The sequence below is a fragment of the Sphingopyxis sp. genome (assembly GCF_019459305.1).
In the GTDB taxonomy this organism is placed as follows: domain Bacteria; phylum Pseudomonadota; class Alphaproteobacteria; order Sphingomonadales; family Sphingomonadaceae; genus Sphingopyxis.
Window position 1 is genome coordinate 1 of sequence record NZ_JAIBES010000121.1, and the last position, 49,026, is coordinate 49,026.

Annotated in this window: 35 protein-coding genes and 3 pseudogenes; 23 read left to right on the forward strand and 15 right to left on the reverse strand. The window is 64.1% G+C overall.

What is annotated here, in order from left to right:
- Nucleotides 1–1,332 (reverse strand): short-chain fatty acyl-CoA regulator family protein (locus tag K0M74_RS13955; protein WP_293973552.1); only part of this gene is annotated, 1,332 nt, incomplete at its 3' end.
- Between the two features lie 140 nt (nt 1,333–1,472).
- On the opposite strand from K0M74_RS13955, the gene K0M74_RS13960 reads away from it, so the two are divergent.
- Nucleotides 1,473–3,065, forward strand: a complete 1,593-nt coding sequence (locus tag K0M74_RS13960; protein ID WP_293973555.1) for an isocitrate lyase — start codon at nt 1,473–1,475, stop codon at nt 3,063–3,065.
- Between the two features lie 228 nt (nt 3,066–3,293).
- Nucleotides 3,294–5,141 carry an alpha/beta fold hydrolase gene (locus tag K0M74_RS13965; RefSeq protein WP_293973558.1) on the forward strand — a complete coding sequence of 616 codons (1,848 nt, stop codon included), beginning with the start codon at nt 3,294–3,296 and terminating at the stop codon, nt 5,139–5,141.
- Here the strand turns inward: K0M74_RS13965 and K0M74_RS13970 are convergent.
- From K0M74_RS13970 to K0M74_RS13980, 3 genes are all read right to left on the reverse strand, one after another.
- Complete coding sequence (locus K0M74_RS13970) at nt 5,130–6,128, reverse strand: hypothetical protein (RefSeq protein ID WP_293973561.1); 999 nt, start codon at nt 6,126–6,128, stop codon at nt 5,130–5,132. The genes K0M74_RS13965 and K0M74_RS13970 overlap by 12 nt on opposite strands.
- 125 nt (nt 6,129–6,253) lie before the next feature.
- Complete coding sequence (locus tag K0M74_RS13975) at nt 6,254–7,243, reverse strand: TerC family protein (RefSeq protein ID WP_293973564.1); 990 nt, start codon at nt 7,241–7,243, stop codon at nt 6,254–6,256.
- A 69-nt stretch (nt 7,244–7,312) separates the two neighbouring features.
- Entirely contained in the window at nt 7,313–7,495 is a 183-nt protein-coding gene (locus tag K0M74_RS13980; RefSeq protein ID WP_120216033.1) for a hypothetical protein, read from the reverse strand.
- Between the two features lie 257 nt (nt 7,496–7,752).
- On the opposite strand from K0M74_RS13980, the gene K0M74_RS13985 reads away from it, so the two are divergent.
- The 3 genes from K0M74_RS13985 (at nt 7,753) to K0M74_RS13995 (ending at nt 11,113) form a co-directional block, all read left to right on the forward strand.
- A complete protein-coding gene (locus tag K0M74_RS13985) occupies nt 7,753–8,499 on the forward strand; it encodes a crotonase/enoyl-CoA hydratase family protein (protein ID WP_293973567.1) in 747 nt (248 codons plus the stop codon).
- Between the two features lie 418 nt (nt 8,500–8,917).
- Nucleotides 8,918–9,934, forward strand: a complete 1,017-nt coding sequence (locus tag K0M74_RS13990; protein WP_293973570.1) for an MlaA family lipoprotein — start codon at nt 8,918–8,920, stop codon at nt 9,932–9,934.
- Nucleotides 9,935–10,036: 102 nt separating this feature from the next.
- Nucleotides 10,037–11,113 carry a histidine kinase dimerization/phosphoacceptor domain -containing protein gene (locus K0M74_RS13995; protein WP_293973574.1) on the forward strand — a complete coding sequence of 359 codons (1,077 nt, stop codon included), beginning with the start codon at nt 10,037–10,039 and terminating at the stop codon, nt 11,111–11,113.
- Between the two features lie 23 nt (nt 11,114–11,136).
- Here K0M74_RS13995 and K0M74_RS14000 read toward each other — a convergent pair whose 3' ends face one another.
- The 5 genes and pseudogenes from K0M74_RS14000 to K0M74_RS14020 form a co-directional block, all read right to left on the reverse strand.
- On the reverse strand, nt 11,137–12,462 hold the full coding sequence (locus K0M74_RS14000; RefSeq protein ID WP_293973577.1) for an amidohydrolase: 1,326 nt from the start codon (nt 12,460–12,462) through the stop codon (nt 11,137–11,139).
- A 184-nt stretch (nt 12,463–12,646) separates the two neighbouring features.
- Nucleotides 12,647–13,300, reverse strand: coding sequence for a DUF4893 domain-containing protein (locus K0M74_RS14005; RefSeq protein ID WP_293973580.1), 654 nt, complete (start codon nt 13,298–13,300; stop codon nt 12,647–12,649).
- A gap of 93 nt (nt 13,301–13,393) precedes the next feature.
- Nucleotides 13,394–14,554: pseudogene (locus tag K0M74_RS14010) on the reverse strand (IS4 family transposase); the annotation flags it as partial.
- A 412-nt stretch (nt 14,555–14,966) separates the two neighbouring features.
- The gene (locus tag K0M74_RS14015; protein WP_293973583.1) at nt 14,967–15,752 is read right to left on the reverse strand and encodes a 3-hydroxybutyrate dehydrogenase; all 786 of its coding nucleotides are present in this window, start codon (nt 15,750–15,752) and stop codon (nt 14,967–14,969) included.
- Nucleotides 15,753–15,777: 25 nt separating this feature from the next.
- On the reverse strand, nt 15,778–16,935 hold the full coding sequence (locus K0M74_RS14020; RefSeq protein WP_293973586.1) for a patatin-like phospholipase family protein: 1,158 nt from the start codon (nt 16,933–16,935) through the stop codon (nt 15,778–15,780).
- A 151-nt stretch (nt 16,936–17,086) separates the two neighbouring features.
- Here K0M74_RS14020 and K0M74_RS14025 point away from each other — a divergent pair, with 151 nt between their 5' ends.
- Both K0M74_RS14025 and K0M74_RS14030 read left to right on the forward strand, forming a co-directional pair.
- Nucleotides 17,087–17,992, forward strand: a complete 906-nt coding sequence (locus K0M74_RS14025) for a neutral zinc metallopeptidase (protein WP_293973588.1) — start codon at nt 17,087–17,089, stop codon at nt 17,990–17,992.
- Nucleotides 17,965–19,266 carry an amidohydrolase family protein gene (locus K0M74_RS14030; RefSeq protein ID WP_293973591.1) on the forward strand — a complete coding sequence of 434 codons (1,302 nt, stop codon included), beginning with the start codon at nt 17,965–17,967 and terminating at the stop codon, nt 19,264–19,266. The genes K0M74_RS14025 and K0M74_RS14030 overlap by 28 nt, the downstream gene beginning before the upstream one ends.
- A 7-nt stretch (nt 19,267–19,273) precedes the next feature.
- Here the strand turns inward: K0M74_RS14030 and K0M74_RS14035 are convergent, their stop codons facing one another.
- Nucleotides 19,274–19,975: an HPP family protein gene (locus K0M74_RS14035; protein ID WP_293973594.1), complete on the reverse strand. Its 702-nt coding sequence runs from the start codon at nt 19,973–19,975 to the stop codon at nt 19,274–19,276.
- 167 nt (nt 19,976–20,142) lie between these two features.
- Here K0M74_RS14035 and K0M74_RS14040 point away from each other — a divergent pair, with 167 nt between their 5' ends.
- The 5 genes from K0M74_RS14040 to K0M74_RS14060 all read left to right on the forward strand — a co-directional run bounded on the left by K0M74_RS14040 (nt 20,143) and on the right by K0M74_RS14060 (nt 28,822).
- Nucleotides 20,143–22,209, forward strand: a complete 2,067-nt coding sequence (locus K0M74_RS14040) for a S9 family peptidase (RefSeq protein ID WP_293973598.1) — start codon at nt 20,143–20,145, stop codon at nt 22,207–22,209.
- A gap of 175 nt (nt 22,210–22,384) precedes the next feature.
- Entirely contained in the window at nt 22,385–25,210 is a 2,826-nt protein-coding gene (locus K0M74_RS14045; protein WP_293973645.1) for a valine--tRNA ligase, read from the forward strand.
- A 154-nt stretch (nt 25,211–25,364) separates the two neighbouring features.
- Nucleotides 25,365–26,822 (forward strand): MATE family efflux transporter, encoded by a 1,458-nt coding sequence (locus K0M74_RS14050; RefSeq protein WP_293973601.1) that lies wholly within the window; start codon nt 25,365–25,367, stop codon nt 26,820–26,822.
- Between the two features lie 98 nt (nt 26,823–26,920).
- Nucleotides 26,921–28,087 (forward strand): histidine kinase, encoded by a 1,167-nt coding sequence (locus tag K0M74_RS14055; protein ID WP_293973604.1) that lies wholly within the window; start codon nt 26,921–26,923, stop codon nt 28,085–28,087.
- Between the two features lie 3 nt (nt 28,088–28,090).
- Nucleotides 28,091–28,822, forward strand: coding sequence for a LytTR family DNA-binding domain-containing protein (locus tag K0M74_RS14060; protein ID WP_293973607.1), 732 nt, complete (start codon nt 28,091–28,093; stop codon nt 28,820–28,822).
- A 61-nt stretch (nt 28,823–28,883) separates the two neighbouring features.
- On the opposite strand, the gene K0M74_RS14065 is transcribed toward K0M74_RS14060, so the two are convergent.
- Nucleotides 28,884–29,237 carry a UrcA family protein gene (locus tag K0M74_RS14065; protein WP_293973610.1) on the reverse strand — a complete coding sequence of 118 codons (354 nt, stop codon included), beginning with the start codon at nt 29,235–29,237 and terminating at the stop codon, nt 28,884–28,886.
- A 246-nt stretch (nt 29,238–29,483) separates the two neighbouring features.
- On the opposite strand from K0M74_RS14065, the gene K0M74_RS14070 reads away from it, so the two are divergent.
- Nucleotides 29,484–29,975, forward strand: coding sequence for a hypothetical protein (locus tag K0M74_RS14070; RefSeq protein WP_293973612.1), 492 nt, complete (start codon nt 29,484–29,486; stop codon nt 29,973–29,975).
- 4 nt (nt 29,976–29,979) lie between these two features.
- Here the strand turns inward: K0M74_RS14070 and K0M74_RS14075 are convergent, their stop codons facing one another.
- Nucleotides 29,980–30,393, reverse strand: coding sequence for a hypothetical protein (locus K0M74_RS14075; RefSeq protein ID WP_293973615.1), 414 nt, complete (start codon nt 30,391–30,393; stop codon nt 29,980–29,982).
- 133 nt (nt 30,394–30,526) lie between these two features.
- Here K0M74_RS14075 and K0M74_RS14080 point away from each other — a divergent pair, with 133 nt between their 5' ends.
- On the forward strand, nt 30,527–32,059 hold the full coding sequence (locus K0M74_RS14080; protein WP_293973618.1) for a BCCT family transporter: 1,533 nt from the start codon (nt 30,527–30,529) through the stop codon (nt 32,057–32,059).
- A gap of 17 nt (nt 32,060–32,076) precedes the next feature.
- On the opposite strand, the gene K0M74_RS14085 is transcribed toward K0M74_RS14080, so the two are convergent.
- Nucleotides 32,077–34,155, reverse strand: coding sequence for a M13 family metallopeptidase (locus K0M74_RS14085; RefSeq protein ID WP_293973621.1), 2,079 nt, complete (start codon nt 34,153–34,155; stop codon nt 32,077–32,079).
- 235 nt (nt 34,156–34,390) lie between these two features.
- Here K0M74_RS14085 and uvrA point away from each other — a divergent pair, with 235 nt between their 5' ends.
- The gene (uvrA, locus tag K0M74_RS14090; protein WP_293973624.1) at nt 34,391–37,282 is read left to right on the forward strand and encodes an excinuclease ABC subunit UvrA; all 2,892 of its coding nucleotides are present in this window, start codon (nt 34,391–34,393) and stop codon (nt 37,280–37,282) included.
- Between the two features lie 102 nt (nt 37,283–37,384).
- Here uvrA and K0M74_RS14095 read toward each other — a convergent pair whose 3' ends face one another.
- Nucleotides 37,385–38,443 carry a histidine kinase dimerization/phosphoacceptor domain -containing protein gene (locus tag K0M74_RS14095; protein ID WP_293973627.1) on the reverse strand — a complete coding sequence of 353 codons (1,059 nt, stop codon included), beginning with the start codon at nt 38,441–38,443 and terminating at the stop codon, nt 37,385–37,387.
- A 375-nt stretch (nt 38,444–38,818) separates the two neighbouring features.
- Between K0M74_RS14095 and K0M74_RS14100 the strand changes: the two are divergent.
- The 8 genes and pseudogenes from K0M74_RS14100 (at nt 38,819) to phoB (ending at nt 47,584) form a co-directional block, all read left to right on the forward strand.
- Nucleotides 38,819–39,948, forward strand: a pseudogene (locus K0M74_RS14100) (IS3 family transposase).
- Nucleotides 39,949–40,036: 88 nt separating this feature from the next.
- A pseudogene (locus K0M74_RS14105) lies at nt 40,037–41,214 on the forward strand (IS3 family transposase).
- Between the two features lie 213 nt (nt 41,215–41,427).
- Complete coding sequence (locus K0M74_RS14110; RefSeq protein WP_293973630.1) at nt 41,428–42,489, forward strand: substrate-binding domain-containing protein; 1,062 nt, start codon at nt 41,428–41,430, stop codon at nt 42,487–42,489.
- 241 nt (nt 42,490–42,730) lie between these two features.
- A complete protein-coding gene (gene pstC / locus K0M74_RS14115; RefSeq protein ID WP_293973633.1) occupies nt 42,731–44,107 on the forward strand; it encodes a phosphate ABC transporter permease subunit PstC in 1,377 nt (458 codons plus the stop codon).
- On the forward strand, nt 44,100–45,356 hold the full coding sequence (gene pstA, locus K0M74_RS14120) for a phosphate ABC transporter permease PstA (RefSeq protein WP_293973636.1): 1,257 nt from the start codon (nt 44,100–44,102) through the stop codon (nt 45,354–45,356). The genes pstC and pstA overlap by 8 nt, the downstream gene beginning before the upstream one ends.
- Nucleotides 45,357–45,358: 2 nt before the next feature.
- On the forward strand, nt 45,359–46,141 hold the full coding sequence (gene pstB / locus K0M74_RS14125) for a phosphate ABC transporter ATP-binding protein PstB (protein WP_293973649.1): 783 nt from the start codon (nt 45,359–45,361) through the stop codon (nt 46,139–46,141).
- A 25-nt stretch (nt 46,142–46,166) separates the two neighbouring features.
- Nucleotides 46,167–46,886: a phosphate signaling complex protein PhoU gene (phoU, locus tag K0M74_RS14130; RefSeq protein WP_088441636.1), complete on the forward strand. Its 720-nt coding sequence runs from the start codon at nt 46,167–46,169 to the stop codon at nt 46,884–46,886.
- A complete protein-coding gene (gene phoB / locus K0M74_RS14135; protein WP_293973639.1) occupies nt 46,886–47,584 on the forward strand; it encodes a phosphate regulon transcriptional regulator PhoB in 699 nt (232 codons plus the stop codon). The genes phoU and phoB overlap by 1 nt, the downstream gene beginning before the upstream one ends.
- Before the next feature lie 12 nt (nt 47,585–47,596).
- On the opposite strand, the gene K0M74_RS14140 is transcribed toward phoB, so the two are convergent.
- A complete protein-coding gene (locus tag K0M74_RS14140) occupies nt 47,597–48,535 on the reverse strand; it encodes an alpha/beta hydrolase-fold protein (protein ID WP_293973642.1) in 939 nt (312 codons plus the stop codon).
- Between the last annotated feature and the right edge of the window lie 491 nt (nt 48,536–49,026).

Sequence of the window (49,026 nt, forward strand, 5' to 3'; positions counted from 1 at the left end):
GGCCCGGCCCCGCGGCGGCATCGACGGTTGCACACATCCGGGGCGCGTGCAGGGGCGGCAGCCCTGCCCGATCGGAGTCGCGGGGGATCGCATCTGGGCTATGCCGCGCGCCGCGATCAAGGGCGCCGCGACCTTCGCAACAACCCCGACGCACACCGCAAAGCGCGCCGGGGTGCCGCTGCCCGTTGCGCCGGGCGCGGCGACGCTGCGGCTTTGCGTGAACCAGCGCGACCCGTCCTCCAACTCGACCAGATCGGCGATCACTTCGCCGGGCCGCGCAAAGGCTTCGTGCACCCCCCACAACGGGCAGCGCGTGTCGCCATCGACCAGCGGCGACTGACTCGCTCCGGCATAACGCTTGCTCCCCTGCCCCGCGCGGTCGATGCGCAGCATGAAAAAGGGCAGCCCGCGCGCCCCGACGCGCTGCAACGTCGTCAACCGGTGCGCGACCTGCTCATAACCTGCACCAAAGCGCCGCTGGAGCAGCAGCAGGTCGTACCCCGTCGCGTCGCACGCGCGCAGGAAGCGGCTGTACGGCATCATCAGTGCTGCGGCGAAATAATGGACCAGATGCCGCTCGAACAGGCGCGCCGCCGCGCTCTCGGCAAATTCGGCGCCCGCGACCAGCGCGTCGATCTCGCCCTTCGCCTCGATCTGCGCCAGCGTCGCCGCAGCCTGAAAGGTGCGTGAGGCAGGGCGCAGCAGCTCGCTCAGCATAAGTTGCCGCGCGTGCCAGTCGAGCCAGCGGAGCCGGTCGGGCATCACGTCCGACGGCAGGATGCGGATGCCCAGCTGATGCCGGGTGCGCAAACGCTCGGAAATCGTGCCATAAAGATCGCCGCCCGCGAGCCGCAATTCGTCGGCCAGCTCCTCGGCCTTGGCGTCCAGATCGGCGAAATGATTACGCCATTTCTCGATCGCGCGGCGCACCGCGGCAACTTCGGGCGCTTCTTCCTGTAAAGCCGCGCCCGCTTCGGGCGCCGCATCGAACAGCCGGGCAAAGGCCGCAGCGGTGGTGGGCGCGGTCGCGAGCCACTCCTCGATCTCCTGCGCGCCGATCCCCAGATCGGCAAAGCGCGCGTCGGACAAGCGCCGCCGCAACCCCGCCGCGCCGCCCGGCACCGCGTCGACGCCCAGCGTCGCGGCATCGAATCCAAACCGCTCGGCCAGCTTGACGATCACCGTCGCCGACAACGGCCGCTGGCCATGCTCGATCAAATTGAGGTAGCTTGGCGAGATATCCAGCGCCTCGGCCATCGCCGCCTGCGTCATCCCCGCCTCGCGCCGCGACTTGCGCACCGCCGGCCCGGCAAACACCCGTCGCTCCGCCATCGTTTGTAACTTTCTTTACTATTTTACACGCTAATTTACACCGATAGGCCATATTTCACAAATATTATTGACAAAGCTTTTCACTTTCCGCGGCATCTTCGCCAACATCCACCCATCACCTCCTCTCAAGGACAAAGATGATGGGTTACCAGGAAGACATGGCACAGGCAGGCCGCCTCATCCGCGATTACGACGGCACATGGGACGGTATCAGCGGCGAAAGCATCGCCCGCATGCGCGCCCAGAACAAATTCCGCACCGGCCTCGACGTCGCCCGCTACACCGCCCGCATCATGCGCGCCGACATGGCGGCCTATGACGCCGACCCCGCAAACTACACCCAGTCCTTGGGCTGCTGGCACGGCTTCATCGCGCAGCAGAAGATGATCTCGATCAAAAAGCATTTCGGTACCGTCAAGAGCTGCTACATCTATCTGTCGGGCTGGATGATCGCCGCGCTGCGCAGCGAATTCGGCCCACTGCCCGACCAGTCGATGCACGAAAAGACTAGCGTTCCGGCGCTGATCGAGGAAATCTACACCTTCCTGCGCCAAGCCGACGCGCGCGAACTCGGCGGCCTTTTCCGCGAACTCGACGCCGCGCGCGCCGAGGGTGACGAACTCAAGGCGAAGCAGATCCAATCGGCGATCGACAATCATGAAACACACGTCGTGCCGATCATCGCCGACATCGACGCCGGCTTCGGCAACGCCGAGGCGACCTACCTCCTCGCCAAGAAGATGATCGAGGCTGGCGCCTGCGCGCTCCAGATCGAAAATCAGGTCAGCGACGAAAAGCAGTGCGGTCATCAGGACGGGAAGGTCACCGTGCCGCACGAGGATTTCATCGCGAAGATCCGCGCCTGCCGCTACGCCTTCATGGAACTGGGCGTCGAGGACGGCATCATCGTGACGCGCACCGACAGCCTCGGCGCGGGCCTGACCAAGCAGATCGCCTTCTCGAAAGAGCCCGGCGACCTTGGCGATCAGTATAACAGCTTCCTCGATTGCGAAGAGGTCGACGGCGCGGGCAACCCCGGCGACGTCCTGATCAACCGCGACGGCAAGCTGATGCGCCCGAAGCGCCTGCCCTCGAACCTCTATCAGTTCCGCGCCGGAACCGGCGAGGACCGGTGCGTCATGGACTGCATCGCGTCGCTGCAGAACGGCGCCGACCTGCTGTGGATCGAAACCGAAAAGCCGCACATCGAACAGATCGCCGGCATGGTCGACCGCATTCGCGAAGTCGTCCCCAATGCGAAGCTCGCGTACAACAACTCGCCCAGCTTCAACTGGACGCTGAACTTCCGCCAGCAGGTCTATGATGCGTGGGAGAAGGACGGCCAGGACGTCAGCGCCTATGACCGCGCCAAGCTGATGAGCGTCGATTTTGATGGCACCCCGCTCGGCGACGAAGCCGACAACCGCATCCGCACCTTCCAGCGCGATTCGGCGAAGCGGGCGGGCATTTTCCACCACCTGATCACCCTGCCGACCTATCACACCGCTGCGCTGTCGACCGACAATCTCGCCAAGGAATATTTCGGCGACGAAGCGATGCTGGGTTACGTCAAGGGCGTCCAGCGCGCCGAAATCCGTCAGGGCATCGCCTGCGTCAAGCACCAGAATATGTCGGGAAGCGACATCGGCGACGACCACAAGGAATATTTTGCCGGCGAAGCCGCGCTCAAGGCCGCGGGCAAAGACAACACGATGAACCAGTTCGCCGCCTGATACGAGTTCGGGGGGCGCGGGCCCGAGGGCCCCCCCGCCCCCCCCCCCCCCCCCCACCCGGCTTGGTGCGGGGGCAAGCGACCCTGCCTCCGCGCCTCCCCTGCTTTCCTGGGGAGGAAAGCCTGTCCGTCGGAAGCCGCAAGGCCTCCGGCGGACATTTTCATCGTAAGACCGCGTCTCGCGATCGCCCGGGTTGCAACGCGCGGAAAGATAAAGGCATATCGCCGCATGGCCGCGCGATCCCCGCCCCCGACATCATCTGCTGCTGAGCCGTTGCTGAGCGACGCGCCCGACGCGTTGATCGAGGCGCTGGCACGCTGGACCGGCAGCGAGCGCGGGGCATGGGCTCTGACGGACGGCGTACCAACCCCCGCGGCGGTGCTGAACGAAGCCTTCGCGGTCGGCGGGCTTTCGGCAAATGGCGGGTGGATCGGCGCTGATCCGCTGCTCACCGATTGCGCCGCGCTAACCGACTCGCTTGCCCATGGCGAGCTGGTGCAGCCGGGTGACCATCCTGGACTGTCGTTCGTCGCGCAGGACCACTGCCCGCCGCTTGTCGTGCTGACCGTCCCGCAGCAGCAGGCCGCGCGCTGGCCGCCCGCCGCCGAATGGCAGCGTCGTCAGACGGGCGCCAGCGCGGGGCATATCGTGCTGGTTCATCGCGCGTTGCTCCCCGGGAGCGCAGGACTTGTCCGCGCGGGCCGGATGCTCGCCCTCACCCCGCGCGAAAACCGCCTGCTCGCCGCGCTGGCCCGCACCGGCGATCTGCGCGATGCAGCGGCGAGCGAAGCGATCACTTATGAAACCGCGCGCGGGTCGATCAAGGCGGCGCTCGCCAAAAGCGGTTTTGCCCGGCAGGGCGCACTCGTCGCCACCGCCTTGCAACTCGACGCGATCGATGCTCCCCAGCCGCTCGAACTCGGCAATCATCTGCAACAGGCGATCGGCCTGTCCGACCGCCAGGTCGCGCTCGCGCGGCTCATCGCGCTCGGCTCGACGCGCGACGAAGCTGCGCGGCAGCTCGGACTCGGCCGCGAGACGGCCAAAGCGGAACTCAAGATCCTGTTTCAGCTCGTCGGCGTCCAGTCCGCGGTCGGCCTGTCGGTCGTGGCGGCGCAGCTCGGCATTGTGGCGCGCCTGCTCGCCGCCTCCGATATCGGTGCCACCGATCTCTCCGCGGCGAGCGAACCGCTGCGCCTCATCCAGCGTCGTGGGCGCGCCGGTCGCATCGCCTTTGCCGACTATGGCCCGCGCGATCGCATCCCCGCCCTCCACTTCCACACTGCGACGACCAGCCGCTATGTCCCGCGCTCCTATGTCGCGCGGTTGCAGGAACTGGGGCTGCGCCCGGTCATGATCGACCGGCCTGGCTACGGCCTGACCGACGTGGTCGATGGCGATTATCTGGACAACGAAATCCGCGACGTGCTCGACGTCGCCGACAGCTTGGGCGCAGCGCGCTGTCATGTCATCGCGCGCGGCGGCACGATCCTGTTCGCGCATCTTGCCGCCCATCATCGCGACCGGATCGCGCGCGCGGTCGTGCTCAACCCCGAGCCGCCCCCCGCCGCCGACGCGCGGATGGCGGGTCTGGCGGGGCGGTACAAACGCATCTTCTATCATGCGCCGCGGCTCGTCCGTCCGCTCACCCGCTACCTCGCCAGCCATCTGTCCGACAGCATCATCGAGCGGATCGCGCTGCGCTTTTTCGGGGCGAGCGCCGCCGACCAGCGCCTCTTCGCCGATCCCGCCATTCGCCGCGCCTATGTGTATGCCACCCGTCTCGCCGCGATTCAGGGCGGCGTCGGGCTCGAAGCCGTCGGCGACGTCGAACCGCGCAGCGAACTGCCGCCGCTATCCGACGGCAGCTTCATCACCATCCTGTCGGGCGAAGAGGATGCCCTGTATCGCCCCGACGACGCTTGGCCGCGCCTGCTCGCGGCATGGCCCAGCGCCGCTGCGCATCGGATCGCCGGCGCAGGTCGCCTGCTCCACCTCCAGCATCCAGAGCTGATTGCCGCGGCCCTCGACGAAGGGTCGCAGAGCTCGCGAAAGCCACGGCAATCAGCGCGTTGACAGCGGCTGAACCAGCCGAGTCAGCGCCTCTCGAGAGAGCTCGTCCAGCCCGCTGCGCCACCGCACGGGATCGGCGGTCATCGTATAGCGCCGCGATTTGTTGCTGCCGATGCCGCCCAGCACGCCAATGACGTTGGCGACCGTCTCAGCCGCCTTGTGCCCGCCGCTGGTGCTGTCGTCGAAGCTGCCGAAATCGCCGCTCGTCGCGACATCGTCGCCCAGCGCGATGCGTCCGGTCTTGCCGTTCGGCGCAAAAATCTCGATCCGGCTGCGCTCGCCCATGATCGCCAGGTTGGAATCAACCTTGACCGCCGAGCTGTTGCGAAACGCGCCGCCATAGGTTTCGGCATCGGCGAAATCGACGACCAGCAGCGCCGCGATCGCGGGAACCCCGCTAGCCTTCGCAAATGCCTTCGCCGACTGCGAGGCAAAGATCATGTGGCGCGCAAAATTGAACCCGCCGCCGGTCAGCGCATCGCCCCATTCCTGTAACTGGATCGGCGCGCCGATCGCGCCGGGGCCGAAAAGCCGCGCCTTGCCGCTGGCGTTACGGCTTTCGAGCAAGTCGCGCTCATGGCCATTTTCCAGCAGTTTGAAATTGCTGTCGTGATGCGCCGCCACCGACGCATAATCGACCGGCGCGATCCCCGCTGCGGCCAGCTGCGCCGCAAAATGGGCGTAAGCCGCGTCGGTCGCCGCCTGAAAATCGCTGTCGCCAACCCCGACCAGCGCGCTGCGCGCGGTCGATTTGCCGCCGAAACCGCCGCCGAGCAGCCCGCCGCCCGCCTTCGCCGACGCCTTGCGCTCGGTGAGGAACGCGACGGTGAAGGCGAAAATGCCAACTTGCGACAGCCCGGTGAGCAGCTCGGGGCGTTTGATCTCGACCGGCGGCTTCGCCTTGCCCTTCGCCTCGGCCCAGCTCGGCAGCGATGCCGCCGCCAGCGCCGCCACGCCCGTCCCCATCGCCTGTCGCCGCGAAATCATCATGCCTGTTGCCCCGTCATATCCCAGCCCCCCGGCGGGTTATGTCGCTGCACTTACGGGCAGATCCGCGCCGCCCCCATCCCCATTTGGGGGGGGTGAGGACGGCGCGCCGTCCACGGGGCGTGCCATCACGGGACGACCGGTGCGGCCTCCTCCTCGCGTGTCTTGACCAGCGACCAGATGATACCGCCCGCGATCAACCCGACCGTCACGCCCAGGCTGACCAGCGGCGGGAATTTGTCGCCGCCGAGGACGAAATCGGCGACGAAAATCTTCGACCCGATGAACACCAGCACCAGCGCGAGCGCATATTTGAGGTAGTGGAAGCGGTGCACCATCGCCGACAGCGCGAAATAGAGCGCGCGCAGGCCGAGGATCGCCATGATGTTCGACGTATAGACGATGAACGTGTCGGTGGTGATCGCAAAGATCGCCGGCACGCTGTCGACCGCGAACACCAGATCGGCGAGGTTGATGACAACGAGCGCGAGGAACAACGGCGTCGCCGCCAGCACCAGCTTGCCGGTTTTGGTGTCCGGCACCCGCACAAAGAATTTTTCACCGTGCAACTCGTTGGTGATCGGGATGTGCCGCGACAGCCATTTGACCACCGGGTTGCCCGCGACGTCCATCGGCTTGTCGCCCGCGAACAGCATCTTGATGCCAGTGAACACCAGGAACGCGGCGAACACATAGAGCAGCCACTCATATTCGGTGACCAGCGCCGCGCCGCCCGCGATCATGATCCCGCGCAGCACGATCACCGCGACGATGCCCCACAATAGCGCGCGATACTGATAGCGCGGCGGGATTGCGAAGGTCGCAAAGATCAGCGAGATGACGAAGATATTGTCGATCGACAATGCCTTCTCGATGAAGAAGCCGGTGTAATATTGCAGCCCCGCCTCGCCGCCCTTCGCGGCCCAGACCCAGCCGCCGAACGCCATCGCGATGCCGATGTAGAGCGCCGAGAGCTTCAGGCTCTCCCCGATCCCCATCTCCTTGTTCTCCTTGTTCAATATGCCAAGGTCAAAGGCGGTGAGCGCAATGACCAGCGCGATGAACGCCAGCCAGAACCATGCCGGGGTGCCCAACCAGTCGGCAAACAGAAATTCCATGGTGATTGTCCCTGGATACGCCAGAAGGCGCCGCCCTGGGGCGACGCTTCCGGTCGTGATTAGAAGGATTTAGCGCGCGAGCGCCGGACGCAGCGACAGCGCCGCCAGGCGCCGCTTGACCGCGAGCTTGAGCGTTTTCAGCCGCAGCAGCCGAAACGGATCGGCCCCGCGCCGCCGCGCTTCGCGCCGCGCCGCTTCGTCCAGCTGGCGGTGCAGCAGGGTCAGCCGATAGAGATTGGGATTAAGCGTCATGAACTTGGGCCTCCTGATTGAAAATCAAGCAGGTGACGCCGATGCCGGACCCGGGTTTAAGGGGGAGGTAGGCCCAGAGCATCGGTGTCACCCGATGCGGTCCGACATCACGTGGCGGGAAAAATCCCGCCGACGCCAGAGGGGCCCGGCCCGCATAAGTGAGATTTAGGTGGGGTATATGATCGTTTCAAGACCCTCCCCGACCATGCTAGCTCAAAAAATGCCGATCCCGGCGGCAGGCCGGCAACAGGGGAGGTTTGATTGTCCGTCATCATCGCCCGCGATGGCCCCATCACCATCGTCACGATCGACCGCGCCGCAACGCGGTCGATCCCGACACCGCGGCGGCGTTGCGCGACGCCTTCGCCGCCTTTGCCGCCGATAGCGACGCCCTCGTTGCGATCCTGACCGGCAGCGACGGGCATTTCTGCGCCGGTTTCGACCTCAATGCCGTCGGCGCCGCGCGCTACGACCCCGACGGCCCCGGCCCGATGGGGCCGACGCGGATGCTGCTCGACAAGCCGGTGATCGCCGCGATCGAGGGCCACGCGGTTGCGGGCGGGCTCGAACTCGCGCTCTGGTGCGACCTGCGCGTCGCCGCGGCGAGCGCGGTGTTCGGCGTCTATTGCCGCCGCTGGGGCGTGCCGCTGATCGACGGCGGCACCGTCCGCCTGCCGCGCATCGTCGGCCAAGGCCGCGCGCTCGACATGATCCTGACCGGCCGCCCTGTCGACGCTGCCGAAGCCCAGCACATCGGCCTCGCCGACCGCGTCGTCGCCGACGGCGAAGCGCTGTCCGCGGCGATCCCCCTCGCCAAACAGATCGCCGCCTTTCCTCAATTGTGCATGACCAGCGACCGGATGAGCGCGTATCGCCAATGGGATTTCGACCTCGCCGATGCGCTAACGCACGAAGCCCACGCCGGGGCCGCGCCGCTGCGTGAGGGCGCCGCCGCGGGGGCGAAACGCTTCACCGAAGGCGCAGGCCGCGGCGGCGCGTTCTAAACCTGACCCCAATCCTCCCTGTCGCGAAGCGATGGGGAGGTGGCAGCGCGAAGCGCTGACGGAGGGGCGATGGAGCTGCCGTCGTAACGCCCCTCCACCATTCGCTTCGCGAACGGTCCCGCTGGCGCTGCGCGCCGTCTGCGACTCCCCATGGCTACGCCACAGATAGCGCAGCCGCCCCATCGCCCTCGACTTTGCCCGGCAGATCGGATTGGCGAGCGGTGGCACAAGTGCAATTTCTTCCATCTTTCCCCTCGGTAGGGGAAAGATAAAGGTTTCCAGACCGCTAAACCCCGTTAAGCAACATTTGACGACAGGGAGGGTGCCGTTGATCATGATTCCGGGCTCATCCCCTGTTAGGAGTTCAAGTTATGTCACCGATGCTTGCAAATCTTGCGATGACTGGACCGCGCGCGCGATGAGTGTTTCGGCCGTCGCCGCGCTTCTTTTGCTGTCCGGCGCATCGCCCGCTGCTGCCGAAGTTGCGCCCGAAATCCTGACGGAGACGACGTCACAGCCCTATGCGGGCGATGTTCTGCCGCCAAAGGTCGTGCCGACGATCGGCACCAACCCATCGCCTGCGCCGGTCACGCCCGAACCATCCGGCGGCGAGCAGCCGACCCCGGCACCAGGGGCGCCGAACGAAATCGTTGTGACGGCGCGCGGCGACGCCCCGCCGGGCGATCCGCTGCAAGCGGTCAACGTCGAATCCTATCGCGCTGTCCAGGCGATCGATCAGGCGCTCGTCGGCCCGATCGCGATGGGCTATCAGGGCATCGTACCGGAACCGGTCCGTGACGGGGTGGGCAATGCGCTGCGCAACCTGACCGAGCCGGTCAATTTCCTGAACTATCTGTTGCAGTTCAAGATCGGCAAGGCCGCCGAAACGCTCGGCCGCTTTGCCATCAACTCGACTTTCGGCGTCGGCGGCCTGTTCGACGTGGCCAAGAAAAAGCCGTTCAACCTGCCGTATCGGCGCAACGGCTTTGCCAACACCTTGGGCTTTTACGGCGTCGAGCCCGGTCCCTTTTTCTACCTGCCGCTGTTCGGCGCGACGACGCTGCGCGACATGGCCGGCAACGGCCTCGACATGCTGGTCCTGCCAACCGCGATCGGCAAGCCGTTCAACCGCACCGCTTACGCGGTCCCGACGACGGTCGTCCGGGCGCTCAACGATCGCATCGAACGCGATGCCGAGATCGAACGTCTGCAGCAACAAAGCCTCGATCCCTATGTCGAGACGCGCACCCTCTATCTGGAAATGCGGCAACGCGAAATCGATGCGCTGAGGGTTAGGATCCCCGCTATCACCGTTGGCCCGCCAGTCGAACCTACGGTCCCTCAGGCCGATACTCTCCCCGATCAAGAAACTCCGATTGTCGAGGCGCCCGCGGACATCGAAACGCTGCCAGCAGGGAACATGCCCCCACTTTGAGTGAGCACCGTCGTGCGATGAAAAGTCCGCCGTGGCGCGTGAGTTAAAATTGGCACGAATGTCATCGACCAGCTACGCGTAGCACGTTGCGACCAGGGAAATATGATGAAAACCGAAAATGCCGATCAGGTGGAGACGCTGCTGGATACGCCGAATCTGGCGGATGCGCTGGAGAATGAACGCTTCAAACAGTTTCTCGATTATGTGCCCGTGGCCGTCGCAGTGTCCGAACTTCATCCGTCGGAACTGATCACCTACGCAAATCGCGAGTTCGAGCGACTGACCGGCCATCCCATTGCCGAAATCGAAGGAAAAAGCTGGCGGGCGCTGCCCGGCGTGGCCGCCCCGGCCGACGACGATCGGCTTCTGCGCGACGCCGTTCAGGCCGATGTCGATTATATCGGCGAATTCAGGATCGAGCAGGACGCGGGCGCCACCGTTGTGGATGCCTGGTCAAATACGATTGAAGACGACGATGGCACGCCACTCTATCGCCTCGTCGCGCTGGCGCCCACAGGCAACGAAAGAGCGGCGGACGGTCAAACGGCAGCTCTGGCGGCGAAAGACGCACAGCTTCGCGAGCTTCAGCATCGCGTCAAAAACAATCTGCAGATGATCACGGCGCTGATCCGGCTCGAAGCGCGCAATTTCCCCGACGGAGATACCGGCGAGCGTTTCGACCGGCTTGCGGGCCGGATCGGCGCTTTGGCGGTGCTTTACGACACCTTGTCCCGGGAAAATGCGGACGACAGCATCGATCTGGGGATCTACCTAGGACAAATTGCCACGTCCGTGATGGCCGCCCATGCGACCGACGGCGTCCGGCTCGACATGAAGCTCGATAGCTGGCCAGCTTCGGTCAATGTTGCGATGCCGGCGGGGCTGGTGGTCAATGAATTGCTGACGAACGCGCTCAAACACGCGTTCAACGGCCGCGACGGCGGAACGATCACCCTCCACAGCCTGATCGACGATGTCGGTTGCCATATCACTGTCGCGGACGATGGGGTCGGTCTGGCCGAGGGTGTCGCATGGCCGAAGCCGGGCAAACTTGGCGCCATCATCGTCCAGTCGTTGAAGCAGAATGCGTCGGCCAAGGTCGCCGTCCGTTCGGAACCGGGCAACGGCCTGAGCGTCGTCATTTCCTTCTCGAAAGCCGACGCAGCGCCCTCTGCTTAGGGGGTGTGGCTGTCGCTCCCCGCCTACTTCTTCGCCATCAACTTCATCGTCATCGACGTCAGCGCCTCAGTCGCGGTCGCGATCACTTTGTCCGCCTCGGGCGCCCAGAAGGGCGAGTGCAGGCTCGGCAGCGTCCGGCCTTCCTTCTTTGCCGCGTCATATTCGGCCTGCGGCACCCCGCCGACCCAGATGATCAGGCTCTTGATGTCCTTGTCGTCGCGCGCAAAGCGGCCGAAATCTTCGCCGCCCATCACCGGCGGTACCTGCACGACGCGCTTTTCGCCAAAACTGGTTTTCAGATACGCTGCCATTTCCTCGGTGAAATCAGGGGTGTTAAAGGTGGAGGGAGTGAACTCGTCCCGCTGCACGCTCACCACCGGCATCTTGTCCTCGGGAATCCCCGCCGCAATCGCCTCGCCCTTCGCGACGCGCGCGATGCCGTCGAGCAAATGATTGCGCACTTCGTCGGTATAGCTGCGCACCGTCAGTTGCAGCTTCGCCTCGTCCGAAATGATATTGTGCTTCGCCCCGGCGTGAAAGCTGCCGACGGTTACCACCGCGCTGTCGAGCGGGCTGATCTCCCGCGAAACCAACGTCTGCAAGGTCGACACGATGCGGCTGGCCAGCACGATCGGATCCTTGGTCGTTTGCGGATAGGCGCCGTGACCGCCGACGCCCTTGACCAAAATATCGACGCTGTCGACATTGGCGAGCGCATAGCCCGGCGTATAGCCGATCACCCCGGCGGGAAACTGCGCCGCGTCGTGGAACGCGAGGGCATATTGGGGTTTGGGAAAGCGGGTATAAAGCCCGTCCTCCAGCATCATCCGCGCGCCCGCGCCGCGTTCCTCGGCGGGCTGGCCGATCATCACCAGCGTCCCCGACCAGTTCGCCTTGTTCGCCGCCATCAATCGCGCGACGCCGACCCATGCGGTCATATGCGTGTCGTGGCCGCACGCGTGCATCACGCCGGTTTCGACGCCCTCCGCGGTGGTCACGCGCATCTTTGACGCGCCGGGCAGCCCAGTCTGCTCGGTCACAGGCAGCCCGTCCATATCGGCGCGGACCAGCACGACCGGTCCGGGGCCGTTCTTCATCACCGCGACGATGCCGGTGCCGCCGACCTTTTCGGTCACCTCAAACCCCAGCTTGCGCGCCTCCGCCGCCAAGATGCCCGCCGAGCGCACCTCCATGAAGCTGAGTTCGGGGTTGGCGTGTAGATCCCCATAGATTTTCATCAGCGACGGCATCTGCTTTTGCACCTCGCCGCCCAGCTGCTGCGCCGCCGCGGGGGTGGCTCCCGATACTGCCAGCGCCAGCGCCGCGGCGCCCGTCCACAAATTCCGCATTGTCATTCCCCTGTACATACGCGTGATCGTCCTTGCGCGGATGGGCTCGGTAAAGATTCGCGTTTCCCCGCGAAGGCGGGGACCCTTCTCCGGTGCCTTCAAACTAGCACCGACCGGTGATGGGCTCCCGCCTTCGCGGGAGAACAAAGTTATCAATCAGACCTTGAGCAATTCAAAGTCTGCCTCAGCTCGCCGGGACCAGTTCGATCACGTCGACCAAGGATTCATACGCCGGTGCGGGCAGCACCAGTCGCCAGCGATTGTCGCCGATCCGTTCGACCAGCCCCGCCATGTCGCGCATCCGGTCGCTGCCGTAATTGACCGCCATCTTCTCGTCGCCCAGCTCGAGCGTGCCGAGGAAGATCTGGCGTTTCAGATTGTCGGGAAAGATCAGGCCGACGGGGCGCTGCGACCCGGTCAGTTTGGTCAGGCTCGATAATCCCTGTTCGGGCGCAACGCGGCAGCGGAACCAGTCATAGGCGATATAGCTCAGCCCGCCGCGCCCCTTCGCGCCGACCTTGATCGTTCGGCAGCGATAGTCGCCCGCGGGCAGAAACGCGTTGGGCAGCGCCGCCATCGGTTGCAGCAGCACGCCTTCGCTGTCGATGTTGGCGCCATGCCCCTTCGCCCGCGCGTCGGCGAGTGCGGCCTCCCAGCTGGCGTACCAGCCGCGAATCCGCTCTTTGTCCTGATCGGTTGCCGTCGCGCGCCAGCTGCCCGATGCGGGCGGCGCATCGGCCGCCGACGGCGGTATTGCCGGCACCACCGGCACCGACTGGCACCCCGCCGCCGTCAGCCCCAGCGCCATGGCAAGAAAATAGTTGGTGCGACCCCTCATTCTCCGTCTCTCCCCTCGTCCGGTTGCGTTAACCTTAGGAGGGCAAAGGAGAATGCTCAAGCGACTCTACCCTCTCCCGTCGGGCTACTAGATTCACACATTGAGTTTGAGGCCGATCAAGTTGATTGCGCGTTTGGCGGTTTGGATTTCGAGCCATCCTTCGAGCATGACGATTGGTCCGGGTTTTCCGTAATATCCGGTCCATCCGCCGAGGCGGGCGCAGACCCATGAGGCGTAGGCGAGAGAGCCTTTGGGGTGAGGGTTTTTCTGGCGCTCGGTTTTGCCTTCGAGCTTGGCGCAATAGGCTTCTAGCAGCGGCAGGTCCTCAGGGTCGAGCGCATCGGTTGCCGGTCTGAGCGGTCCCGGGCCACCCTCACGGGCATGGACGAGTTGCTGGATGGTGACGGCGGCGACAAGGGCAGCGATGACGAGCTTGTCGCGCGGCTCGGGGTTTTCGATGCGCAGGCCCTCGACGTCGAACCCCTTGGTTTTCAAGGTGCGGAACAGCTGTTCGATCGCCCAGCGGCGGCGGTAGAGATCGACGATCTTCCAGGCGTGCAGGACATTTTCGACGGGACGAGTGGTCAGGAGCCGCCAGTGGATTTCAGGCCTGCCCGGCAGCGGGTCGACCTCGCGAACATCGACCAGTTGCACCGCGAGCGTCTCGGGCAAGCCGGCCCTGAAGCCGCGCTGCGGCCGGGCCAGCTTCATCGTCGCGAAGCGTATGGCGAGCCGGGCAAGGCGGGCGGGACATCCGGGCTTGGCCGGCAGATCGAGATCGGCTCGACCCATTTCGGGCAGCGCATCGAGCGCGGCGAACAGCCGCCCGCCATCACCCAGGCTGCGATCCTGCGCGGATCGTACCAAAAGGTCCGCGCGCTCGGGCCGCAGCGCGAACGCCTCGTAAATGTCGCCCTCGCGGTCGCAGATAATCGTGATCCGCCGCGCCCCTGAGCATGTCGAAGCCGCCTGATCCGCCGCTTCCAGCCAGCGGAAGCTCTCTTTCTCTTCGATCGGCAGGATCCGGCGTTCCGCCTTGCGCCCCGACTGCCGCCGCAAGAAGCAGCCGCCCGCCAAGCCCAATATCGCGCCGTCCTGCTCGTCGAGCGCGAGCGCCGCGTGCAGATAATCTCCGCCGCCGCCCTGCGAACGCAGCACCGTCGTGTCCTGGATCACCAGCACATCGCGGCCCAGGCAACGCTCCGAATGCCCACGACCGGCCTCCGCCAGCATCTCTGTCACCGTCACCGCGGTATTGCGTAAAAATGACTGATCCGGATCTCGCCCGCACGATCGCCGCCAAGACGACGGACCCGAAGCGCGCGCCCACCAACCTCAACAAGCCGGCCCAAAAGAAAGGCCCCCCTTTTTGCAGCCGCAAATCGCCAAAATGGCCCAGCGTCAGTTCCATCCAAACCTCCATCCAAGTCAGGACAGAGAATCAGACTTCCCACAACCCTTCAACCCTCATTCAAAACACGATGTGTGAATGCCGTAGCCCGTCGGGAGAGGGTTGCGAAGACTTGCCAACTTGTTGGCTAGTCGTAGCTGGGTGAGGGGATTAGGCGTGGCGATGCACGCAGCGCCCGACACCCTCATCCAACTCCGCCTAATCGCTTTGCGATAAGGATTCATATCCTTCTCCCGCAAGGGGAGAAGGTCTCCGTCACGCCGCGGTCCACCCGCCATCGACGCTCAGGTTCGCGCCGGTGATGTTCGCCGCCTCGTCGCGGGTCAGGAACGATGCCAGCGCCGCGACCTGTTCGACCGTCACGAACTGCTTGGTCGGCTGCCCCGCCAGCAGCACATCGTTGATCACCTGCTCGCGCGTCATTCCGCGGGCCTTCATCGTGTCGGGGATCTGTCCCTCGACCAGCGGGGTCCAGACATAGCCGGGACTGATACAATTGGCGGTGATCCCCGCGTCGGCCACTTCCAGCGCGACGGTCTTGGTCAGCCCGACCAGCCCGTGCTTGGCGGCGACATAGGCCGATTTGAACGGCGAGGCGACGAGTGAGTGCGCCGACGCTGTACCGATGATCCGTCCCCACCCCTTCTTGCGCATGCCGGGGACCGCGTGGCGGATCGTGTGGAACGCCGACGTCAGGTTCAGCGCCAGGATCAGATCCCATTTCTCGACCGGGAAATCCTCGATCGGCGACACGAACTGCGTCCCTGCATTGTTCACCAATATGTCGACGCCGCCCATGTCGGCATCGGCGCGCGCGAACATCACGGCGATCGCATCTACCTTGGTCAGATCGGCGCCGTCATAGCTCGCCTTACCGCCGCTCAAGCCTTCGAGCGCGACGCGCTCAGCCTCGATCGCCGCGGCGTCGCCAAAGCCGTTGATGATGACATTCGCGCCCTCGCTCGCCAGCGCCTTGGCGATGCCCAGCCCGATGCCCGACGTCGATCCGGTGACGAGCGCGGTTTTTCCTTGAAGACGCATGTTGGTTCCTTTCGCTGGGGGCGTGTCAGTTGATATCGGGGTCGATTTTCGGCTTCAACATATTGGCTTGCAACGCAAAACTGCCCGAACGGCCCTCGGCGACACTTTCCGCGAGCAAATGCCCGTCCTTCATCGCCGCCTCGACCGCCTCATGACCCAGCGCCCAATTGACCTCCATCGTCGATCGCGAAAACTCGAAATCGCGCGCGCCTGTCTGCCATTTTGGCGGCTGATGGATCAGCTGCACGACGTTCAGCGCCTTGCAATCGACCATTTTCTTCACCGCTTTCACCTCGGGCAAATCGGCCATGCTGGGCGGCAACTTCGCCAGCATCCGGTCGATCAGTTGATGCTCCTTGCGCCGCCGCACCAGCCCGTCCGAAATCCGCCGCGTGCGGCTGGAAAAACGAATGTCCTTCTCGCGCGACCAAGCTTCCTCCATGTCATGCGGCCGGTCGCCGCGCGCGGGGAACAGGTCGACCTGGAACACCAGCATATCTTCATGCGCCGCGTCGACGACATGCTCGAGCGGGGTGTTCGACACCAGCCCGCCGTCCCAATACCAGGTGCCGTCGATCTCGACCGGCGGCAGCCCCGGCGGCAACGCGCCCGACGCCAATATATGCCGCGCATCAATGGTATCGACCTTGGTGTCGAAATAGCGGAAATTCCCCGTCTCGACCGCCACTGCGCCGACCGACAGCCGCACATTGCCCGTGTTCACTCGCTCCCAATCGACCAGCCGGTCGAGCGTCTCGACCAGCGGCTTCGTATCGTAAAAGCTCACCGCCTCGGGCGTCTGCCGCTCGGCGAACATCGGCGGCGGGAAGCGCGGGGTGAAAAAGCCGGGGACGCCGAACGCCATCACCTGCCCGGCCGCAGCCATATGCGCCCATTCGCGCGCCCAGTCATTGTCGGCGGTGGGCAGCGACGGCATCGCCGACGACACGCCGTTCCAGAATTCGCGCAGCTTGCCGACCGCGGCGTCGCGCGGATTGCCTGCGATGATTGCGGCGTTCACCGCGCCGATCGAAATCCCCGCGACCCAGTCGAGCTCGATCCCCAAGTCGATCATTGCCTCATACACCCCCGCCTGAAACGCGCCGAGGGCGCCGCCGCCCTGCAGGACGAGCACGACAAGGTCGGGGAGCGGGAGCGCGGCGGTTGCGGCACGGCGTGGCATAGAGATGGGAGCCTTTGGTTCGCGAAAGCGCGATTGGTGCGCCGCAGCATAGATCATTGCAAGGGCGTCGTCCAACGCGAAGCCTCTTTCAATTGCCCGTCGCTGCTGTAACTAACGAAATGAAACGGACACTTAGCGGCGGAGAACCCCCATGCGCCTCGACGATTATGATCCCGGCGACGATATTCGCGACCTCGGCCGCGGCGGGGGGGGCGGCTTTGGCGGCGGTGGCGGCGGCCTCGGCGGCTTGCTCATCGGTTTCCTGCCGATGCTGCTCGGGCGCAAGCTGGGTTGCGGTACGATTCTGCTGATCGGCGCGGTTGCCTTTTTCCTGCTCGGTCCCGGCGCCAATATGCTCAGCAGCGGCGGCGGCACCGCCGATCCGGCGGCCGATAGCCGCGGCGGTACCGGCGTCGCTTGCGACACCGCATCCGAACGCTTCGCCTGCAACGTGTTCGGATCGACGCACACGGTGTGGGAAGGGCTAATTAGCGGTTATCAAAAGCCCAGACTTAATTTCTTCACCGAACGCAACAGCTCCAAATGCGGTGCGGCGCAGGCCGCGATGGGGCCATTTTATTGCCCCGCCGACCAAGGCGTCTACCTCGACACAACCTTCTTCAACGAACTGGAGCAGAAATTCGGCGCCGCGGGCGACGCCGCGCAAGCCTATGTCATCGCACACGAAGTCGGCCATCATATCCAGACGATCAGCGGCATTTCGAATCAGGTCCGTCAGGCGCAGCAACGCGCCTCGCAGGCCGAGGGCAATGCATTGCAGGTCCGCATGGAATTGCAGGCCGATTGCTACGCCGGAGTCTGGGCTGCACGCGCCAAGACCGCTGCGGGTCAGTCAGTGATGGAAGCGGGCGATATGGAGGAAGCGATGCGCGCCGCCAATGCGATCGGCGACGATACGCTGATGCGCTCGGCGGGCCAGCGTCCGGTCCCCGAAAGCTTCACCCATGGGACCAGCGAACAACGCATGAGTTGGCTGCGCCGGGGACTGCAATCGGGGGATCCACGCCAGTGCAACGCATTCGACTCCGCTATCTGACCGCTGCGCTCGCGGCGATTCTCGCCGCGACGCCCGCGGCGGCGCAAACGCTGTATGTCGAGGCCGGACGGTTGATCGACGGCGTGACCAACGACGTCCGCACCGGTCAGTGCATCACGGTCGAAGCGGAGCGGATCAAGTCGGTTGCCCCCTGCGGCGCAACTCCTGCGGGCGCCACGCGGCTCGACTGGTCGGTCTTTACCGTTCTCCCCGGACTAATCGACCTCCACACCCACCTTGCCGATCTGGGCCAGAGCGCCGACCTCGCAGCGCCGATCAAGGCCTCGCCCGCCGAAACCGCCCTCGTCGGGGGGGGCGCCCCCCGCGCCCCCCCCCCCCCCCCCCCGACGCTCGATGCCGGCTTTACCAGCGTGCGCGACGTTGGCACCTATCGCGGTCTCACCGACGTAACGCTGCGCAATGCGATCGAGCGCGGCGACATGCCCGGCCCACGGATGTGGGTCGCGGGCGCTTACATTACGATGCCCAAAGGCGGCGGCGAATTGAACGGCGTGGTCCCGAACGAACAACTGCCGCCCGACATGCGCCTCGGCGTGGCCGCGACGCCCGAGGAAGCGGCGACGAAAACGACCTTCCTTCTCGATAGTGGCGCCGATTTCATCAAGACGATCGCCACCGGCGCGGTGCTGGCGATCGGCACCGAGCCCGGTGCGGTCGAACTCAGCGAGGAATATCTTCGCGCGGTGGTGAAAGTCGCCCATGCGCGCGGCAAAAAGGTCACCGCGCACGCGCATGGCGCCGAGGGCATCAAGATTGCCATCAACGCGGGGGTCGACAGTATCGAACATGCCAGCCTCGCCGACGAAGAGGCGCTCCAACTCGCCAAGGCGCGCGGCACCTGGCTGGCGATGGACATTTATAACGGCACATACATCGACGATGTCGGTACCAAAGAGGGCTGGCCCGCCGAATATCTGCGCAAGAACCGCGAAACTACCCACGCCCAGCGCGCCGCCTTTCGCCGCGCGATCGAACTCGGGGTGAATATCGGTTACGCGACCGACGCCGGCGTCTATCCGCACGGCCTCAACGCGCGGCAATTCCGCAACATGGTCAAATATGGGATGACCCCGATGCAGGCGATCCAGTCCGCCACCGGCCGCGCCGCGATCGAGATGGGCCGCGATGACATCGGCGCGATCGTGCCGGGCCGCTTTGCCGATATGGTTGCGGTGAAAGCCGATCCGCTCGCCGACATCACGGTGCTCGAAAAGATCGACCATGTGATGAAAAGCGGCTCGCTGGTGCGGTAGCTGTCGCCTATCGCTTGCCCGCCCGCGCCGCGGCATGAACCTCGGCGCGTTCGAGCAGCAGCGCCAGATCCTCGCGGCTGATGTCAAAGGTTTCGCCAAGATCATTGAGCGCCGCGTCGATATCGCCCATCGACAAGCCGGAATCCTCGGCCCGCGTCAGTGTCTTTCCTTCAACGGGTTTGGCGCGGTGCGGATAGGAATGCCCTGAAAAGCGATGAAAGGCCCAGCCGATCGCGACGAGCAGCAGTGAGTTGACGAACACGACGACCAGAAAATCGATGACATGCGCGGAGAACAGCGGATAGCCGCCTAGCACCGCGCTAAGTGCCGCCGCGCCGCCCGGCGGATGCAGGCAGCGTAGCAGCGACATGGTCAGGATTGCGCCCGAAACGGCAACCGCCGCCGCGATCGCCGGATCGGGGATGGCTTGCGCCGCGATCGCGCCGATGATCGCCGAAATGACATTGCCGCCGACGATCGACCATGGCTGAGCGAGCGGGCTGGCCGGAACGGCAAACAACAGCACCGCCGACGCCCCCATCGGCGCGACGATCCAAGGCATCGACGATGGGAACAGGGCGGCGCAAATCAGCCCGACCAAGCCGATCCCGATCACGGCGCCGATACTCGCAATGACACGGTCGCGCAGGCTCGCCCCCGCAAGCAGCGGAACAAACAATCGGCTCGTGTTCAAAATGGCGCGGAACATTGGTTATCCCATTCGCTTGACCATCGGCGCGATGAGGCCTTTGCAGCTGCGCCGCCAGAGAGGTTTCGTTGCCGGTCCGCAAGCCAGAATATGGCCCGCTTGCCAACGATAATGAATTCCCGCGCGTTCGTCCTTGAACGCGCGCGCCTCCCCGCTAAACTGCTTTCATGCGAAGCCATATCTTGACCAGCGCAATCGCGCTCGCCGCCGCCCTGTCCCTTCCCGCCTTTGCCCGGCCGATGACCGAGGTCGATCTGGCGACGCTGAAGCGCGTCGCCTCGCCGACCGCGTCGCCCGATGGCCGCTGGGTGGTGTTCCAGATGACAGAGACCGCGCCCGAGACCTACAAGCGCGCAACCGGACTGTGGTTGGTCGACCGCAATGCCAAGAACGCGGCGCCGGTGCGCGTCGCCGATACCGCCGACAAGAATGAAACCGCCCCCGCGTTTCACCCGGACGGCAGCCTCTATTTCCTTTCCAACGCGTCGGGCAAGAGCCAGGTCTGGCGGATCGATCCGAAGGTCGGCGGCGCTGCGGCGCAAGTCACCGACACCGCCGCCGATGTCTCGGGCTTCAAAATCTCGCCCGACGGCAAGCGCCTGCTCGCCTGGGGCGACGTGCCGCGCGAATGCACCGACTTCGGCTGCGATGCCAAGGACAAGGGCGCTCTCCCCGGCCCCGGCACCGGCCGTTTGTACAAGGACGGCGCGGGTTTCGTGCGCCATTGGGACAGCTGGGAGACGCCAGGCACCTACAGCCGCCCCTTTGTCTTCAATCTCGACGGCGGCAAGGCTAGCGTCGCGCGGGCGATCGACGGCGGGCTGATCGGCGACAGCCCCTCGAAACCCTTCGGCGGCCGCGAAGAACTCGCCTGGGGCGCCGACAGCCGCACCGTGTATTTCACGCTGCGCAAGGCCGACAAGGACGAGCCGACATCGACGAACCTCGATATCTACAGCTGGCTGGTCGACAGCCGGATGATGCCGCAGAATTTGACCGCGGATAACAAGGCCACCGACACCCTGCCCGCCCCCTCGCCCGACGGCCAATGGCTGGCTTATGCCGCCATGGCGCGTCCAGGGTATGAGGCCGACCGGCAGGTGCTCATGCTGCGGAGCCTCGAAAGCGGCGAAACGCGCAAGCTGACCGATGCATGGGACCGCTCGGTGGGTTCGATCGCGTGGGCCGCGGACGGCAAATCGCTCTATGTTACCGCGCAGGATGTGCTCGATCACCCGGTGTTCCGCGTCGATGTGAAGACCGCCAAAGTGAGCAAGCTCAAGACGACGACCGAAGTCTATGAGGGCAATATTGGCGACGTCACCCCGCTGCCCGGCGGCGCCCTGCTCTACTCGCGCAACAGCATCGCGGTGCCGACCGACCTGTTCATTCGCGACGCGAAAGGCAAGGTCACCCGCCTGACCGACGTCAACCGCGCCCAGCTCGCCGAGATCGATCCCGTCGATGCGAAACGATTCAGCTTCAAGGGCGCGAACGGCGACACGGTGTGGGGGCAGATTGTCAAACCCGCCGATACCAAGGGCAAAATTCCGGTCGCCTTCCTCGTCCACGGCGGCCCGCAGTCGAGCTTTGGCAACAGCTGGTCGACGCGCTGGAACCCGCGCCTTTTTTCGGCGCCCGGCTACGCCGCAGTCAGCATCGATTTCCACGGCTCGATCGGTTACGGACAGGCGTTCACCGACAGCATCAACCAGAATTGGGGCGGCAAGCCGCTCGAAGACCTCAAGCGCGGCCTTGCTGCCGCAGGGGCGCGGGACGCCAATGTCGACACCGCCAACGCCTGCGCGCTTGGCGGATCCTATGGCGGCTATATGATGAACTGGATCGCGGGCAATTGGCCCGATGGCTTCAAATGCCTGGTCAACCATGCCGGGGTGTTCGATCTGCGCGCCATGGCGTTCGAGACCGAGGAAACATGGTTTGACGAATATGATCATGGCGGCCCTTGGTGGCAGCGCCGTGACGCCGAGAAATGGAACCCGGTCAACCATGTCACCAAATGGAAGACCCCGACGCTGGTGATCCACGGCGAAAAAGATTTCCGTATCCCCTATAGCCAGAGCCTCGCGGTGTTTCACGCGCTGCAGCGGCAGGGCGTCGAGGGCGAATTGCTGGTTTTCCCCGACGAGAACCACTGGATCCTGAAAGGCCAGAACAGCGTCCAATGGTATCAGACGGTGTTCGGGTGGATGGGCAAGCATCTGAAGAAATAGGGCGCGTCCTGTTCCCCGGCGACAGCCGGGGCCCAGAGAGTTGGAACGCGCACCTCGCGTGCGCCATCTCGACACCGGCTTTCGCCGGGGAACAACCCTAACGTCGACAGGATGCCCTAACCGCGCCATTGCCCCCTTGCCGCGCCGCACCATGGCTGGCAAAGCGCGGCGCATTATGCCGATGGAAAAAACATTCGATCCCGCCGCGATTGAGGCGAAATGGGCTCACGATTGGGAGAGCCGCGGGCTGTTTCGCCCGCATCGCCCCGACGCCACGCCGTTCACGATCGTCAACCCGCCGCCGAACGTCACCGGCGCGCTGCACATCGGCCATGCGCTCGACAACACATTGCAGGACGTCCTCGTCCGCTACGAACGCCTGCGCGGCAAGGATGCCTTGTGGGTCGTCGGCATGGACCATGCCGGCATCGCGACACAGATGGTCGTCGAACGCCAGCTAGAGGCGCGGCAGGACAAGCGCACTAATTACACCCGCGAAGATTTCATCGACAAGGTGTGGCAGTGGAAGGCGGAAAGCGGCGGCCAGATCACCGGCCAGCTCCGCCGCCTCGGCTGCTCGATGGACTGGAGCCGTGAGCAGTTCACGATGGACCCGCATTTCACCCGTGCGGTGGTCAAGGTGTTCGTCGACCTCCACAAAAAGGGCTTGATCTACCGCGACAAGCGGCTGGTGAACTGGGATCCGAAGCTCAAGACCGCGATTTCGGACCTCGAGGTCGAGACGCACGAGATCCAGGGCGGCTTCTGGCACTTCAAATATCCGCTCGCCGACGGCGTGACCCTCGACGACGGGCGCGATTATATCGAGGTCGCGACGACGCGCCCCGAAACGATGCTCGCCGATATGGCGGTCGCGGTGCATCCCGACGATGCGCGCTACCAGAGCGTGATCGGCAAGTATATCCTCCAGCCGCTCACCGGGCGCCGGTTCAAGATCGTCGCCGACGAGCATGCCGATCCCGAGCTGGGCAGCGGCGCCGTGAAGATCACCCCCGGGCATGACTTCAACGACTTCGACGTCGGCAAGCGTGCGGGCTTCAAGCCCGCCGAGATGCTCAACATGCTCGATGGCGATGCCAATGTCATCCAGACCGCCGACGGGCTGATCCCCACCGAATATCTCGGCCTCCACCGTTTCAAGCGCGACGGCATTGACGGCGCGCGCGAACTGGTCGTGCAGCGGATGAAGGACGGCGGCTTCCTGATCCCGCATGTCGACAAGGACGGCGGCGAGCACGATGCCGAGCCGCGTACGATCCAGACGCCGTTTGGCGACCGCGGCGGCGTGGTGATCGAGCCGTGGCTGACCGACCAATGGTATGTCGACGCCGAAACGCTCGCGCAGCCGCCGATGGCGGCAGTGCGCGACGGCCGCATCAACATCGTCCCCAAGACGTGGGAAAAGACCTTCTTCAACTGGATGGAGAATATCCAGCCGTGGTGCGTTTCGCGGCAGTTGTGGTGGGGTCACCGGATTCCAGCATGGTACGGCTATGAATTCGAAATGGTTGATGGCCGAGCGGTATTCTCGGGGCAAAAGTGCTTCGTTGCTAACAGCGCTGAGGACGCTCGCATTCTGGCTGAAGACTATTTGGCCACTCTTCGAAAGAATTCTGACTTATTCGCTTCTGCTGAGGTCGAAGTGATGGATGATTGGAATCCAGAACTCGAAGACATCGAGCTGATGGACAATCGAAACTACCCAATCTGGCGCGACCCCGATGTCCTCGACACTTGGTTCTCCTCCGCCCTCTGGCCCTTCGCCACCCTCGGCTGGCCCGAGGATAGTGACCTCGTCAAACGCCACTACCCCAACGACGTCCTCATCTCCGGCTTCGACATCCTGTTCTTCTGGGATGCGCGCATGGCGATGCAGGGGATGGAGTTCATGGGCGACGTGCCGTGGAAGACGCTCTACCTCCACGGCCTCGTCCGCGCGCCCGACGGCGCCAAAATGTCGAAGTCGAAGGGCAATGTCGTCGATCCACTCGGGCTGATCGACCAGTACGGCGCCGACGCGCTGCGCTTTTTCATGGCGGCGATGGAAAGCCAGGGCCGCGACATCAAGATGGATGACGCACGCCTCGCCGGATACCGCAATTTCGCGACCAAGCTGTGGAACGCCGCGCGCTTCTGCGAAGCCAATGGCATTTCGGCATCGACCACCCTCGAAGCCCCTGCGGCGACGCTCCCAGTCAACCGCTGGATCATCGGCGAAGTCGCAGCGACCGTCACCGCGATAGAAACCGCCTTCGCCGCCTACCGCTTCGACGAGGCCGCGAACGCGATCTACAGTTTCACGTGGGATCGTTTCTGCGACTGGTATCTGGAGCTGATCAAAGGCTCGATCGACGACGAGACGAAGGCTGTCGCCGGCTGGGTGCTCGACCAGATTCTCGTCATGCTCCACCCCTTTATGCCCTTCATCACCGAAGAGCTGTGGACGGGGCTTGGGGACCGTGCCGACTATCCGCTGATCACCGCCAAATGGCCCGCGCCGGACGGCGCGCGCGATCGCAATGCCAGTGCCGACATCGACTGGCTAATCAAGCTGGTCAGCGAACTGCGCGGTGCGAAGGCCGAACTCGGCCTGCCGCCGGGTGCGCGCCTGACCGCGCATTTCCCGGCGTCGCTCAAGGGCCGGACCGAAAAACTCGCTGCGCAGCTTGACCGCCTCGCGCGCCTCGAAACCGTCAGCTTCGACCCCGCACCCGCTGGCGCTTCGGCGCAGCTCGTCGTCGAGGGCGAAACGATCACCGTCCCGCTCGAAGGCGTGATCGACATCGCCGCCGAACGCGACCGTCTGAGCAAGGCGCTCGCCGCCGCGGCGAAGGAACGCGACGGCCTCGCGGGCCGCCTGAACAACCCGTCGTTCGTCGAACGCGCCAAGCCCGAAGCCGTCGACAAGGCGCGCGCCGACCATGCCGCGAAAGAAGCCGAAGCCGAACGCCTGTCCGCCGCACTGGCAAGGCTGGGGTGAGCGAACACGCCAAATCCTCCCCGCTCGCGGGGAGGTGGCAGCCGGAACGGCTGACGGAGGGGGTTGGCGTCCTACCGCAACGCTGCGTCAGGAGGCGAGCCCCCTCCACCATCCTGCGGATGGTCCCCCTCCCCGTTACGGGGAGGATCCGCTTATGACCGACGGCGAATCCATCACTCTCACCCCGGTCGCGGTCGCCAGCGACCCCGCGTCGGCACCCCTCCCCCCGCGCCAGACCGCGCGCGGCGGCATGGACCTGACCAGCGGACCGATCGCGAAAACGCTGATCATCTTCGCCCTCCCGACGCTCGCGTCGAACGTCCTTCAGACGCTCTCCGGCTCGGTCAATTCAATCTGGGTCGGGCAATTCTTAGGCAACAGCGCGCTCGCCGCGACCGCCAACGCCAACATCATCATGTTCCTGATGTTCGCGACCTTTTTCGGTTTCGGCATGGCCGCGACCGTGCTGATCGGACAGGCAATTGGGCGCGGCGACATCGACGCGGCTCGGCGCGCAGCAGGGGGTGCGATCGGCCTTGCCGCGCTGTTCGCGGTTGTCATTGCGATCGTCGGCTGGTTCACCTCCGACGCGATATTGCGCCTGCTCGAAACCCCGCCCGAAGCCTTTGCGCTGGCTCATGATTATCTGCGCGTCACCTTTGTCGCGATCCCCGCCAGCATGATTTCGGTGACGCTGATGATGGCGTCGCGCGGCGCGGGCGATGCGGTGACGCCGCTGCGCTTCATGGTGCTGACCGTCGTCATCGACATTGTCCTGAACCCGGTGCTGATCCTCGGGCTCGGCCCCGTCCCGCGCCTCGGCATCGCGGGCAGCGCGCTCGCGACCGCGATTGCCGGGACGATCAGCCTGATCGGCATGGTCATCTGGTTCTATGCCAAGGACCACCCGCTCCGCCTACGCGGCCGCGAGCTTGCCTATCTGTCGCCCAGCTGGCGCGAGCTGCGCTTCATCATCGCGCGCGGGCTGCCGATGGGCGCGCAGATGCTCGTGATTTCGGGTGCGGGGCTTGTCATGGTCGGGCTGGTCAACCGCGAAGGGCTCGTCACCGCCGCCGCCTATGGCGCCACGCTCCAGCTGTGGAATTACATCCAGATGCCCGCGCTCGCGGTCGGCGCCGCGGTCAGCGCGATGGCGGCGCAGAATATCGGCGCGCAGCGTTGGGATCGCGTCGCGACGATCACCAACAGCGGCATCACGATTAACCTCGCGATGACCGGCGTGCTGATCGCGCTGCTCCTGCTGTTCGACCGCGCCGCACTCGCGCTGTTCCTCGGCAGCGGCAGCGAGGCGATCGAGGTGTCGCGCCATATCCAGTATATCGCGACCTGGACCTTCCTGCCCTTTGGCACCACCATCGTCATCATCGGCACCCTGCGCGCCAATGGGTCGGTCGTCCCGCCGCTGATCATCCTGGCGCTGTCGATGTTCCCGATCCGCTTCGGCATCTATCATTTTGCCTATCCGGCGCTCGGCGCCGACGCGATCTGGTGGAGCTTCCCGCTGTCCTCGCTCGCCTCGCTGGCGATGGCGTGGGCGGTGTATCGGCGCGGCGGCTGGCGCCGTGCGCTGCCGCAACCGGGCACGCGATAGGCGCCTGGCTTTCGACCAATGCGCGCGCGCCTTCGACTGGCGACCCGGTGTCTGCTATCCTTGCTACCGGTTTTGACGCTAAAGCAGGCGCAATGAACATGACCCTTCGCAAAGACGCGCTGCGCGACCAGCGTGCAAAAATGTTGGCGGCGGCGCCCGACTGGCGCGCCTCCGATGCCCGCGTCAATCCGCGCGTCGCGATCGGATCGATCATCGCGATGTGGCTGCTCTATTTCCTGATCACCACCGGGCTCGGCCTGCTGACCGGCGTGCCCGAGCAATGGGCATCGGCCGGACGGCGCGGGCTGGTGGTCGTCGCGGGAATATTATGTACCTTCGTGCTCTACCAACTGCTCCAACGCGCTCAGCCGCAAAGCTTTGGCGCGCGCCTTGCCGCAGCCCTGGGCGCCGCCGTGCCGCTCGTCATCGTCTATGCCACGGTCAATCTGTTCGTCTTCTATTACTGGTTCCCGGTACCCGAAGCGGCGAAAATCATCGAAGAAATGCAGGCAAAATACCCCGGCGCGTGGGAAACCGTGCTGATCCTCGACAGCTCGATCCGCTGGTATTTCTTTTTCGCGGTATGGGCGGCGCTCTACGTCGCCTTTGGTTATGCAAGCGAGATGCAGGCGGTCGAGCGGCGCGCCAATCATTTCCGGCTCGAGGCGAAGAACGCGCAACTGCGCGCGCTCCATTATCAGGTCAATCCGCACTTCCTGTTCAACACGCTCAATTCGCTGTCGGCGCTGGTGATGCGCGGGTCGAAAAGCGAGGCCGAGACGATGATAATGAACCTGTCGTCCTTCCTGCGCTCCAGCTTGGCGATCGATCCCGAACAGCTAGTCAGTCTTGAGGAAGAGATCGCGCTGCAACGCCTGTATCTCGACATCGAACAGACGCGCTTTCCCGACCGCTTGCAGGTCGAGGTGACGATGCCCGACGAGCTGAAAAACGCCTGCGTCCCGGTGCTGATCCTGCAACCGATCATCGAAAATGCGATCAAATATGGGGTTGCACCGACCAAGGGTAAAATTGCGATCCGCCTGCGCGCCAGCGCCGAATATGGCCTGTTGGTGCTGCGCATCGACAATGACATTGATCCCAAGGCGCCGACCCCGGCGTCGGGCACCGGGCTTGGCCTCGGGAACGTCCGCGAGCGACTGCTGACCCGCTACGGTCCGACCGCCGGATGCGAATGGGGACCGTCGGACGATGGCGGCTTTGTCGTGTCGCTTTGGCTACCACTGTCACGGGAGGCTCGCTAAGCCATGATCCAGACGCTGCGCACCCTGATTGTCGATGACGAACCGCTCGCGATCGAGCGGTTACAGATTTTGACCGGGCAGCAGGACGGCGTCTCGCTGGTCGGCACCGCCAGCGATGGTGCCTCCGCACTGCGCATGGTCGATGCGCTCGCCCCCGACCTGGTGCTCTGCGATATCGCGATGCCCGACCTCAACGGGCTCGAGGTTGCCGCCGCGATTGACCGGCTCGACAATCCGCCCGCGGTGATCTTTGTCACCGCCTTCGACCAATATGCGGTTGCCGCCTTCGATGTCGCGGCGGTCGACTATCTGCTCAAACCGGTATCGCCCGATCGCCTTGCCCGTGCGCTGGCGCGGGTGCGCGAATGGCGCGCGACCGAACGGGCGCCGAGCCAGAAAAGCAAATGGATCAACGAATTCTGGGTCCAGAACCGCGGCGAAATGCTGCGCATCGATGCGGGTCAGGTCGATCTGATTGAGGCCGAGCGCGACTATATGCGACTTCACGTCGGCGCGCGCAGCTGGCTGATCCACCAGACAATCAAATCATTGGAAGCGCGGATGAATCCCGACCAGTTCATGCGGATCCACCGATCCAAAATGGTGCGCCGCGATGGTATCGTCGGGTTAAAACATCATGGTGACGGCGCGTGGAGCGTCGATTTGGGCGAAGGCGGCGTTCACCGCGTCGGGCGCACCTATCTCCACGACGTCAAGGCAATCATGCACGCTTGAATCGGAAAAGGCGGCCATGCTGTCCAAGCACGACCGCCTTTTGACAAAACTTGCCGCGCCGTCAGGGCGCCGAAACCATGATCGTCTGGCCACTGTCGGCCAGCCGGGTGCCATCACCGTTCAGCAGGCTCGCCAGTTTAATATCGGCATCGGCCATCGTTACCTTCTCGCAATTCAGCGCGTGGGCTCGCTCGTCCAGCGTCAGCCGATAATTCGGGCGACTATTGCACACGGTGCGCACCGCCGTCTTAACGCGCGAACTGAGCCGATCGCGCCCTTCGACGCTCGCCAGGTTCAGGTCGTTGTAGCGCACGACAACGGTACGCCGCTCGCCTTCGTCTTCGGCCGCGGCCGGGACGCTCAGGCCGATACACGCGATCGGCGCGCTCAGCAGGATTAGGGATAACTTCGCCATGGGGGAGTCCTCTCTTGGGGGATGATGCGGGACACGAGGGCTCCGGACCGGGGAGACCAGAACCCCCGCATCCCGCAAGTTGGTGATACCCCCTAGACGTCATCAGAATCGCGTTTGGATCGATGGGCGCAAACGGCGGCTCGATTACCGGACGAAAGCCGTTCCTCCATCGACGAACGGTCGGCTGGCGTGCAATTTCATTACGTCGGACTTGCGTCCAACGCGCGCGCATGGCCCAATCGGCATATGGCGAGAAAATTATCTTTCGCCGCGAGTCGGCATAGCGGCGTGCGGCTGTTCCGCTGGTCCGCGCTGGCGCTCGCCGGGGTCACGAGCGGGATGCTTCTGGGCGAGATGGCGGCCGGACAAAGATTGGGCGGCGGAACAGGCGAACCCGCGACTTATTCGCACCTCAGTGCCAATCCAGACGCGGCGGCGCCACCCGCCGGGGGCGCCGCGCCATGCCTCGATTGCCGCGACAGCTACGGCGTCGCCGCCCGTCTGCGCGCCGACCGCGAAAGCCGGATGAGTGATGAGTTTCGGGAATTGGGCGCGGTGGACGTTGATCCGCCAGAGTCCGGCGAGCTCGATGACGGTTATCGCTATGGCGGCCGCTTTCCAGACCAGCCGCCGCGCGAGGCGAGCACGCGAACATCCGACGCGCAGCTCGTCGCCTCCAGCGCGGTCGGCGACGAGCCGCTGGTCGCCGAAACGTCGGCGCCAGCGACGGAATATTGATCTGTTAGCGCGGCTGCGGCGCGACCGGCTGGGCGCAGCGGGTGGTATCGCCCGCCTTGCACGCCGCGACATCGGCCTCCCACTTCATTCGCTCTTCAGCCGACATCGCGGCGACGCGCGCCTTTTCGGCTTCATAGACCGCGGTTTCTTCGGCGAACTCGGTCTGGTCATGCGCGACCTGCTGCGCAGCGGCCGACACTTCCTGCTCATAGGTGGTGGTTTCAGCCTTGGCGCGCGACGCCTGTTCGGCGTTCAGCCGCGCGGTGTTCGACCGTTCCTCCGGCGTCGTCCCGTCGGGCAGCTTCTTTTCGGCCACCGGCGCTTCGATTGGAGTCGCGGCCGGGGTTTGAAGCGCCGCTGCCTGTCCGGTGCCGACCAGCGCCAACGCGGTGGCCGCCGCCAAAATCATTCTGCTCATCAAAGTCACTCCTGAAATCCAAAGCTTTGGCCGTCCAACGCATGGCCGCATAGGGCGTTCCCGCTGGCGAATTGACCTTGGCAAGGTCAAAGGTCATGCTCGCCCGCCCCACCTTGTCCGATCGGACGTCGATTTGCCAGCATCGCTGAAGCACCCCCTCAATCGCCCGGTCTTTTTCACCCCGCTCGCGGTCCTGCTCGCGGCGTTGATCCTCAGCCTGTGGCAAGGCGCCGCGGTTCTTGCTGCCGAAACCGCGATCAACGACTGGATTCTGTACCATTTCTCGCCGCTGTTCGCCTGGGCCGGGCTCGCGTTTCTGGCGTTGCTAGCAGGGATTGCGCTGTCGCCGCTGGGTGGGCAGATCATTGGCGGCGCAGGGGCAAAACCTATCCTCACCCGCTGGCGCTGGTTCGCCGTGACCCTCTGCACAACGATCGCCACCGGCATATTGTTCTGGGGTGCCGCTGAACCGCTGTTCCACCTCAACGATCCGCCCGCGATGCTGGGGTTACAACCCGGCAGCGACGCCGCGGCGACCTTTGCGATGTCGACGATGTTCCTGCACTGGACGCTGACGCCCTATGCCATCTACACCGTCGCCGGGCTGGCCTTCGCGCTCGTCTATTACAACCGCCGCGAACCGTTCAGCCTGTCGTCGCTGTTCGTTCCGTTGCTGGGCCAGCGCGCGCACGGCCCAGCCGGCACTATGATCGACATCGTCTGCCTCTACGCGCTCGTCGCCGGCATGGCGGCATCGATGGGCGCAGGCATCCTCGCACTGGCGGGCGGGATCGAGGGGATCGGCGGCTTCGTCGGCGGCACCCCGCTGCGCTGGGCCATCGCCGCGGCGATCGTTGGCAGCTTCCTGATCTCCGCCGCGACCGGCCTGCAAAAAGGCATCGCCGGCCTCTCGGTGCTAAACACCTGGTTGTTTTTCGCGATCATCGCCTTTGTTTTGATCGCGGGGCCGACGGCCAACATGCTCGGTCTGTCGCTGCGCGCCGGAGTCGATTACTTCCAAACCTTTATTCCCCGCAATCTCGGTCTCTACGTCGATACCCACTGGCATCGGCAGTGGACTATCTTTAATTGGGCCAATTGGTTCGCCTGGGCGCCGGTCACCGCATTGTTTCTGGGCCGACTTTCCGTCGGCTACAGCGTCCGCGCCTTCATCCTCTACAATCTGATCCTGCCGTCCTTGTTCGGCGCGGTGTGGATGACCGCAATTGCGGGGGCCACCATCGCGCTCGACCAGCAGAGCGGCGCCAGCCTCTATGCGATCCTGACCGAGCAAGGACCGGACCCAGTGCTGTTCCGCCTGTTCAGCGCTTTGGGCGGCGGACCCGGCGTTGCTGCCGTGGTCCTGTTCGCGATCTTCCTGTCCTACGTGGCCGGGGCCGATGCCAATGTCTCGGCGATGAGCGCGCTGTCGACGCGCGGCATAACCCCCGACGCCCCCGAAGCTCCGTTGGGGGTGCAAGCGGTTTGGGGCATCACCGTTGGGCTCGTGGCGCTGGTCCTCGTGGCAAGCGGCGGCATCGACGGCATCCGCATGATGTCGGTATTGGGCGGTTTTCCGGCGCTGTTCGTGATCATCGGCGCGGCGCTCTCGCTGACCGTGATGGCGGTACGGGGACGGCACAACGCCGCCCCCGCCCCGTCCTGAGAAAGGGGTCTCAGGACTTACCAGATTTTCATGCGCTCTTCGGGCTTCAGATAATATTTGGCACCCGCTTGAACGCTGAACGCCTTGTACCAGGCATCGACGTTGCGGACCGGCCCGATGATGCGCCAGCGCGCCGGGCTGTGCGGGTCGCTCGCCACCTGCTGCTTGATCGCATCCTCGCGCTGTTTCGCCCGCCACGCTTGTGCAAACGCCAGGAAAAAGCGCTGATCACCGGTCAGCCCGTCGATCACCGGGGCAGGCTTGCCGCCGAGCGAGCGATGATAGGCGTCGTAGGCGACCTCCAGCCCGGCGAGATCGGCGATATTTTCACCCATCGTCAGGTCGGGATTGATGAACGCGCCGGGCGCGGCTTCATAGGTCGCATATTGCGCCCCGAATGCCTTCGCCGCGGCATCGAACTTGGCTGCGTCCTCCACCGTCCACCAGTCACGCACCGCGCCCTCGGCATCGATCTTGCGCCCCTGATCGTCAAAACCATGGATGATCTCGTGCCCGATCACCGCGCCGATCGCGCCATAGTTGACGGCGTCGTCGACGCTTTCGCTGAAATAGGGCGCCTGCAAAATGCCCGCCGGGAACACGATCTTATTCTCCAGCCCGCCGTTATAGGCGTTCACTTCCTGCGGGTTCATCGCCCATTTCTTGCGATCGACGGGCTTGTTCAGATCGCCCAGCGCATAGGCATATTCGAACGCCGAACTGCGCTTCACATTGCCGTAAAGATCGGTCGGATCGATCTTCAGCGCCGAATAGTCGCGCCATTTGTCGGGATAGCCGACCATCACGTCCATCTTCGCCAGCTTGGCCAGTGCGGCGTCTTTGGTTGCGGGCGCCATCCAGCTGTTGGCACGAATGCGGTCACCCATCGCCAGCTTGAGGTTGGTGACGAGCACCTCCATCTTTGCCTTGGCGCTCGCCGGGAAATATTGCGTGGAATAAGTTTCGCCGACCAGTTCGCCCAGACTGCCATCGACCAAGGTCAGCCCGCGCTTCCAGCGGGGCCTCAGCTCGGACACGCCACTCAGCGCTTTGCTATATTCAAAGCGGCTGTCGACGAACACCTTCGACAGATAAGGCGCGGCATTGTCGGCGACATGGAATTGCTGCCAAAGCTTGATCGTGTCGAGCGGCGTTTTGGCATAGAGCGCGGCGATATCGCGCACCGCGGTCTTTTCGGTCACGATCAGGCGCTTTTGCGGTCCGATGCCAGCGCCCGCGAACCAGGAGCTCCAATCCAGACCGGGAGCATAAATCGTCAGTTCATCCGACGACATGGGATTGTTGACCTTGCCAACGTCGCGGCGGTCGGCGACCGCCCAGCTGACTTTGGCTATTTCGGTTTCGAACGCCATGATCGCGTCGGCCGCTTTCTCAGGGTCGGCATTACCGACCATCTTCAGCGTCCGCGCAATATGGGCGCGGTAGGCATCGCGCTGCGGCTTGAAGCCGTCGGTCAGATAATAGTCGCGATCGGGAAGTCCGATCCCGGCCTGACCCAGCCAAAGGACATTGACCGTAGGATCGGCGGTGTCCGCATAGGGGCTGCCGCTCACCACCGTCGATCCAAACGTCCCTTGCGTGGCGCCCATGAAGCGCGCCATTTCGGCTTTGTCCTTGATCGCGGCGACGGCAGCGATGTCCGCCATCAACGGCTTGGTACCCAGCGCGTCGACCCGCGCTTCGTCCATAAAGCTTTTATACAGTCCGCCGACCTGGCTCGTCGCGGGTGCGCCGGCAACGACATTGCGAAGCTGGCGCTGGGTCAGGTTATAGACATCATAACCGACCCCCGCCGACGCCTGATCCGACGGAATTTCGGTGCGGGCGAACCAGCCGCCATTGGCATATCGGTCGAAATCGTCGCCGGGTTTTACCGTCGGGTCGCGCGCGTCCAGATCGACGCCCCACTTGCCAAAGGTCAGCGCCTTCAGCGATTCCGTCCCGGCGCCCGATGCGGCTTCGTCACCAGCCGCGGTCAGCGAAGCAACCGGCCCCACTTCCTTTGCCAGCACCGGTGTGCCAACCAGCATCGCAGCAATCGCAAGGCTCGCAGCGCCTCCAAATAATTTGGTCATTCCCCAGTCTCCCTGCTGTTCTCCGCAACGTCCCAAAGGGACGAAGGCATATTCAGCTTGTCCGCCCGTGACGCCAAGCGGTCAAGCAAGTGATACGACGCTTGGTCGAAACCTTTGGGATGTTGGTGGAAAGCCGGTGCATTGCGGGGGGTGTCCACGCACCCTATCTAAAGCGCAATGCCGAGCCGAAACGCCCCCTTGCGCCACAAGAACAAATCTGGAACATGCATCTCCCATGAGTCTCACCCACATCTCCGTGCGCGGTGCGCGCGAACATAACCTCAAGGGCGTCAACGTCGACCTGCCGCGCGATGCGCTGGTGGTGATCACTGGCCTGTCGGGCAGCGGCAAATCGTCGCTGGCGTTCGACACCATCTATGCCGAGGGGCAGCGAAGGTATGTGGAATCGCTCTCCGCCTATGCGCGCCAGTTCCTTGAAATGATGCAAAAGCCCGATGTCGAACATATCGACGGGCTGTCGCCGGCGATCAGCATCGAGCAGAAGACAACGTCCAGAAATCCCCGGTCCACCGTCGCAACGGTGACCGAGATTTACGACTATATGCGTCTGCTGTGGGCGCGCGTCGGCATCCCCTATTCGCCCGCGACCGGTAAGCCGATTTCGGCGCAGACGGTCAGCCAGATGGTCGACCGGGTAATGCAATTGCCCGAAGGCACCCGCGCCTATCTGCTCGCCCCGGTCGTGCGCGGGCGCAAGGGCGAGTTTAAGAAGGAACTCGCGCAGTGGCAAAAGGACGGCTTCACCCGCGTCCGCATCGACGGCGAATTTTACGAGATCGGCGAAGCGCCGGCGCTCGACAAGAAATACAAGCATGACATCGAGGTGGTCGTCGACCGCATCGCGGTGCGCGAGGGGCTGGGTACGCGGCTCGCCGACAGTTTCGAGACCGCGTTGAAGCTCGCCGAGGGGCTCGCCTATGTCGACCTCGCAGACGGTCCGGTACCGGGGCGCGAAGAAGAGGATAGCGGCGGCGCGATGAAGGGCGCGGGCATCCCCGCAAACCGCCTGATCTTCTCCGAGAAATTTTCCTGCCCCGTTTCGGGCTTCACGATCGCCGAGATCGAACCGCGGCTGTTCAGTTTCAACGCGCCGCAAGGCGCCTGCCCCGCGTGCGACGGGCTTGGTGAGCGGCAGGAGTTCGACCCCGACCTCGTCGTTCCGAACCATGCGCTTAGCCTGAAAAAGGGCGCGGTTGTGCCTTGGGCGAAATCGAACCCACCCTCGCCTTATTATATGCAGGTGCTCGAAAGCCTGGGCAAAGCCTATGGTTTCGACCTGACGACGCCGTGGCAGGATCTGCCCGGCGAGGTGCAGCTCATCATCCTCTACGGCAGCGGCGGCAAGCCGGTCGAGCTGACCTTCAAGGACGGGCGGCGCAGCTATACGACGCACAAGGCGTTCGAGGGTGTGATCGGTAACCTCAACCGCCGTCTGCTCCAGACCGAGAGTGCGTGGATGCGCGAGGAGCTTAGCAAATATCAGACGCCGCAGCCGTGCGAGACGTGCCACGGCGCGCGGCTGCGCCCCGAACCGCTCGCGGTGAAGATCGCGGGTGAGGACATCAGCATGTCGGCGCAGCGCTCGGTCGCCGACGCGCTGGCGTGGTTCTCCACCCTCGACGAGAAACTGAACGACACGCAGCAGCAGATCGCCAAGGCGATCCTCAAGGAAATCAACGCGCGGCTGGGCTTTCTCAATAATGTCGGGCTCGATTACATCAACCTCAACCGCACCAGCGGAACGCTCAGCGGCGGCGAGAGCCAGCGCATCCGCCTCGCCTCACAAATTGGGTCTGGTCTCTCGGGCGTGCTCTACGTCCTCGACGAACCCTCTATCGGTCTCCACCAGCGCGACAACGACCGCCTGCTCGCGACGCTTAAACGCCTCCGCGACCTTGGCAATACGGTGATCGTCGTCGAACATGACGAGGATGCCATCCGTCACGCCGACTATATCGTCGACATGGGGCCGGGCGCTGGTCTGCACGGCGGCGAGATCGTCGCCGAGGGGACCCTTGAACGGGTGCTCGCGAACGAGAACAGCCTCACCGCTGCTTACCTCACCGGCGCGAAGAAGATCGACATCCCTACGCACCGCCGCAAAGGCAATGGCTTCGACCTCGTGCTCAAGGGCGCGCGCGCCAACAACCTCAACAATGTCACCGCCAAGATTCCGCTCGGCACCTTCACCTGCGTCACCGGCCTGTCGGGCAGCGGCAAATCGAGCCTGATCATCGACACGCTTTATGCCAGCGCGGCGCGCGTGCTCAACGGCGCGCGGATGATCGCGGGGCCGCACGACAGCCTGAAAGGACTGGAGCATTGCGACAAGGTGATCGACATCGACCAGTCGCCGATCGGCCGCACGCCGCGCAGCAACCCCGCGACATACACCGGCGCGTTCACGATCATCCGCGACTGGTTCGCGGGGCTGCCAGAAAGCCAGGCGCGCGGGTACAAGCCGGGGCGCTTCAGCTTCAACGTCAAGGGCGGGCGCTGTGAGACATGCACCGGCGACGGACTGATCAAGATCGAGATGCACTTCCTGCCCGACGTCTATGTGACGTGCGAAACGTGCCACGGCAAACGCTACAACCGCGAAACGCTCGAGGTAAAGTTCAAGGGCCACAGCATCGCCGACGTGCTCGACATGACGGTCGAGGATGCGACCGAATTCTTCAAGGCGGTGCCGTCGATCCGCGAGAAGATGGCGATGCTGGTGCGCGTCGGGCTGGGTTACATCAAGGTCGGGCAACAGGCGACGACCCTGTCGGGCGGCGAAGCCCAGCGCGTCAAGCTGGCCAAGGAATTGTCGCGGCGCTCGACCGGACAGACGCTGTATATTCTCGACGAGCCGACCACCGGGCTCCATTTCGAGGATGTCCGCAAGCTGCTCGAAGTGCTCCAACAACTGGTCGAACAGGGCAACAGCGTGATCGTGATCGAGCATAATCTGGACGTCATCAAGACCGCCGACTACATCCTCGACCTTGGCCCCGAGGGCGGCGTGAAGGGCGGCGAGATTGTCGCGAGCGGCACGCCCGAGCAGGTCGCGAAGAACCCGCGCAGTTTCACGGGGCAGTATCTGGCGCCGATGTTGAAGTAGCGGCGTCGGCTTCCGTTTCGTCCTAACGCTACCCCCGCATTCCCGTTCGACACGAACGGAATTTGAGATGGCCGCCGGCTCAAGTCCGGGAAGCAGACCAAATCAAACCGCCGTTTCCTCCGCCGGGTCGTTTGCCGCGACTTCGCGCGCGATCGCTTTGGTGTGGACCAGAGATACGCGCGTTCCCGGCGTGGTATCCTTCACCGTGATCTCGGCGCCGAGCTGTTTGGCGAGCGCCTGGACGATGCGGGTGCCGAGGCCGGCTTGCGAATCCGCGCCGGTTTCGGGGATGCCGACGCCGTCGTCGCTGACCGACAGCGTCCAGTCGTCGCCCTGGGCCGCATAGCCGACGATGACATGGCCCTGGCGTCCTTCGGGGAAAGCATGCTTCAGCGAATTGATCACCAGTTCGGTGACGACCAGCCCGATGCTGACCGACATGTCGCCGCCGACCGACACTGGGTCGACCGCGGTGGTCAGCGTCAGCTGTTCGCGGTCATATATCATCGACGCGCCGATGCTGGCGCACAGCTGCGCCAGATAGGGTTCGAGCTCGACTGCGCTGCCATCCGAATGGGCAAGGTGGCGTTGCAGGGTCGCGATCGACATCACGCGTTGATGCGCGTCGCTCAGATGCCCGCGCGCCTCTTTCGACTGCACCTTGCGCGCGCTCTGCATCAGGATGCTGGCGATGATCTGCAGGCTGTTGGCGACGCGGTGCTGCATTTCGTGGAGCAACGCGGCGTTGTCGAGGACCAGACTTTTCTGCCGCTTTTCACTCGCGCGCGCGTCGGTGACGTCGATGACGGTGACCAGCATCCGCGTCTGCTGGCTGTCGCCATAGTCCAGCCGCTGCGCCTTGACGACGACGCAGCGCGTCGCCCCGGCGCTGGTGTCGATCTCCATCTCATACGCCTCGACCTCCGCCTGCCCCGACAGGGTTGCGTCGATCAGCGAGTGGAGCCGCGGCAGATCCCATTGCTGGTTGTCGAGCGCATAGATCGACTGGCCGGTGACGGTGTCGGGATCGATACTAAACGCGGCACAGAAACTGTCGCTCGCCGCGACGATCTCCAGCCGCTCGTCGAGCAGCAGCAGCGGCGCGTCGGACGCAAGCACCACTGCCAGCCCAAGGGTGCGGCCCAGGTTGATCTGCGCCATATCGGCGGCCTGCGGCCATGCCTTCCCGGTCGACCCGGACCGCGGAGCGCGGCCTTGTCGGCAACCTGTCGCGGGGGAAGCGAGTCGGCCCCATCGCCGACATTCACCCGTAAAGCCGGATGATAGCACGCGGGCGGGGCGCCGCGCGTATGAATTCGGCGGGCCGGCGGGCCGCCCCGTTGGCGCAAAATAACTCCAATCTTGTCATACTTGTCACTCCCTCAGCCTCCAAAGTTTCGAATGGGTATTATGATACCCGCCGCGCGAACCCCCTCGCCCCGCGCCCCGTCTCCACTGACCTGCACCCGGAATTCTGGACCGTTTCGAGCTGGAAAATTCCAGTTATGATCGGAGGGCCAGAATACGGAGGGTTTGATGAAGAGATCGAAGTTTTCGGAGGCGCAGATTGCTTTCGTGCTCAAGCAGGCGGACGATGGGACGTCGGTCGGCGAGGTGTGTCGCAATGCCGGGATCAGCGAGGCGACGTACTACAACTGGCGCAAAAGATATGCCGGGTTGATGCCGTCGGAGATGAAGCGTCTGCGGCAGCTCGAGGACGAGAACGCCAAGCTCAAACGTCTGGTGGCGGATCTCAGTCTGGACAAGGCGATGTTGCAGGATGTCGTCTCGCGGAGCCGCAGGCGGCCAAACGAAGTGCGGCCAACGCTCTGAGGCCTGATCGGCGGCGCGAGCTGGTCGATAATGTTCGCAGCACATGGCCGGTCAGCATACGGCGAGCCTGCAGCGTGCTCCGGGCGGAACGATCCAGCTACCACTATCGTGGCAAGGGCACCGATCAGGCTGACCTCAAGCAACGGATCAAGGAGATCGCGGAGACGCGGGTACGGTATGGCTATCGCCGTATCCATGTTCTGCTGCAACGCGAAGGCTGAGCGATCAACGGCAAGCGAGTTTACCGGCTTTACAGGGAGATGGGTCTGCAACTGCGCAAGAAGGCGCCGAAGCGACGGGTAAAGGCAAAGCTGAGTGAAGGCCGCTGTGCGGCCTCCCGCGTGAATGATGTATGGGCCATGGACTTCGTCCATGACCAGTTGGCGACAGGTCCGAAGCTGCGTGTTCTGACGGTCGTGGACACGTTCAGCCGCTACTCGCCGGCGGTGGTTCCGCGGTTCCGCTTCCGCGCTCCGAATGTGGTGGAAGTTCTGGAACGGGTCTGTGCTGAGGTCGGCTATCCAGCCTCAATCCGGGTCGATCAGGGCAGCAAGTTTATATCCCGCGAGCTGGATCTGGGGGCCTACATGAAAGGAGTGACGCTCGACTTCTCAAGGCCTGGCAAGCCAACGGACAATGCGTTTATCGAGTTCTTCAACGGCAAGTTCCGGGCGGAATGCCTGAACCAGCATTGGTTCATGAGCCTGGATGACGCGATCCGAAAATGCGAGGCTTGGTGTAGAGATTATAACGAAGTACGACCGCACAGCGCGATCGGTAACAAACCGCCGATATCGCTCATGTTGGCATCAGCGGCACCTGGCCCGCCCTGATGCACGCTGCTCTGCCACCTGAATTCTGGACCAGTTGCGGTTAGAGTTTTCCGCCGTAGATATCCTTGGCTGGGCGAGGAGTTACGGCATGAAGGCATCGAAGTTCACGGACGCGCAGAAGGCGTTCGTCATCAAGCAGGGCGAGGAGGGCACGCCGGTTGCAGAAGTCTGTCGCAAGGCTGGGATCAGCCAGGCGACCTACTTCAACTGGAAGAAGAAATACGCGGGGCTAATGCCGTCGGAGATGCGGCGGCTGCGCGAGCTCGAGGATGAGAATGGGCGGCTCAAGAAGATCGTCGCGGACCTGACGCTTGACCGCGAGATGCTGCAGGATGTCCTCAAGCGGGGCCGCAGGCGGCCAAGCGAAGCGCGGCCAACGCTCTGAGGCCGGATCGCAAGCGCGCGATTATCGACGCGGTTCGGCAGGACTGGCAGGTGACGATCCGCAGGGCGTGTGCCGCGCTGCACTTTGATCGATCAACCTATCACTACCAGTCCCGTCGCACCGATCCGGCCTTTCTGAAGAAGCGTATCAGGGAGATCTGCGAGACGCATGTCCGCTATGGCTACCGGCGGGTGTATTACATCCTCCGCCGCGATGGCTGGGCCGTGAACATGAAGAAGGTATACAGGCTTTACAGGGAGTTGGGCTTGCAGCTGCGTGATAAAACGCCCAAGCGCCGTGTGAAAGCGAAGCTGCGGGAGGATCGTGCACCAGCGATCCGTCCGAATGATGTATGGGCGATGGACTTCGTGCACGATCAGTTGGCGACTGGTCGGAAGCTGCGCATTCTGACAGTGGTCGACACGTTCTCGCGGCTATCGCCCGTGGTCGATCCTCGGTTCAGCTATCGCGGTGAAGATGTGGTCGCCACGCTGGAACGGGCATGCAGGGAGATCGGTTATCCGAAGATGATCCGGGTGGACAATGGCAGCGAATTTATATCGCGGGACATGGATCTGTGGGCTTACCAACGCGGCGTGATCCTCGACTTCTCCCGCCCTGGTAAGCCCACAGACAACGCGTTCATCGAAGCCTTCAACAGCAAACTGCGGAGCGAATGCCTGAACGCGCACTGGTTCCTGTCACTGCAAGACGCTTGCGAAAAGCTGGAGGCTTGGCGTAGACACTACAACGAAGAGCGACCGCACAGCGCGATCGGGAATATCCCCCCGATACGGCTGGCAAACTCAGCCGGTGCAACCAGCCCACCGGATGTGAGTAAGGCGGAAAACTCTAGACCCGCGTGGTCCAAGGTTGGGTAGCAGTGCATACGGCAGAAAACTCTAACCGCAACTGGTCCAGAATTCAGGTGGCAGAGCACACTGCCGAAGATAGCGCGCTCCTCGGATTTCAATGACACTTCCATGACATTCACTGTCACAAACACGTCACACAAAACCCCCAAATGGCGCTCAGCGAGTCGCCGCGGGGGTGGTGGCTTGGTTCGGTAACGACCCCCATCAACAGGATTTTCCATGGCTCAGAAATTCTCGCCCCGCACCCTTGGCGTCGTTGGCGCCGCCGTGTGCGCGCTGGCGCTTTCCGCCTGTCAGGATCAGGCTTCGTCGGGTGGCGCCGCGCGCGATTATATCAGCGCGGTCGGTTCGTCGACGGTCTATCCCTTTGCCACCGCGGTCGGTGAGAAATTCGCCGAAGCGACGGGCAACAAGACGCCTAAGATCGACAGCACCGGCACCGGTGGCGGTTTTGAGCGCTTTTGTTCGGGCGTCGGCGGCGACACTCCCGACATCGCCAACGCTTCGCGCCGGATTAAGAAAAAGGAATTCGACAGCTGCGTCGCCAATGGCGTCAAGGATATCGTCGAAGTCCAGATTGGCATCGACGGCATCGCGCTGGGCGAAGCGACGCGCGGCCCCGGCTTCAAGCTGACCGAAGAAGATATCTATAAGGCGCTGGCCGCAAACCCCTATGGCAAATCCAACACCGCCAAAACGTGGAAAGACGTCAACCCGGCGCTTCCCGCGGTCGCCATTTCGGTGTTCGGCCCGCCGTCGACCAGTGGTACCTATGACGCGTTCAAGGAGCTGATCCTGGGCCGCGGTTGCGATGCGAACCCCGAGATGAAGGCGCTGAAGGACAGCGACAAGGACAAGCATGAAGCGACCTGTACCGCGCTGCGCGGTGCGCCCTTCTATGTCGAGCAGGGCGAGAATGATAACCTCATCATCTCGAAGCTCGACAAGAACCCGACCAGCCTGGGCATTTTTGGCTTCAGCTATCTCGATGCGAACAAGGGCAAGATCAAGGCGGTGCCGATCCAGGGCGTTTCACCGACCTATGCCGCGATCGCCGACGGCAGCTATCCGGGATCGCGCCCGCTGTTCATCTATATCAAGAAGGCGCATGTCGGCGTCGTCCCCGGTCTCGCCGAATTTGTCGCCGAGTTCCTGAAGGGCGCGGGCGACGGCGGTTACCTGAACAGCAAGGGCCTGATCGTGTCGCCCAAGCCGATCGCGAACGCCGCGGCGGCGAACGGCACCGGCATGACCGCGCTGAACGGTGCCGAGCTGAAGTAAGTTTCCCCCCGCTGGTGACCGGGGCGGGTTTCGGCCTGCGCCGGTCACCGGTTTTTTGGACCCGCCTACCCCCGTTGGCCCGGCCTCTCTTCCCGTTCGCATCGAGCGAAGTCGAGATGCCCCGAAGGACTGCATGACCGATGGGTGTCTCGACATCGCTCGACACGAACGGCCATATGGGTTCAAGACGAACGGAAGTTGGGCGCTCGATGCAAAACGAAAAACTGGGAATCACTGAAACGTGACCTTCAACGCCGCCGCCCTGTTACTCCTGATCGCGGGCCTCGCGCTGATCGGCTGGATTGCCGGTCGGCAGCGGTCGAACCTGCTGGCGGGGCGCGCGGGGACCAAGCTGCATTCGCGGCCGCAATATCATGGCTGGTACGTCGCCCTGTGGCTGTTCGCGCCCGCGGCGATGTTCCTGGCCGTCTGGTCGTCGGTGTCGCCGGGGCTGATCACCAACGAGGTTTTGACCGACGAGGCGGCGCAGTCGCTGCCGTCGTTCGGTTTCGAGCGCGGCGCCATCTTGTCCGATGCGCGCAGCGTGGCGCTAGGCAGGCAGGACGCGGTGCGGCTGCCCGCCGCGGCGCCGCTGGTCCAACCCTATGCCGACGCGGCGCATAAATATGCGTGGATTGGCATTGCGGCGATGCTGGCGCTGGCACTGGCGGGCGGACTCTATGCCTTCACGCGCATCAAACCCGATTTCCGGGCGCGGACGCGGGTCGAGCGCACGGTGATGGCGTTCCTGCTGCTCGCGTCACTCGTCGCGATCCTGACCACCTTTGGCATCGTGTTGTCGCTGCTGTTCGAATCGATCCGCTTTTTCCAGCTGGTATCGCCGATGGAGCTGTTGTTCGGGACCAACTGGGCACCGCAGAGCGGGGCACCGGTCGACGATACGTTCGGCGGCATCCCCTTGTTCTGGGGCACCGTGCTGATCGGCGCGATCATCGCGATGATCGTCGCGATCCCGATCGGGATGATGACCGCGGTGTATCTGACCCAATATGCCGCGCCGGTGGTGCGCCGCTGGGTCAAGCCTATGCTGGAGATCCTCGCCGGGGTGCCGACCGTCGTATATGGCTATTTCGCCGCGCTGACCGTCGCCCCAGCCCTGCGCGAATTTGCGGTGATGCTGGGCATCCCCAACGCGTCGACCGAAAGCGCGCTGGCGGCGGGCATCGTGATGGGGGTGATGATCATCCCCTTCGTCTCCTCGATGGCCGACGACAGCATCAACGCGGTGCCGCAGGCGATGCGCGACGGATCGCTGGCGCTGGGCGCGACGCCGAACGAGACGATCCGTCAGGTGCTGATCCCCGCCGCCTTGCCCGGCGTGATGGGCGGCATCCTGCTCGCGGTCAGCCGCGCGATCGGCGAGACGATGATCGTGGTGATGGCCGCCGGCCTGTCGGCGAACCTGACCGCCAACCCCTTTGCCAGCGTCACCACGGTGACCGCGCAGATCGTCAAGCTGCTGACCGGCGACCAGGAATTCGACAGCGCCAAGACGCTCGCCGCCTTTGCGCTGGGGCTGGTGCTGTTCGTCGTGACCCTGCTGCTCAACATCGCCGCGCTGAGGATCGTGAAGAAGTATCGCGAAGCTTATGAATAAGCCCACCAATCCCACCGACTGGAAAGGCGCGGCGATGCAGAAACGCATCGCGGGCCGCTACGCCGCCGAACGCCGCTTCAAGTTCATCGGGCTGGGCGCGGTGCTGCTGTCGGGCGCGTTCCTGGCGTTCCTGCTGTTCGTGATGGTCGGCAACGGCGCGCGCGGCTTTACCTATACCAATGTCGCGGTGCCGATCGATTTCAAGGCGATGCCGCTGACGATCGATAAGGCGCGGCTGGGCGACGCCGATGCCGACCAAGTGATCGCGAGCGCGGGGCTGGCTGACATCGTCGCCTTTGCCGCCGACGAGGCGCTGGGCGACGGCGGGTCCGAGCTGATTTCGGAAAATGCGTGGAAGGAAGTGCGCAGCGCGATCAAGGACGATCCCGAATTGCTCGACGGCAAGACGGTGTTCGAGCTGCCAACCGCGAGCGCGGTCGACATGGCAGCGAAGGACGGCGCGGCGGGCGCGCTGGGGGCGCAGGTCGATGCGCTGGAGCGGGACGGCAAGCTGTCGACCGGCATCCACTGGCCGTTCTTCAAGAATGCCGACGCGACCGATCCCGCGGTCGCGGGAATCTGGGGCGCGCTGAAAGGATCGCTGCTGACGATCTTCATCGCCTTCCTGATCGCATTCCCGACCGGGGTGCTCGCGGCGCTGTATCTGGAAGAATATGCGGCGAAGAACCGTTGGACCGACCTGATCGAGGTGTCGATCAACAATCTGGCCGCGGTGCCGTCGATCATCTTTGGCCTGCTCGCGCTGGCGGTGTTCATCAACTGGTTCGGTATCTGTCAGGCGAGCCCGCTGGTGGGCGGCTTGACCTTGGCGTTGATGACGATGCCGGTGATCGTGATCGCCAGCCGTAACGCGATCAAATCGGTGCCGCCGTCGATCCGCGACGCGGCGCTGGGCGTCGGCGCCAGCCCGGTGCAGGTGGTGTTCCACCATGTGTTGCCGCTTGCGCTGCCCGGCATCCTGACCGGCACGATCATCGGCATGGCGCGCGCGCTGGGCGAAACCGCGCCGCTGCTGCTGATCGGCATGCGCGCCTTTATCGGCGACGTGCCGGGTGGTATCTGTTCGCCCTCGACCGTGCTGCCGATGCAGATATTCCTCTGGTCGGACGAAGTCGACCGGGGCTTTGTCGAGAAAACCTCCGCCGCGATCATCGTGCTGCTTGTCGTGCTGCTGTCGATGAACGCCTTTGCGATCTATCTTCGCAACAAATTCGAACAACGCTGGTGAATATGACCCACGAAGATTTGACCATCATCGATCCCAAGATGCGGGCGCAGGGCGTCGACGTGTTTTACGGCGACAAACAGGCGATCAACAATGTGTCGATCGACGTCGGCACCGACCTGGTCACCGCGTTCATCGGCCCGTCGGGCTGCGGCAAGTCGACCTTTCTACGCTCGCTCAACCGCATGAACGACACCGTCGCGAGCGCCAAGGTAACGGGGCGGATCGAACTCGACGGCGAGGATATCTACGCGCCATCGATGGACGTGGTGCAGCTGCGCGCGCGCGTCGGGATGGTGTTCCAGAAACCGAACCCCTTCCCCAAGTCGATTTACGACAATGTCGGTTATGGCCCGCGCATCCACGGCCTCGCGCCCAGCAAGGCCGACCTCGACGTCATCGTCGAGCGCGCGCTGGTCCGCGCCGGGCTGTGGGACGAGGTCAAGGACCGCCTCCTCGAAAGCGGCACCGCCTTGTCGGGCGGGCAGCAGCAGCGCCTGTGCATCGCGCGCGCGATCGCGGTCGATCCCGAAGTGATCCTGATGGACGAGCCCTGCTCGGCGCTCGACCCGATCGCGACGGCGAAGATCGAAGAGCTGATCCACGAACTGCGCGGTAAATTCGCGATCGTGATCGTCACGCATAACATGCAGCAGGCGGCCCGCGTGTCGCAGCGCACCGCCTTTTTCCACCTCGGGACGCTGGTCGAATATGGCAAGACCACCGACATCTTCACCAACCCGAAGCAGGAACGCACCAAAGACTATATCACCGGCCGCTACGGTTGATCCGTAGCCGCGAAAGGACAGAACGATGGCAGTAGTCAACGATCACACCGTCAAGGCTTTCGACGAAGACCTCAACCGCTTGCGCGGGCTGATCAGCGAAATGGGCGGCCGCGCCGAACAGGCACTGCTCCAGGCGATGACCGCGCTCCACAAAGGCGACCTCGACCTCGCGGCGCAGGTCGTGCGCGACGACAAAAAGATCGACGCGCTGGAAAGCGAAGTCGAGCAACTCGCGGTGCAGACGATTGCGCTGCGCGCGCCGATGGCCGACGACCTGCGCGAAATGATCGCGGCGCTGAAAATCGTCTCGGTCGTCGAGCGCATCGGCGATTATGCCAAGAATATCGCCAAGCGCGTCGCGCTGATGGACCAGACGCGCTCGATCGAGGCGATCCCGCTGCTGATGTCGATGTCGTCGATCGTCGCCGAACTGATCCATGACGCGCTCGACAGCTTTGCGGCGCGCGACGCCGAACTCGCGGTGCGGGTCACGGTACGCGACAAGAATGTCGACGATTTCTACAACAGCATCTTTCGCACCCTCGTCACCTTCATGATGGAAAATCCGAAATATATTTCGGAAAGCGCGCACCTGCTGTTCGTTGCCAAGAACCTCGAGCGGATGGGCGACCATGCGACCAACATCGCCGAGATGGTCTATTATGTCGTCACCGGCGAACATATGGAGGAGCGCGAGCGCGGCGAGCAGCCCGAAGATGGCGCCGCGGAGCAGGAGCAAGGCTGATGCCGCAACCCGACCTGCTGCTGATCGAGGATGACGAGGCGATTGCCGAACTCATCGTCTGGCATTTCGCGCGCGAGGGTTTTTCAGTCCGGCAAACGCCCGACGGCGAACAGGCGCTGGTGCTGGTCGAGGAGCGCGTCCCCGACATCGTCCTGCTCGACTGGATGATCGAAAGCCTGCCCGGCATCGAAGTGTGCCGCCGCCTGCGCCGCAATCCCAAATCGGCGAATGTCCCGATCATCATGCTGACCGCGCGCGGCGAGGAAGAGGACCGCATCCGCGGGCTAGAAACCGGCGCCGACGACTATGTCACGAAACCGTTCAGCCCGCGCGAACTGGTCGCGCGCGTGTCGGCGGTGCTCCGCCGCCTGCGCCCGGCGCTGGCGGGCGAGCTGCTGACCTATGCCGACATCGAGCTGGACTCGGTCGCGCACAAGGTGATCCGGGGTGGCCAGACGGTCGCGATGGGGCCGACCGAATTCCGCCTGCTGCGCCATTTCATGGAGCATCCCGGCCGCGTCTTTTCGCGCGGCCAATTGCTCGACAGCGTGTGGGGTCAGGACAGCGACATCGAATTGCGCACCGTCGACGTGCATATCCGGCGGCTGCGCAAGGCGATCAACCTGCCAGGGACCACGGACATCATCCGCACGGTGCGATCAGCGGGCTATGCACTGGATTCGGGAAAGAGCGTCTGAGCCGATCGGGCTTCACTTCGCCTTGGCCGGGAGCAGATATTTCAATCCGCGGGTAAAACCGCGCGGCGCGACGGTGAAGTGATCTTCATCGTTCAACACCTCCGCCTCTATGCGTAGCGAAGGATAGTCGCGTGACCGCAGCGCCCGATCCATGGCCCGGGTATCGGTCACCATATTGACGTCCTTGGCATAGCGCGGATCGCCCGGCCGCATTTCTTCATATTCGCCGATATACATATAGACGCGCGCGGGCAGATCCTTGTGCTTGGCGGCATAGGCCTTTTCCTGACCGGCCATATGGTGGCGGTCGTACCAGAACGACGGGCTGCCGAGGATATAGCCGTCGAACAAGCGCGGCTCGCTGAACAATATTTCGGTGCCCAACAGCGCGCCATAGGAATGGCCCAAGAACAGCCGGCGGCGTTCGTCAGTGCGGTAACGCTCGGCGACAAAGGGCAAAACCTGATCGCGCACATAGGCGGCGTAGGCTGCGGCCTTGCCATGTTCGGCGTCGGCGGGCGCGGTGCTGGGTCCGTTCGGCGTCGGCGTATAATCGCGCCGCCGACTTTGCATCCCGCCCTCTCCCTTCGCGTAGGACAAGCCGACGAGGATGAATTCTTCGACATTGGGCCGCTCGACATTCAGGCGCCGACCGATCTGTTTGATCACCGGAAAGGCGTAATCGGCATCGGTGACATAGAGCACCGGGTAGCGGCGTTGGGGCTGCTCTCCATAGGAGGGCGGTAGCGCGACGAAGACCTGGTACGTGCGACCCGAAACGGGATCGGCGACATCCCAGACTTCGGTGTCGGAGATTTCATAAGGCTGCCCCTCGCCGCGCTGCGCGGGCGCGGAGGGTTTGGCGGAAGCCGCCGCCTGCCCGTTGGCTGCATCGGAGCAGCTGGCGAAGGGCAGGCTGGCCACGGCAGCGAACAACAGGCTTTTGATCAATGTGATGCTCCGTAGCGACGATCGGCCTGCAAACGATGCGACTGACCCGTCAACGTGATTGTATAAGACGCTCATAAGCTAGCCGCCCATAGGCGGAAGGGATTTTCTGTACCGGTTCGGCGCTTTGCGAAGACGGTCGGCCGCATCAGACCCCGCGTAAGGCGGAAGCGAGAATAATGGGCGGCTTGCCAGTTGTGGACATATATTCTCCCTGTGGCGCAGCCATGGGGAGGTGGCAGCGCGAAGCGCTGACGGAGGGGCTATGGCGCTGCCGCCGCTGCCCCTCCACCCCCGCCTGCGGCGGCGGTCCCCCTGCCCATCGCTGCGCGACAGGGAGGACTTTTCGCCTCGTCAGCTAACGACCATTAATTGCCGTTCCCCGGGGGAATCCCGGGGCCCGGGGCGGAGACCCCCCGGGGAGGGGGACCACAAACAGGGGCCCCGCGGTGGGACGGGGAAAGGAACGGGCCGTGCCCCCCCCCGCACCCCCC

Excerpts from the sequence above, each read along its gene's own strand:
- K0M74_RS13960 (WP_293973555.1), top strand. The coding sequence starts at position 1,473 with ATGGGTTACCAGGAAGACATGGCACAGGCAGGCCGCCTCATCCGCGAT.
- K0M74_RS13965 (WP_293973558.1), top strand. The coding sequence starts at position 3,294 with ATGGCCGCGCGATCCCCGCCCCCGACATCATCTGCTGCTGAGCCGTTG.
- K0M74_RS13970 (WP_293973561.1), bottom strand. The coding sequence starts at position 6,128 with ATGATGATTTCGCGGCGACAGGCGATGGGGACGGGCGTGGCGGCGCTG.
- K0M74_RS13975 (WP_293973564.1), bottom strand. The coding sequence starts at position 7,243 with ATGGAATTTCTGTTTGCCGACTGGTTGGGCACCCCGGCATGGTTCTGG.
- K0M74_RS13980 (WP_120216033.1), bottom strand. The coding sequence starts at position 7,495 with ATGACGCTTAATCCCAATCTCTATCGGCTGACCCTGCTGCACCGCCAG.
- K0M74_RS13990 (WP_293973570.1), top strand. The coding sequence starts at position 8,918 with ATGAGTGTTTCGGCCGTCGCCGCGCTTCTTTTGCTGTCCGGCGCATCG.
- K0M74_RS13995 (WP_293973574.1), top strand. The coding sequence starts at position 10,037 with ATGATGAAAACCGAAAATGCCGATCAGGTGGAGACGCTGCTGGATACG.
- K0M74_RS14000 (WP_293973577.1), bottom strand. The coding sequence starts at position 12,462 with ATGCGGAATTTGTGGACGGGCGCCGCGGCGCTGGCGCTGGCAGTATCG.
- K0M74_RS14005 (WP_293973580.1), bottom strand. The coding sequence starts at position 13,300 with ATGAGGGGTCGCACCAACTATTTTCTTGCCATGGCGCTGGGGCTGACG.
- K0M74_RS14015 (WP_293973583.1), bottom strand. The coding sequence starts at position 15,752 with ATGCGTCTTCAAGGAAAAACCGCGCTCGTCACCGGATCGACGTCGGGC.
- K0M74_RS14020 (WP_293973586.1), bottom strand. The coding sequence starts at position 16,935 with ATGCCACGCCGTGCCGCAACCGCCGCGCTCCCGCTCCCCGACCTTGTC.
- K0M74_RS14025 (WP_293973588.1), top strand. The coding sequence starts at position 17,087 with ATGCGCCTCGACGATTATGATCCCGGCGACGATATTCGCGACCTCGGC.
- K0M74_RS14035 (WP_293973594.1), bottom strand. The coding sequence starts at position 19,975 with ATGTTCCGCGCCATTTTGAACACGAGCCGATTGTTTGTTCCGCTGCTT.
- K0M74_RS14040 (WP_293973598.1), top strand. The coding sequence starts at position 20,143 with ATGCGAAGCCATATCTTGACCAGCGCAATCGCGCTCGCCGCCGCCCTG.
- K0M74_RS14045 (WP_293973645.1), top strand. The coding sequence starts at position 22,385 with ATGCCGATGGAAAAAACATTCGATCCCGCCGCGATTGAGGCGAAATGG.
- K0M74_RS14050 (WP_293973601.1), top strand. The coding sequence starts at position 25,365 with ATGACCGACGGCGAATCCATCACTCTCACCCCGGTCGCGGTCGCCAGC.
- K0M74_RS14055 (WP_293973604.1), top strand. The coding sequence starts at position 26,921 with ATGACCCTTCGCAAAGACGCGCTGCGCGACCAGCGTGCAAAAATGTTG.
- K0M74_RS14060 (WP_293973607.1), top strand. The coding sequence starts at position 28,091 with ATGATCCAGACGCTGCGCACCCTGATTGTCGATGACGAACCGCTCGCG.
- K0M74_RS14065 (WP_293973610.1), bottom strand. The coding sequence starts at position 29,237 with ATGGCGAAGTTATCCCTAATCCTGCTGAGCGCGCCGATCGCGTGTATC.
- K0M74_RS14070 (WP_293973612.1), top strand. The coding sequence starts at position 29,484 with ATGGCGAGAAAATTATCTTTCGCCGCGAGTCGGCATAGCGGCGTGCGG.
- K0M74_RS14075 (WP_293973615.1), bottom strand. The coding sequence starts at position 30,393 with ATGAGCAGAATGATTTTGGCGGCGGCCACCGCGTTGGCGCTGGTCGGC.
- K0M74_RS14085 (WP_293973621.1), bottom strand. The coding sequence starts at position 34,155 with ATGACCAAATTATTTGGAGGCGCTGCGAGCCTTGCGATTGCTGCGATG.
- uvrA (WP_293973624.1), top strand. The coding sequence starts at position 34,391 with ATGAGTCTCACCCACATCTCCGTGCGCGGTGCGCGCGAACATAACCTC.
- K0M74_RS14095 (WP_293973627.1), bottom strand. The coding sequence starts at position 38,443 with ATGGCGCAGATCAACCTGGGCCGCACCCTTGGGCTGGCAGTGGTGCTT.
- K0M74_RS14110 (WP_293973630.1), top strand. The coding sequence starts at position 41,428 with ATGGCTCAGAAATTCTCGCCCCGCACCCTTGGCGTCGTTGGCGCCGCC.
- pstA (WP_293973636.1), top strand. The coding sequence starts at position 44,100 with ATGAATAAGCCCACCAATCCCACCGACTGGAAAGGCGCGGCGATGCAG.
- pstB (WP_293973649.1), top strand. The coding sequence starts at position 45,359 with ATGACCCACGAAGATTTGACCATCATCGATCCCAAGATGCGGGCGCAG.
- phoU (WP_088441636.1), top strand. The coding sequence starts at position 46,167 with ATGGCAGTAGTCAACGATCACACCGTCAAGGCTTTCGACGAAGACCTC.
- phoB (WP_293973639.1), top strand. The coding sequence starts at position 46,886 with ATGCCGCAACCCGACCTGCTGCTGATCGAGGATGACGAGGCGATTGCC.